The organism is Corynebacterium tuberculostearicum (genome assembly GCF_022347385.1).
In the GTDB taxonomy this organism is placed as follows: domain Bacteria; phylum Actinomycetota; class Actinomycetes; order Mycobacteriales; family Mycobacteriaceae; genus Corynebacterium; species Corynebacterium tuberculostearicum_M.
This window is the reverse complement of sequence record NZ_JAKRDT010000011.1, coordinates 1-57,461: the sequence shown is the minus strand read 5'-3', so window position 1 is coordinate 57,461 and position 57,461 is coordinate 1. Positions and strand designations below refer to the sequence as shown.

Annotated in this window: 52 protein-coding genes, 1 tRNA gene and 4 pseudogenes (1 of these 57 running past the window's edge); 29 read left to right on the top strand and 28 right to left on the bottom strand. The window is 58.8% G+C overall.

Translation table 11 applies throughout. The features are described from left to right. Positions 1-774, top strand: the 3' portion of a protein-coding gene (locus MHK00_RS07760) for an alpha/beta hydrolase (protein WP_250411107.1). It extends 960 nt beyond the left edge of the window; only the last 774 of its 1,734 coding nucleotides appear in the window; its start codon lies beyond the left edge, outside the window; its stop codon occupies positions 772-774. A 7-nt stretch (positions 775-781) separates the two neighbouring features. On the opposite strand, the gene MHK00_RS07755 is transcribed toward MHK00_RS07760, so the two are convergent. Further along, complete coding sequence (locus MHK00_RS07755) at positions 782-1,696, bottom strand: AEC family transporter (RefSeq protein ID WP_250411104.1); 915 nt, start codon at positions 1,694-1,696, stop codon at positions 782-784. 165 nt (positions 1,697-1,861) lie between these two features. Between MHK00_RS07755 and MHK00_RS07750 the strand changes: the two genes are divergently transcribed. Together MHK00_RS07750 and MHK00_RS07745 are read left to right on the top strand one after the other, a co-directional pair. Further along, positions 1,862-2,452: a hypothetical protein gene (locus MHK00_RS07750; protein WP_250411102.1), complete on the top strand. Its 591-nt coding sequence runs from the start codon at positions 1,862-1,864 to the stop codon at positions 2,450-2,452. 87 nt (positions 2,453-2,539) lie between these two features. Then, positions 2,540-2,863, top strand: coding sequence for a putative quinol monooxygenase (locus tag MHK00_RS07745; RefSeq protein ID WP_005323747.1), 324 nt, complete (start codon positions 2,540-2,542; stop codon positions 2,861-2,863). 186 nt (positions 2,864-3,049) lie between these two features. On the opposite strand, the gene MHK00_RS07740 is transcribed toward MHK00_RS07745, so the two are convergent. Beyond that, a complete protein-coding gene (locus MHK00_RS07740) occupies positions 3,050-6,802 on the bottom strand; it encodes an acyltransferase family protein (protein WP_250411098.1) in 3,753 nt (1,250 codons plus the stop codon). Between the two features lie 120 nt (positions 6,803-6,922). Further along, a complete protein-coding gene (locus MHK00_RS07735) occupies positions 6,923-7,720 on the bottom strand; it encodes an HAD family hydrolase (RefSeq protein WP_285439615.1) in 798 nt (265 codons plus the stop codon). Between the two features lie 69 nt (positions 7,721-7,789). On the opposite strand from MHK00_RS07735, the gene MHK00_RS07730 reads away from it, so the two are divergent. Beyond that, positions 7,790-8,833 (top strand): enoyl-CoA hydratase/isomerase family protein, encoded by a 1,044-nt coding sequence (locus MHK00_RS07730; protein ID WP_250411093.1) that lies wholly within the window; start codon positions 7,790-7,792, stop codon positions 8,831-8,833. Here MHK00_RS07730 and MHK00_RS07725 read toward each other — a convergent pair. Genes MHK00_RS07725 through MHK00_RS07715 form a run of 3 tightly spaced genes read right to left on the bottom strand, consistent with a single transcriptional unit; the run spans position 8,810 to position 13,001 of the window. Next, on the bottom strand, positions 8,810-9,988 hold the full coding sequence (locus tag MHK00_RS07725) for a DUF6882 domain-containing protein (RefSeq protein ID WP_250411090.1): 1,179 nt from the start codon (positions 9,986-9,988) through the stop codon (positions 8,810-8,812). The two genes, MHK00_RS07730 and MHK00_RS07725, sit on opposite strands and share 24 nt — an antisense overlap. Positions 9,989-10,030: 42 nt before the next feature. Next, on the bottom strand, positions 10,031-10,630 hold the full coding sequence (locus tag MHK00_RS07720; RefSeq protein WP_005323737.1) for a TetR/AcrR family transcriptional regulator: 600 nt from the start codon (positions 10,628-10,630) through the stop codon (positions 10,031-10,033). Next, complete coding sequence (locus MHK00_RS07715) at positions 10,623-13,001, bottom strand: MMPL family transporter (protein ID WP_005323735.1); 2,379 nt, start codon at positions 12,999-13,001, stop codon at positions 10,623-10,625. The genes MHK00_RS07720 and MHK00_RS07715 overlap by 8 nt, the downstream gene beginning before the upstream one ends. Before the next feature lie 234 nt (positions 13,002-13,235). Between MHK00_RS07715 and MHK00_RS07710 the strand changes: the two genes are divergently transcribed. After that, on the top strand, positions 13,236-13,889 hold the full coding sequence (locus MHK00_RS07710) for a membrane protein (RefSeq protein WP_040425133.1): 654 nt from the start codon (positions 13,236-13,238) through the stop codon (positions 13,887-13,889). On the opposite strand, the gene MHK00_RS07705 is transcribed toward MHK00_RS07710, so the two are convergent. Next, the gene (locus MHK00_RS07705) at positions 13,886-14,425 is read right to left on the bottom strand and encodes a gamma carbonic anhydrase family protein (protein ID WP_250411087.1); all 540 of its coding nucleotides are present in this window, start codon (positions 14,423-14,425) and stop codon (positions 13,886-13,888) included. The genes MHK00_RS07710 and MHK00_RS07705 overlap by 4 nt on opposite strands. Positions 14,426-14,444: 19 nt before the next feature. Further along, positions 14,445-14,822: a hypothetical protein gene (locus MHK00_RS07700; RefSeq protein ID WP_250411085.1), complete on the bottom strand. Its 378-nt coding sequence runs from the start codon at positions 14,820-14,822 to the stop codon at positions 14,445-14,447. Positions 14,823-14,963: 141 nt separating this feature from the next. Here MHK00_RS07700 and MHK00_RS07695 point away from each other — a divergent pair. The 4 genes and pseudogenes from MHK00_RS07695 to MHK00_RS07675 all read left to right on the top strand — a co-directional run. Beyond that, positions 14,964-15,904 (top strand): annotated as a pseudogene (locus tag MHK00_RS07695) (IS1634 family transposase); the annotation flags it as partial. Continuing rightward, positions 15,886-16,089, top strand: a complete 204-nt coding sequence (locus tag MHK00_RS07685; protein WP_156794317.1) for a homocysteine S-methyltransferase family protein — start codon at positions 15,886-15,888, stop codon at positions 16,087-16,089. The pseudogene MHK00_RS07695 and the gene MHK00_RS07685, both read left to right, overlap by 19 nt. Before the next feature lie 48 nt (positions 16,090-16,137). Continuing rightward, positions 16,138-16,524 carry a hypothetical protein gene (locus MHK00_RS07680; protein ID WP_040425131.1) on the top strand — a complete coding sequence of 129 codons (387 nt, stop codon included), beginning with the start codon at positions 16,138-16,140 and terminating at the stop codon, positions 16,522-16,524. 108 nt (positions 16,525-16,632) lie between these two features. Then, a pseudogene (locus MHK00_RS07675) lies at positions 16,633-17,110 on the top strand (gluconokinase). Positions 17,111-17,307: 197 nt separating this feature from the next. Here MHK00_RS07675 and MHK00_RS07670 read toward each other — a convergent pair. Further along, positions 17,308-17,649, bottom strand: coding sequence for a hypothetical protein (locus tag MHK00_RS07670; RefSeq protein WP_150851700.1), 342 nt, complete (start codon positions 17,647-17,649; stop codon positions 17,308-17,310). A gap of 25 nt (positions 17,650-17,674) precedes the next feature. Between MHK00_RS07670 and MHK00_RS07665 the strand changes: the two genes are divergently transcribed. Further along, positions 17,675-18,544: a patatin-like phospholipase family protein gene (locus tag MHK00_RS07665; RefSeq protein WP_005323708.1), complete on the top strand. Its 870-nt coding sequence runs from the start codon at positions 17,675-17,677 to the stop codon at positions 18,542-18,544. A gap of 152 nt (positions 18,545-18,696) precedes the next feature. Further along, the gene (locus MHK00_RS07660) at positions 18,697-20,262 is read left to right on the top strand and encodes an aspartate-alanine antiporter-like transporter (RefSeq protein WP_005323707.1); all 1,566 of its coding nucleotides are present in this window, start codon (positions 18,697-18,699) and stop codon (positions 20,260-20,262) included. Between the two features lie 72 nt (positions 20,263-20,334). On the opposite strand, the gene MHK00_RS07655 is transcribed toward MHK00_RS07660, so the two are convergent. After that, positions 20,335-21,969: a peptide chain release factor 3 gene (locus MHK00_RS07655; protein WP_250411082.1), complete on the bottom strand. Its 1,635-nt coding sequence runs from the start codon at positions 21,967-21,969 to the stop codon at positions 20,335-20,337. Between the two features lie 24 nt (positions 21,970-21,993). Beyond that, entirely contained in the window at positions 21,994-22,830 is an 837-nt protein-coding gene (locus tag MHK00_RS07650; RefSeq protein WP_250411081.1) for an SDR family NAD(P)-dependent oxidoreductase, read from the bottom strand. Positions 22,831-22,910: 80 nt separating this feature from the next. On the opposite strand from MHK00_RS07650, the gene MHK00_RS07645 reads away from it, so the two are divergent. After that, positions 22,911-24,263, top strand: coding sequence for a TrkH family potassium uptake protein (locus MHK00_RS07645; RefSeq protein WP_250411079.1), 1,353 nt, complete (start codon positions 22,911-22,913; stop codon positions 24,261-24,263). Further along, positions 24,256-24,948, top strand: coding sequence for a potassium channel family protein (locus tag MHK00_RS07640; protein WP_005323703.1), 693 nt, complete (start codon positions 24,256-24,258; stop codon positions 24,946-24,948). The genes MHK00_RS07645 and MHK00_RS07640 overlap by 8 nt, the downstream gene beginning before the upstream one ends. Positions 24,949-24,957: 9 nt before the next feature. On the opposite strand, the gene pth (MHK00_RS07635) is transcribed toward MHK00_RS07640, so the two are convergent. Continuing rightward, positions 24,958-25,605 carry an aminoacyl-tRNA hydrolase gene (pth, locus tag MHK00_RS07635; RefSeq protein WP_200435978.1) on the bottom strand — a complete coding sequence of 216 codons (648 nt, stop codon included), beginning with the start codon at positions 25,603-25,605 and terminating at the stop codon, positions 24,958-24,960. Between the two features lie 35 nt (positions 25,606-25,640). Between pth (MHK00_RS07635) and MHK00_RS07630 the strand changes: the two genes are divergently transcribed. The 6 genes and pseudogenes from MHK00_RS07630 to MHK00_RS07610 all read left to right on the top strand — a co-directional run bounded on the left by MHK00_RS07630 (position 25,641) and on the right by MHK00_RS07610 (position 31,756). After that, entirely contained in the window at positions 25,641-26,624 is a 984-nt protein-coding gene (locus MHK00_RS07630; RefSeq protein WP_234447410.1) for a nitronate monooxygenase, read from the top strand. Between the two features lie 64 nt (positions 26,625-26,688). After that, on the top strand, positions 26,689-28,143 hold the full coding sequence (locus tag MHK00_RS07625; RefSeq protein ID WP_394371996.1) for a glyceraldehyde-3-phosphate dehydrogenase: 1,455 nt from the start codon (positions 26,689-26,691) through the stop codon (positions 28,141-28,143). A gap of 343 nt (positions 28,144-28,486) precedes the next feature. Then, on the top strand, positions 28,487-29,080 hold the full coding sequence (locus tag MHK00_RS07620) for a recombinase family protein (RefSeq protein ID WP_200435976.1): 594 nt from the start codon (positions 28,487-28,489) through the stop codon (positions 29,078-29,080). Positions 29,081-29,398: 318 nt separating this feature from the next. Continuing rightward, positions 29,399-29,953, top strand: a complete 555-nt coding sequence (locus MHK00_RS07615; protein WP_239274536.1) for a hypothetical protein — start codon at positions 29,399-29,401, stop codon at positions 29,951-29,953. A 3-nt stretch (positions 29,954-29,956) separates the two neighbouring features. Continuing rightward, positions 29,957-30,301, top strand: coding sequence for a pentapeptide repeat-containing protein (locus MHK00_RS11970; protein ID WP_366512268.1), 345 nt, complete (start codon positions 29,957-29,959; stop codon positions 30,299-30,301). Positions 30,302-30,519: 218 nt separating this feature from the next. After that, positions 30,520-31,756: pseudogene (locus MHK00_RS07610) on the top strand (IS3 family transposase). A gap of 31 nt (positions 31,757-31,787) precedes the next feature. On the opposite strand, the pseudogene MHK00_RS11965 reads toward MHK00_RS07610, so the two are convergent. From MHK00_RS11965 to MHK00_RS07555, 12 genes and pseudogenes are all read right to left on the bottom strand, one after another. After that, a pseudogene (locus tag MHK00_RS11965) lies at positions 31,788-31,907 on the bottom strand (HNH endonuclease); the annotation flags it as partial. Between the two features lie 18 nt (positions 31,908-31,925). Further along, positions 31,926-33,317: an ABC-2 family transporter permease gene (locus MHK00_RS07605; RefSeq protein ID WP_234447488.1), complete on the bottom strand. Its 1,392-nt coding sequence runs from the start codon at positions 33,315-33,317 to the stop codon at positions 31,926-31,928. Between the two features lie 82 nt (positions 33,318-33,399). After that, a complete protein-coding gene (locus tag MHK00_RS07600) occupies positions 33,400-34,113 on the bottom strand; it encodes an ATP-binding cassette domain-containing protein (RefSeq protein ID WP_200436277.1) in 714 nt (237 codons plus the stop codon). An 87-nt stretch (positions 34,114-34,200) separates the two neighbouring features. Next, positions 34,201-34,860, bottom strand: coding sequence for a response regulator (locus tag MHK00_RS07595; RefSeq protein ID WP_250411077.1), 660 nt, complete (start codon positions 34,858-34,860; stop codon positions 34,201-34,203). After that, positions 34,853-36,031 carry a sensor histidine kinase gene (locus tag MHK00_RS07590; RefSeq protein WP_250411075.1) on the bottom strand — a complete coding sequence of 393 codons (1,179 nt, stop codon included), beginning with the start codon at positions 36,029-36,031 and terminating at the stop codon, positions 34,853-34,855. Before MHK00_RS07590 ends, MHK00_RS07595 begins: the two co-directional genes overlap by 8 nt. A 29-nt stretch (positions 36,032-36,060) precedes the next feature. Next, positions 36,061-36,948 (bottom strand): polyphosphate kinase 2, encoded by an 888-nt coding sequence (ppk2, locus tag MHK00_RS07585; protein ID WP_005323659.1) that lies wholly within the window; start codon positions 36,946-36,948, stop codon positions 36,061-36,063. Between the two features lie 76 nt (positions 36,949-37,024). Then, the gene (locus tag MHK00_RS07580) at positions 37,025-37,885 is read right to left on the bottom strand and encodes a fumarylacetoacetate hydrolase family protein (protein WP_250411073.1); all 861 of its coding nucleotides are present in this window, start codon (positions 37,883-37,885) and stop codon (positions 37,025-37,027) included. A gap of 5 nt (positions 37,886-37,890) precedes the next feature. Beyond that, positions 37,891-38,421: an aminoacyl-tRNA hydrolase gene (gene pth / locus MHK00_RS07575; RefSeq protein WP_040425128.1), complete on the bottom strand. Its 531-nt coding sequence runs from the start codon at positions 38,419-38,421 to the stop codon at positions 37,891-37,893. 92 nt (positions 38,422-38,513) lie between these two features. Further along, positions 38,514-39,161 (bottom strand): 50S ribosomal protein L25/general stress protein Ctc, encoded by a 648-nt coding sequence (locus MHK00_RS07570; protein ID WP_005323656.1) that lies wholly within the window; start codon positions 39,159-39,161, stop codon positions 38,514-38,516. Between the two features lie 242 nt (positions 39,162-39,403). Beyond that, entirely contained in the window at positions 39,404-40,378 is a 975-nt protein-coding gene (locus MHK00_RS07565; RefSeq protein ID WP_250411071.1) for a ribose-phosphate diphosphokinase, read from the bottom strand. Between the two features lie 15 nt (positions 40,379-40,393). Further along, on the bottom strand, positions 40,394-41,839 hold the full coding sequence (gene glmU / locus MHK00_RS07560) for a bifunctional UDP-N-acetylglucosamine diphosphorylase/glucosamine-1-phosphate N-acetyltransferase GlmU (RefSeq protein WP_250411070.1): 1,446 nt from the start codon (positions 41,837-41,839) through the stop codon (positions 40,394-40,396). Between the two features lie 67 nt (positions 41,840-41,906). Beyond that, complete coding sequence (locus tag MHK00_RS07555; protein WP_250411068.1) at positions 41,907-43,103, bottom strand: MFS transporter; 1,197 nt, start codon at positions 43,101-43,103, stop codon at positions 41,907-41,909. Between the two features lie 122 nt (positions 43,104-43,225). Here MHK00_RS07555 and MHK00_RS07550 point away from each other — a divergent pair, with 122 nt between their 5' ends. From MHK00_RS07550 to mfd, 3 genes are all read left to right on the top strand, one after another. Continuing rightward, positions 43,226-43,942 carry a trimeric intracellular cation channel family protein gene (locus MHK00_RS07550; RefSeq protein WP_005323649.1) on the top strand — a complete coding sequence of 239 codons (717 nt, stop codon included), beginning with the start codon at positions 43,226-43,228 and terminating at the stop codon, positions 43,940-43,942. A gap of 159 nt (positions 43,943-44,101) precedes the next feature. Continuing rightward, positions 44,102-44,707 carry a TetR/AcrR family transcriptional regulator gene (locus MHK00_RS07545; protein ID WP_040425065.1) on the top strand — a complete coding sequence of 202 codons (606 nt, stop codon included), beginning with the start codon at positions 44,102-44,104 and terminating at the stop codon, positions 44,705-44,707. Continuing rightward, positions 44,708-48,346 carry a transcription-repair coupling factor gene (mfd, locus tag MHK00_RS07540; protein ID WP_250411066.1) on the top strand — a complete coding sequence of 1,213 codons (3,639 nt, stop codon included), beginning with the start codon at positions 44,708-44,710 and terminating at the stop codon, positions 48,344-48,346. Here the strand turns inward: mfd and MHK00_RS07535 are convergent, their stop codons facing one another. After that, the gene (locus MHK00_RS07535; RefSeq protein ID WP_250411064.1) at positions 48,347-49,822 is read right to left on the bottom strand and encodes an amino acid permease; all 1,476 of its coding nucleotides are present in this window, start codon (positions 49,820-49,822) and stop codon (positions 48,347-48,349) included. It lies immediately after the preceding gene. Between the two features lie 57 nt (positions 49,823-49,879). On the opposite strand from MHK00_RS07535, the gene MHK00_RS07530 reads away from it, so the two are divergent. From MHK00_RS07530 to eno, 3 genes are all read left to right on the top strand, one after another. After that, positions 49,880-50,467, top strand: a complete 588-nt coding sequence (locus tag MHK00_RS07530; RefSeq protein WP_250411062.1) for a MazG nucleotide pyrophosphohydrolase domain-containing protein — start codon at positions 49,880-49,882, stop codon at positions 50,465-50,467. An 11-nt stretch (positions 50,468-50,478) separates the two neighbouring features. Then, on the top strand, positions 50,479-51,240 hold the full coding sequence (locus tag MHK00_RS07525) for a lytic transglycosylase domain-containing protein (protein ID WP_150850944.1): 762 nt from the start codon (positions 50,479-50,481) through the stop codon (positions 51,238-51,240). A 90-nt stretch (positions 51,241-51,330) separates the two neighbouring features. After that, the gene (eno, locus tag MHK00_RS07520) at positions 51,331-52,608 is read left to right on the top strand and encodes a phosphopyruvate hydratase (RefSeq protein WP_179386279.1); all 1,278 of its coding nucleotides are present in this window, start codon (positions 51,331-51,333) and stop codon (positions 52,606-52,608) included. On the opposite strand, the gene MHK00_RS07515 is transcribed toward eno, so the two are convergent. The 3 genes from MHK00_RS07515 to MHK00_RS07505 form a co-directional block, all read right to left on the bottom strand. After that, positions 52,598-53,773 (bottom strand): HNH endonuclease signature motif containing protein, encoded by a 1,176-nt coding sequence (locus MHK00_RS07515; RefSeq protein WP_179386280.1) that lies wholly within the window; start codon positions 53,771-53,773, stop codon positions 52,598-52,600. The genes eno and MHK00_RS07515 overlap by 11 nt on opposite strands. 116 nt (positions 53,774-53,889) lie before the next feature. Next, a complete protein-coding gene (locus MHK00_RS07510) occupies positions 53,890-54,474 on the bottom strand; it encodes a hypothetical protein (RefSeq protein WP_005323638.1) in 585 nt (194 codons plus the stop codon). A 35-nt stretch (positions 54,475-54,509) separates the two neighbouring features. Then, entirely contained in the window at positions 54,510-55,040 is a 531-nt protein-coding gene (locus MHK00_RS07505; RefSeq protein WP_250411059.1) for a ribonuclease, read from the bottom strand. Positions 55,041-55,138: 98 nt separating this feature from the next. On the opposite strand from MHK00_RS07505, the gene MHK00_RS07500 reads away from it, so the two are divergent. The 4 genes from MHK00_RS07500 (at position 55,139) to MHK00_RS07485 (ending at position 57,349) form a co-directional block, all read left to right on the top strand. Further along, on the top strand, positions 55,139-55,699 hold the full coding sequence (locus MHK00_RS07500; RefSeq protein WP_150850942.1) for an FtsB family cell division protein: 561 nt from the start codon (positions 55,139-55,141) through the stop codon (positions 55,697-55,699). An 8-nt stretch (positions 55,700-55,707) separates the two neighbouring features. Beyond that, the gene (locus MHK00_RS07495) at positions 55,708-56,256 is read left to right on the top strand and encodes a DUF501 domain-containing protein (RefSeq protein WP_198492793.1); all 549 of its coding nucleotides are present in this window, start codon (positions 55,708-55,710) and stop codon (positions 56,254-56,256) included. A 10-nt stretch (positions 56,257-56,266) separates the two neighbouring features. Next, positions 56,267-57,232: a Ppx/GppA phosphatase family protein gene (locus MHK00_RS07490; protein ID WP_005323625.1), complete on the top strand. Its 966-nt coding sequence runs from the start codon at positions 56,267-56,269 to the stop codon at positions 57,230-57,232. A 40-nt stretch (positions 57,233-57,272) separates the two neighbouring features. Then, a tRNA-Leu gene (locus tag MHK00_RS07485) sits at positions 57,273-57,349 on the top strand. Positions 57,350-57,461 lie beyond the last annotated feature (112 nt).

Genomic DNA, 57,461 nt, shown 5'->3' with positions numbered 1-57,461 from the left:
TCCTACTCCGCACAGGCCTTCGAGCTGCTCTACGGCGGCGACACCGCCATCGCGGCCGCCCAGTACTCCGCCATGCCCTCGGCCCTGCATTTCCTGTCCGGCGGTGGTCAGGTAGAACGCGCCGGGCAGGAGTTCATAAACCCCATCGTGGACTGGTGGAACGGCCTGCCGGAGGACAAGCGCCCGAAGCTCTACCTCTACGGCGAATCCTTGGGCACCACGGGCATTGAAGCGGCCTTTTCCGGGGTGCGCGATATCGCCAATTCCGTCGACGGCATCTTGTTGACGGGGCCGCCGCACTTTAATCGCTTGCGTACCCAGTTTGTGGAACGCCGCGACCCTGGCTCTTCTGAGATTTCCCCTGAATACGCCGGCGGCCTCGTCGTGCGCTTTGCCAACGATGACGCGCAGGTGCGCCAATGGGGCACGGTGCCAGAAGAGGAGTGGGGACGCACCCGCATGCTCTATATCCAACACCCCTCGGACCCGGTGGCCTGGTGGTCGCCACAGATGGCCTTTAAGGAGCCGGATTGGATGCGCGAGCGGACCCCGTATTCTGCCGAGCGCGTGATGCAGTGGATACCCATCATCTCCTCCCTCCAAGTAGCCGCCGATCTGCCCGGCGCAAAGGACGTACCCGATGGACACGGTCATAACTACGGGGCATCGGTGCTCGACGGCTTTGCCGCCATCGCTGGTCCAGACGTGGCGGGAGCTATCGATCCAGATGAGCTGCGCCGCGAGTTTGCCGCGCTCGACGTCGGGATCTACTGAGCGCTCCTTAGCCAAACAGGGCAGCGATGGCCAGCATCGCAGGAAGCGACAGGAATGTAGTGAGAAAGACCGTATCTCGAGCCACGGTTTCTCCTACCTCATAGGTAGCGGCATAGTTATACACATTCTGCGCCGTGGGCAACGCCGCCAAAATCAACGCCGCGTATAGCTCCGCCCCGTCTAGGCCCAGCGCTGCGCCCACGGCCAGCGCGACAGCGGGCATGCCCACCAACTTCAACACCGTCGCGGTAATGGTGGGCAGACGGTCCTCCTCCAACAGCCCGTCGCCCTTTAACGAGGCACCAAAGCTCATCAGGATCATAGGAATGGAAGCGCCACCCAAAATCTCCAGCGGCTTCATCACCACATCCGGTACCTGCCACTGCGCCGCGGAGACAATAAATCCCGCCACCGCAGCTAACACCACCGGCGCGGTAACCCCCGAGACCACGGAGCTCCATATCGATCGCAGGCTCGTGCCCTGCGCATTAAGCCCTGCAATGATAAAAGGGGAGAGCACCGCCATCTGGAGAACTAATGCCGGGATGACGTAGGTGGCATCACCAATGACATAGGTGGCAATGGGCAGGCCAATATTGACCGAGTTGTAATAGCTCGCCGCCGCGGCACCCGCCATGGTTTCGGCGCCGCTGCGTGGAAAAAGTAGGCGGCTGCACAGCCAATACAACAGCATGGTGGCGACGGACGCGGCGGCAATGACGGCCACCACGGGGGACGCAAACGCGGAGGTATCGGATGTAGCCACGCTGGAAAAGATGAGTGCCGGAGTAGCCGCCCAGAAGGCCGTGCGATTGAATTGCAAGCGCGCCTCGCCCTTGCCAATAACACCCCTGTGGGCCAGTACAAACCCGACGCCGATGACTACGAAAATGATCGCAAACCCGGTCAATACGTCCAGCAACAGTCAACAACCTTTCGCAGTACTCCAAAAATGCGCGGTGAGGATATTGTCCCACCATCCGTATTTCCCCAAGAACACAGGCACCATAACAAAGTGGTATCGAATTTCCTGCGCAGCCCGGAAACTCCTTCCAGACTGCCGGCCACTTATGGCACGGTGGAGGGCATGAAGCTTTCTCACCGTGCAACCGTAGCCGCCCTGTCCACCGCTCTTGTCATTACTGCTACTTCCACCATGGCCTCTGCTCAGCCGGCCTTGCCGCCGCAGATTCAGCAGGCTTCTTCGCAGGCTCAGCAGCTTTCTTCTGATCCTTTCGCTGCTGTGCAGGATTTCCGCCTCACCTTGCCACCGCAGGCTTATGAGCTGGCCGAGAAGTACAATATCTCGCTGCCAGAATTCCTGGCCAAGCCAGCGGGCCACGCGCCCAAGGCCGCTGGTGAGTTGGGGGCCGCCACCACCGCCCACCTCGAGAAGGCTGGGCACCGCAAGGACGCCCACGCGACCGCCATCGCCCAAGAATGGGCCAACCAGGGTGCCGCCGGCAAGCTCGACTACAAGGGCGGGGTAGCCCACGGCCTGAATCACAAGGACGAAGGACAGGGTTCTGTTCACCGCCTCACCGAGCAGCAGGCACAAGACCGCCTGAACTGGTTCAACCGCGATGTACCAGTCAATGCTGGGTCCCCACACGGCTTTGGCGTAGCAACTGCTTATGACGGAACCTACATCTACGTTGCGGAGTTCTTCCTCAACTAAGCCTTTTCTACTAGCCCCGATTTCACTGCATTCGTGGTCTTAATCTGCGACGATGACGAAGCTACACGGTGCCGGTAGAATCGGGGCATGATTTTGATCAACGTACAGTTCCACGTTAAGCCCGAATACGCAGAGACCTTCCTCGATGAAATCAATTGGTACACCGAGGCCTGCAATGCAGAGCCGGGCTGCATCGACTTCAAGTGGTTCCGCGATCCGGAAGATCGTCAGCGCTTCCTGCTGCTGGAGTCCTACGCAGATGGCAAGGACGTAGAGCACGTCCAGAGCGAGCACTTCCAGCGCTCCTGCGAGGAATTCCCGAAGTACCTCGTGGAAACTCCGGACATCATTAACGTTCACATCGAAGGCCGCACCGGCTGGGACAAGATGGGCGAGTTCTCCGTCGATTAATCCCAACGAATAAAGCTCGCCCTCTACCGCGATGTAGAGGGCGAGCTTTTTCTATGCCTAGGCGCACCAGCGCCCTTCGCGCTCACAGCGGATGCTACTGCCAGCGGAGCACACCTTCCGGTGAGCGCGAAGGGAGGGGAGGGAGCTAAGCGCTTTCCGACGCCCCTCCTCGCGCCTTTCATTGCTCTACTGCGGCACGCACTGCGAAGACACGGTCTTGTCGCCATTCGAGTACTGCTTTAGCGCATCGTAGAAAGCATCCGAGTACTCGCCAGCGCGTTCCGGAATCGGGTGAACACCATCGGAATAGAGGATTGCGGGGTCGCTCTGTGCATGTCCGCACCAGTCCGCGACATATACGTTGTCGTATTCCTTGGCTGCGTCGAGGACATCCTGTTGGGACTGGGCCATCCATTCGCGGTCACCATAGGGGACAGCCATGACAACGGTGTGGTCTTCGCCGATGATGTCTAGAGCTTCCTTGATCTGGTCCGGGAAGGCAGGGCCGTTAGTACCAAACCCGAGGAAGACGGTATCGCGCAGCTGGCCGGAATCCTTGAGCTGCTGCAGAATCTGGATACCCGCAGTGTAGTGGCGGGATACATCTGCATCGACGTAAATCTGCGGGAAGCGCTGCTTGAGGGCGCCACTAGAACCCAGCATCACGGAGTCGCCGATGGCGGTGATGTCTTTGCCCTGCGGCATCGGGCGGGTCTTCTTATCCTTCGCGTCAGCCTTATCGTCGTTGTCCTCAGCAGGCAGCTGTGGGGCAGCATCATTCGGCTGCGCCGGGGCATTATTGCTGCTCTGGTTCTGCTGCTGGAGCTGCTCCAACTGCTGCTCCAACTCGGTCTTATCGCTGGAGTTCACAACGCCGTAGACTACGCCGGCTATAGAGGCAATGACCAGGAATGGGACTACCGGCCACATGGTCTTGCCAAAGCCATCGCGCAATTCGCTAAATCCTGGGCGGGAGGACCAGTAGGTCTTCCACGTCTTCTTATAGCCGCCGCGGCGGAAAGGATTCTCAATGAACTGATAGGAAATCTCGGACAGAAGCAGCGAAATAGGCACGGCTACAAGGCCCAGAATCCAGGATCTATCGGAGTTCTGGTTGCCCTCGAAAAGCGCCTTGAGCATCATGATGACCGGCCAGTGCCAGAGGTATAGCGAGAAGGAACGCTGGCCAAACCAGCGCATGACCTTGGTCCTAAAGAGCGGGGTCATCGGGCCGTATTCGCGAACCACGCCCCACACCATCAGGACACCAAGCACGCTGGTGAGGAAGAGCCCACCCCGGTAGGTGATCTCCGCGTCATCCGGCATGAGGAATAGCTGGGCACCGTAGCCGATGAGCGCCAAAGTGCCGATGATTCCGGCGATGCGCGATTCGGCTTTGCCTGCCGCCGCCCACGAGTCCGCCTGTGGATCGGACTTGGTAGAAGTCATCAGCAAAGACAGCACGGCGCCAGTGAGCAGGCCGAAAGCATGGGTATCGGTGCCGTAGTAGACGCGCGTCGGGTCTTCACCCGGCACGTAAAGAAGCGCCATGGCCACGGCGGAACCGATAGCTAAGACTGCGGCTACGAGGATGGGAAGCCGGCGCGGCTTACGGCGAGAAATCAGGAAAACGCCAGTGATAAGAAGCGGCCAGATGACATAGAACTGCTCCTCCACGGCCAACGACCAATAGTGGGCAAAGACCTGAATCTCATTGTCCGCAAAGTAGGACTGGGAGGTGGCGATCTGGGTCCAGTTATTGACAAAGAACAGAGTTCCCAAGAACTGCTGGCGCAAGCCGACCGCGAGGTCCCCGCCTATCCATGCCACCAAAGCGGTACACATGACCAAGACGGATACTGCGGCCGGTAGGATGCGTCGGAATCGGCGCACCCAGAAGTCCTTCAGGCTGATTGTGCCGGAGGTGCGGAATTCGCGCACCAGCAACGAGGTGATGAGGAATCCAGAAAGGACGAAGAAGAGGTCAACGCCCAAGTAACCACCGGGAAGCAGGGAAGGGAAGAAGTGGTACAACACCACGGCAATAACCGCGAGGCCGCGCAGTCCATCCAGCCCCTTGACCTGGCGCAGGCGGGCGTGGCGCTTCTTCTTAACGACCTTGCTCTCAGGCGGCGTAGCCAGCGCTTCAGGGTCCTTGGCCTGCTTTTGTAGCGGATACTTAGACTTAGTATCTACCTGCGTTGCCGAGGCCTTCTGTGATGCTGGCTTCTGCGCAGCTTGTTGTGGCTGGCTCGGTGCGGCCTTTTCCTGTGGCTTTTCAGGGGCTGGATGTTGCTCCTTCGACGGCTGTGCCTTCTCCCGCTTTTTCTCTGCGGCAGCAGCGGCAGCGGCTGAACCCGCTCCGGCTGCTACAGCGCCTGTAGCAGCGGACTTTCCCTTCTGCGCAGGCGGCGTCTTTGGAGCTGCTTGAGGCTCGGCCTTGTTTGGCTGGGGCTGTTCAGTCTGCTGCTTTGCCTTGGGCTTTTGGGCAGCTCGCGACGGCTTTTGCTGCGCTGCGGAAGGAGTGCCCACCTGTTGTGATTTGCGGGCCAATCCGCGACTGATATCGGAGGGCTTAACCTGGGGGCGGCGCTTTGTTGCCTTCTTGGTCTTGTTCTGCGGCGTCGCTTCCTTTGCCTTCGGCTGTGGCTGTTGCGTCTTCGCCTCTTGCTTGGGCAGGTTGCCCTTAGAGGGTGCGCCTTGCTGCGATTTCGGCTGGACTACCTTGTTTCCATCCTGGGTAGTCTTGTTCTGCGTCGACCGAGCTTTCTGCTGAGAAGTATCGGCTGCAGTCTTTGGTGCAGTCACCTTCGGCTTGGGGGCAGTGGTGCCCTTCTTCGGCTTTGGAGAGCTAGGCGTCGAGGCCTGTGGGGCAGCCTTCTGCTTTGCAGTTTCAGGAGTACGCGCTGAGCCCTGGTCCTTCTGCGGTTGCGAAGGCTTAGACGGCTGCGCATTCTTCTTCGGCGCAGATTGCGGCTGTGGTTGCTTCTTTGCCGAGTTTGCCGGGACCCGCTTGGGGGAGTCAGGCTTCTGCGCTTGCTGCTGGTCTGTGGCCGGCTTGGTCTTAGCTGGCTGGGATTTCTGCGGCTGTGCCGGTTGCGGCGAAGCCTTCTTCGCGCTGGAAGAAGAGGATGGCTTGGAAGTTTGCTGCGGCTTCTGGGTAGTGGGTTGAGCCTGCTGTGCGGGCTTTACCGCGCCTTTCTGAGAGGGTTGGGTGACAGGCTTCGCGGCCGGCTTCGGGGAATTACTGCGGGTAGATGGAGTCTTTGGGGAGGACTTAGACGGGGTAGTACTAAAGCTTGCGCCGCGGCGCGGTCGTTGAACCGGTTCGTGCGCTTTGCGCTGCGGCTTCTTGTCCTGAGCGGGCGAGTCTGGTTGCTTTTTAACAGCTGCTTTGGGGGAGGATTCTGCCTTGTTTTGTTGTGCGGCGGTTGGCTTAGCGGAAGATTCTTGGGCTGCAGGCTTGGCTTTCGGCGCCTTGGCGGCAGGCGATGGCGAGGTCGACTTAGGCTGCTGCGGCTTTGCGGAAGTGGCCTTGCTTGCCTGTGGCTTTTCGGTGCTGGGGTGAGTGGTGTCCTTAGCCGCGGGCTTGGCGGCAGGCTTCGCATCCTTAGGCTTAGCAGCAGCAGGCTTGGATTCGGAAGCCTGTGCAGGCTTCGCCGGGGTGGGCTTGCGCGCAGGAGCCTGCTTAGCTTGTTTCGCGGACTCGCTGTCCTTAGTGGTGCGATCCTGGGGCTTGCCCTTCGGCTCGGTGGATTGTGCACCCGTGGTGGATTCAGTGTTGGCTGATTTCTGGGGCGCAGAATCCTTTTTATTAGGGGTCTGGGGCGCACTGGTAGAGCCAGCTTTGGGCTGTACTGGCTGATAGACCGGTGTGCGTGGTTCGTTCGAACGCCCAGGTTTCTTCTTCCCCAGCAGTGAGCGCAAAATTTGCTTCACAAAAACTCCCAAAGCACTACGTGTATTTTCTAAACGGACTATTTTAGCCTGCGCACCAGCACTTCTCCCCATGCGGGGGAGTTAAGGTGCGGCGCGCGGGGCGGAGGCGAAAATTCGAGTCTAAGACTCTTCGCTGTCAAAAAGCTGACGCAGAACTGTCATGACCCCATATTCGGTATTGGGTGGGGCAATGCGATCGGCGATTTCCTTCAACTTTGGGTGCGCATTTTCCATGGCGATGGCGGTGCCCGCCTCACGGAGGAGCTCATAGTCATTGAGGAAATCGCCAAAGGCGGCGGTGCGAGACATGGGGACCGAAAGGAGCTCGGCCATGGTCTGTAGTGCTACGCCCTTATTGACGCCAGCGGCCATGACATCGAGCCATACGGCGCCAGAGATGGCGATATTGTGTTCCGGTACGGCCGCAAGGAGGGGCTGGTGGAGGTGCTTTTCGCTGCCGTCGGCGCAGTAAGCGGCGATTTTGATGATGTCTGCATCCAGTAGCGCATCGAGGTCATCTACCCATTCCACTGACCTGTAGTACTTGGCAATTTCAGCACGGGCCTGTTCATCGGCGCCTTTGTGCACATAGGCGGTATCCGGCGTGCATAGCACTATGGTATGCGGGGTCTCGACAGACTGGAGTGCGGCCACGGCGGCGCGCACGGCTGCGCTGGGCAGGGTAGTGGCGCTAATGACGCGGTTATCGTGGACGACCACGGAGCCATTTTCTGCAATGAAGGTGTCTTCTTGCGGAAACATCTCTTGTAGGGTGGCGAGCTGGCGACCCGAGGCGGGTACTAGGGTGACGCCGAGCTGGTGGGCACGGGTGCTGATCGCGGCGAAATCTGGTGGAAGCTGGCCGTTGCCGTCCAGTAGGGTGCCGTCCATATCCAGGGCGATGAGCTGTGGGAGCAAAATTCCGAACCTATCTGTGAATTGGCTGATGGTGGATAGGCGCAAGCGTTCTGTGTCACACTAGGGGTTATGACTAATACTGCACCTATCGTTTCCTCAATCCGTAACCATACCGGAGTCATTGAGCTCAACCGCCCCAAGGCTCTCAATTCCCTCACCCCGGAAATGATCCACCTCATTGCGGAGTCGCTGGCGCAGTGGCGCGACAACGATGAGGTGGAACAGGTGCTGTTTACCTCGACTAGTCCCAAGGCATATTGCGCCGGCGGCGATGTTCGCTACGCCCGCGAAGGGGTCAAGGAGGGCAAGGTGGAGGAGGTCGATGCCTTCTTCGCCACCGAATACACGTTGAACGGTGATATCGCGGAGTATCCCAAGCCCATCGTTGCGCTCATCGATGGCATCGCTATGGGCGGCGGTCTGGGCATTTCTGCCCATGGGTCCCACCGCGTGGTTACGGAGAAAACCTTTGCCTCCATGCCAGAGATGAATATTGGCTATGTCACGGACGTGGGCATGGCCTATGCCGCCCAGCGGGCGGTGGGAACGCGAGGGAAGGCCTCGGCCGAGTTGGCGAAGTTCTGGGGGATTACCGGCTACCGCATGTATGCCGCAGACCTTGTATGGAGCGGGCTGGCCACCCACTATGTGGCGGACGGCGAGGCTTTTGCTAGTGCGGTTATTGAGCAGGGACTAGCCACGGCGCTAGCCCAGCATGCCACCGCACCTAGCGGCGAGGCCCCCTTGGCCGAGCTTATCGACGCCATCGAGGACGCCTTTTCCCACAACACCTGGCAAGACATTTCTGCGGCCCTGGAAAAGTACCCAGAACTAAAGCAACAGGTGGAAAAGCTGACCGCGCAGGCGTGCCCCACCTCCATCGTGGCGGCCATGGAGCTATTCCACGCCGAGCAGGAGTGCAGCAGCATCCGCGAGGCCCTAGATATGGAGACCAACCTGGGCGCCTATATGTACCGGCGTGGGGACTTTGCCGAGGGCGTGCGAGCGGTCTTGGTGGATAAAACCAACGATGCGGCATTTGAGCCTGCCGCGCTTGCCGACGTCGACGTGGACGCCCTCCGCAGCGCCCTACACCTCCACCCCGCGAAATGATCCATAGGCGGCGCGGGCGCGATCGGTGTTGATCCATGAAGGAGGGGGAACCGCCAACGTCGCTTCGGTGGCAGCTGGGGTCGGCTCCGGGAGGTGCAGCTGTGGGGTATCGAGGAGGACGAGGCCCACGCGGGCGTCGGCAAGCGTAGTGCCCGCCAGCGTCCAGATCCCCAAAATGGGCAGAGCAAGGTGCGGTAGCTGGTGCTCGCGCGCCAGCTGAAGCGGAAGGTGCGGGCGAACCAGTTCGGGCACGGCCTCGTCGATGCCAAAGCGCGCTAGGTTTCCTGCCAACCGCGCCGCCGTGGTGTCCTTGAGCTGCGGATCTGCCCAAGCCCACGTGAATTCCTCGTCCGAAATGGTCGCGATAAGCACCGCATTGGCCGTCATCTGCCCGCCACGATAGGACACCGTGGCGGTGGCCTTATCCACATCGAGTTCTACCGTGGCATCTGGGAAGCTGCCTTGGAAAAACATTTGGTTTTCGGTGCTTAAGTAAAAAGCATCCTCTAGGACGCGCGCGGCCGCTAAGCCAGGGGTGATGCCGGAAATCTTGTGTACTTCGGGGCTTGCCTGCTCAAAACGCACTGTGGTGCCATCAGAAAAATGCAGGTAGGGCTCTTCCTCGGTGGACTCCATATCCAGGTAGCGGGCAAGTGCGAGGGCCGGCCCCTTCTCGTCCGCTTCCGCGCTGCTGTGCTGGAGACCCCGCAGCAAGGTCTGGCGAAAGTCCAGGTAAGGGTGGAAATCTACCGCAACAATGGCCACGTGCTCGCCCTGCTGGGCGCGCAGTACCGGCATGGTGCCCACGATGAGGGAGGCATAAGCAACCATTCGGTCAATGTCTGCGGTGGCCGTACTTGACTGCGGAAGGTCAGCAAAGTGCTCGGTCGCGGCGGTAGTCCAGTGCCAAGTGCCTGCGGCGATGACGGCCAGGCGCACGCCGCGAAAATCCGCCACGTGCTGCGCGGAGCTTACCCGTACCTCCACGAGTTGGTCTGTGGCATAGCTTCCTTCGCTATCGCCAGCCGAGGGGCCGAGGAAATTGAATTCCACATCGGTCGCCTCCCCGATGCGGTCTTGAAATGCGGCATTAACGCCCGCTTGAATGAAGCGGGCGTCTTGCGCGGTGCTCGATATAGGGGCTGTCTTATCCATAACTATTGCCGAGCATACGGATTAAAGCGCCCATTAGGCTAGCTAGTCGATGGCACGCACGGTGGCAAAGGCTGTGCGAACTATCTCATGCTTTGTGTGAGCGTCCAGTGATTCTTCGGCCTGGGAGCGGCGGTGGATTTCTTTCATGCTCATCGCACTGGCACCCGCACACGCTTGGAGAATGACCGCGATTTCAAAGCGCGACTTATCTGGGGCGCGTTGGTGGAAAGCTTCCAAAACTTGGTCAGCTACGACTTGGAATTGTTGGCGCTCTTTCGAGGTATGGCTCAAGTTTTCTAAAGCCTCGCCAATGGTGAAAAGAGAGGTAAAAGAATGTAGCTCTTTGCCCTCGTTTTCGGTGGCATCGAGCGTTACTTGTTCGAGGAATTCAGAAATGGATGAATTAGGAAAAACAGTGGGTACTTCCTTGGAAAACTTGGCAAGCACATCGGTGCTAAAGGACAGTAGCGCATCAGCCACCGAGGAGAAGTAGTTGTGAAAGGTGCGCGGGGAAACCCCGACGGCCGCGGTGATGCCGGAGATCGTGGCGGCTTCGGCACCGCCGTCGAGGACGAGGCGCGCTGCCGCATCGGCCATGGCCTGACGCGTAGCTCGCTTCTTTTCTTCGCGCAGACTAGTCACGGTGTGTCTCGCCTACCTTTTCTCGTTGGGTGCGCAGGAGTTCCTCGCGGTCGGAGTGCAAGGCCTCGCCTTCAATATCCATGTTTGGCGTGATCTTATCCAACCAGCGCGGGAACCACCATGCCTTTTTGTCCAGCACAAACATGGTGGCGGGGATGATCATCATGCGGACCACGAAGGCGTCGATAAGCACGCCCGCAGCCAGGGCAAAGCCCATGGTCTTAATGAACGGCTCGTCCATCAAGATGAAGGCGGCAAAGACGGAAATCATAATCAGTGCTGCGGCCGTGACCACGCGGGCGCCGTGCTTAAAGCCATTCGAGGTGGCGTTGCCGGCCGTCTTGCCATTGACAAATCCCTCACGCATGCGGGTCACCAAGAAGACCTGATAGTCCATGGCTAGGCCGAAGGTAAGACCGATGAGCATGATGGGCAGGAAGGAAAGCAGCGGCTGCGGGTCGTCGACGATGCCGAACATGCCTTCTTGCCAAATGGCCACGGTGATGCCGAAGGTTGCGGCCATCGACAAAGCGAAGCCGGCCGCGGCGATGAGCGGCACCCAGATGGAGCGGAAGACCAGCATCAAGACGATGAAGGCTAGGCCCAGCACGATGGCTACGTATGGGATAAGCACGTTATTGAGGCGCTCAGAAATATCATCGAAGATCGGGGTGATACCGGTAATGCCGTAGGAACCGCCGGTCTTTTCAAACTCACCCTGGTAATCGCGCAGGTGGTTAAGGGTTTCGGTGGTCTCCTCATCGGTTGCGCCGGTGGTAGGCGTGATCATGATTTGGGCAGCATCACCGTTGTCAGTGGTCTGCACGATCTGGGCGTTTTCTACGCCGTCGTTGCCATTGATCTCCTGCAGGAGGTCCTGGAAGGCCGGCATGCGGTCCTGCTCAGGGACGTCGGCCGCATCAACGAACGCGATCATCGGGGCATTGCGGCCAGGGCCAAAGGCGTCTGCCGTGATCTCATAGGCCTCGCGCTGCGGGGTGCCGGGCTTTGCGGTGCCATCGGTGGGCATGGCCAGGCGCAGCTGGGCAAATGGTACGGCCAGGATGCCCAGCAAGACCACACCCGCGATAAGGTGCAGCCACGGGTGGGCACGCACGCGGCGAACCCAGCGCAGGCCCATGGTGGGCTTTTCGTCTTCTGGGTCTGGAACCTTGGGGCCAGGCACGCGGCCAGCGAAGATCTTGGTGCCCAAGAGTCCAAGCAGGGCGGGGATGAAGGTATTGGCAACCAATACGGCGATGATGACCGTAGCCGCAGCAGCGATGGCCATGGTGCCCAGGAACGGGATGCCGATAATGGTCAGCGCGGCCAAGGCGATGACCACGGTGGTGCCGGCGAAGACAACGGAACCGCCCGCGGTGCCCAGCGCCATGCCCATGGCGTGGGCACGGGTGGCCTTATCCATCTTCTTGAGCTCTTGGGCCAGTTCCTTTGGCGAAAGATCGTTGAGGCCAGAGGAGGTGATGAGCTCGTTGCGGAAGCGGTTGACAATAAACAGCGCGTAATCGATGCCGACTGCCAGGCCAATCATGGAGGCCAATGTCGGGGTCATATCGGAGACGGTATCCGTAAAGACCGTGGATACCTGCACGCCGAGGATGCCGATGCCCACGCCGATGACGGCGGAAATGAGCGGCATGCCAGCGGCCACGAAGGAACCGAAGGTAATCAGCAGCACGATCGCTGCGACGATGAGGCCGATAATCTCGGCGCTGCCACCCATCTCTTGGCCAGCGGAGCTAAATGCATTGCCCTGGTACTTCACCGTGAGGTCGCCCTCGTCGTACTTGTGGAGTACGTCCGTGACCTTGGTCATGTCCTCTTCTGGGATGTCCATGACGGTTTCCGCATCAAAGGTGATGGTGACGGTGCCGGTGGACTTATCCTCGCTCAGAGGGGAGAGCTGCTGCAGATTCTTGTGAATCTGCTTGTCTGGCATGTGCTGGGCCTTCATCTTTTCGCCCATTTGTTTCTCCATACCGGCTGCAGCCATCACTGGGCTGACCAGTTTTTCCTGGTCCTTGAGCGCGCCAGTGTCCTTGAGCTCACCAAGGAGGTCATCTACCTCGCTGGCCACCTGCTTATCGGTGAGGTTTTTCCCCTCCGGCGCTTGGATGACCACGGTGCCCTCGGGAGAGCTCATGGCATCGGTGTCTTGGCCGAAGCGCTCCATCATCTTGTCTTGGGTGGTGGTGGAGTCCATTTCCGGCATGGAGAAATTAGGGTTGGGGGCCTTGGCAAAGCCGGCGGTAAGTCCCGCCATGGCCACCAAGACGATGAGCCAAAACGCTAGGAATGGCCACACCTTGCGGTAGGACCAGCTACCTAGCCGGTAGAGGAATTTAGACATAAAAATGTGCTTTCTTGTGCAGTATGCGTGCAATGCTCTGCGCGCAGGTAACAGCGACTATGGAATCCGCGGGGAGAAGTTTTCACCCCGTGCGAAACATTGCATAGTGTAGACAAAATTGCAGAACGTGCGCAAAGACCGGTGCGGTGGACCATAGGAAGCTGCGCGTGAAAGATGGGGCTTGTGCCCTCGGGCGTATCGGCGATGGCGGCATGGGGCGGTAGACTGACCGGCATGCTCCACGCCGTTAGTTTTGCCCTCCTGGATTCCGTCAATGCCTTACTCATCGGAATCCTCGTGGCCATTGGCATCATCTTGCCCCGCGGCAAGTACCGGCGCATTGCCGCATTAGTGGTGGTAGGAGACTGGATTGGCGTCCTCGCCGCAGCGGCCGTGGTGATGTTTGTGCTGCTGGGAGTAAAAGATCAGATCGAGGCCATTTTGAGCTCGCCCGTTGCCGGCTGGGTACTTGTCGCAGTGGGCATCGCGGTGGGGTTTGGCTCGTGGCGCTCTCAAGGCCAGCCCAATGCCTTAGTAAATCGACTGCTCGAGCCGTTGCGTACTCCATCGCTGTTTACCGCGATCATCGGTTTCATCATGGGCGTGGTGCAATCGCTGACCTCGGTGCCGTTTTATTACGGGCTCATGCACCTGGCTACCGAAGATGTCGCTCCGGCCGCTCAGTACGGCGGCTTGGTGTGGTACGCCAGCTTGGCGCTATCCCTGCCCACCATCTGTGGCCTTTTCATTGCGGTGGTGCGAGCCCATCCCGAATCGGCCGCCGGCCGTCTTTTTGCCGCGGCGCGCGCCAATAGCACTCAGGTGGCGCTCTTCGGCGGCTACCTCGTGGCGGTCTTCCTCATCCTCATGGGCGTGCTTTCCCTTTAACCAAAGGTGACCTCATCCAGGCTCAACGTCACATCGGATTGGCTGCGCGCGCAGTCCACGTAGCGGGCAGCATGCGCAATGAAGGCCTGTGACTCTTCCGGGCTGAGCTCACGGCGCACCTTGGCCGGCACGCCGGCGGCAAGGCTGCGCGGTGGAATAGTGGTTCCTTCCAGCACCACGGCGCCCGCCGCGATGAGCGAGCCGGTGCCAATAGTGCAGCGCGAGAGCAGCGAAGAGGACATTCCCACCAGGGAACCGGCCTCCACATGCGCGGCATGGACCATTGCCATGTGTCCCACCGTGACATCATCTTCTAATACGCACGGGGTGTCCTCTTCTACGTGGAAGACGCAATTGTCCTGGATATTGCACCTAGCACCAATGCGAATTGCGCCCACGTCGCCGCGCAGCACGCTGCCATAAAAGACGGAGGAATCCGGGCCGATTTCTACATCACCAATGATGGTGGCGTTAGGGGCGATCCACGCACTGCGGTGGATGCGGGGCTTCTTTCCAGCACAAGGCAAAAGCAGCATGTCAGTCCTTTCCAGGAAACTATTCCACCACTACGGCTAGGGCGGGGGAAAGCTCGTAGTCGCCGGGGTAGGGGAGGTGGTCTACGAGGGCGTCGGCAAGCGCGGGCGTAAGCGGAATGACCCAGCCGCGCCGGGGATCTTTGATGGGCAAGGCATCTTTTTTCACGGCGGGAAAATGCACCGTCGTGGTGGGAGAGGCCAATGTAGCTGACTCGCGGGCGCGGGCTACCTCGCAAAGCACTTCCGCGCCGGGCTGATTAGTGACCACAATGATAAGCGGGCCAGCGGTGTGGATTTCCAGTTTTTCTACCCGCGCGGTGGGGGCGGTGAAATCGGGGTGAGCTAAGCGCGGGGGCTGCGCGCCGGTAAGTCGGGCGAGGGCGTCTTTTAATCCCATAAGCCTTTAGTCTAACCTGACTTAGGTCATGGGCGGGTGAGTAACGTCACTCTTGACACTGTTACCTGGTGGTTTTGTTTGTGGGGTGGGATTTTTCCGCACTAAGTGGGTAGTTCCGGGGTGTTCAGTAGTCTGATTTTGGTGAGTCCTTATATTCGCACCGTCAAGACCGCCTCAGGAGCGATAGCGGTGCACGTGGTGTTCTCTGAACGCAAAAGTGCGAAAAGAATGAAGCATATCGGCTCAGCGCATTCAGAGTCTGAGCTTGCGCTTTTGCGGGCTGAGGCTCAACGCATCGTCGATGGTGACCAACTCGCAATGGACTTCGGCGAGGTTACACACACCCCACCGGCAACAGGCAGTGTTTCCAACCCGCTGCCGGTAGCCGGTCAGCGGGCTGGATACTTGCTGGACTGTATTGATGCGTGTTTCAACGAGTTAGGCCGTGCAGCAGCAAGCGGAGATGATCCGGTGCTTCGTGTTCTGGTGCGTGCCCGGATCATCCATCCCAGCTCAAAGCTGGATTTCATCGAGACTCTTCCCGGGGTTGGCATCACCAGCGCAAGCTACCGCACCATCCAGAGGCGTCGTTCCTCCTTCGCCACCGAATCGTTCGGGGAGATACAAACCCAAGCGTTGGCCCATCATGCAGGTATTGGGCCAGGCGCATTTATCTTGTACAACGTGACCATCTTGTACTTTGAAGCCGATACTCCTGATGAGCTTCGCAAACCCCTATTTTCCAAAGAACGCCGTGTGGAGCCACAAAGCCTTGTCGGGCTGCTTACTGATGCCACCGGGTTTCCACTGCATGTGGGCGCGTTTGCTGGCAACTCGGCATAAACCCACACGATGCTACCGATGATCACACGGTTCCAAGATGCCTACCAGCTCGACGAGGTTACCGTCGTTGCTGATGCGGGCATGGTGTCAGCGGCGAACAAGCAAGCACTCATCGATGCAGGTCTGTACTACATTTTGTCGGCGAAACCTCCACCGTGCCTGAGGTGATTGAAACCTGGCGGCGGGAAAACCCCGGTGAAGACTACGCCCACGGCCAGATCTGGACACAAGCCTCGGCTGGGACAACGGCGCCCATGATTGGCGGCCAGCCCCCGTTGGCGCGGCGAGCCTGGCTGAGGCCGTAACGGATCTCGCGGCTGCCGGTGCTAGCCTGCTGGGCGGGTGCTGCCGCGTGGGGTCCACTGAGATACGTCAGCTGCGCGCTTCCATCCTTCGCGCAACAAGCGGTTCCTCTGGACAATAGCGAAGGAATACCAGGACAACCCCAATGCACGGGGGATACAATATTGCTATGAAAAAGCCTTCTTTCCTCGCAGCATGCGCTGCGCTCCTCGTCGCATCTCTGTCCGTACCCGCCGCCAACGCCGAGTTGACCCAGACTGAGCGGGACCAATTCCGTACCGACCCCGTTGGCGCGATTGCCTGGCAGGCCATCAAGGGCTCTTCCGAGTATGTGCGTGCCGATGGTGACACCATGATGGCCGCGTCCTTCTTCTCCATGACTTCGCCGGGCGACGACATCGGCCTGCCGGCCTTGCAGAACTGCGCCGAGCGGGTCGGCTCCTCTGCTCCGATGGGTGGCGTGCGCTACGTGGCAGCTGCCCTGTGCGCCACCTTTGACCCGACCTCACGCGGCGAGGTGCAGCGCGCGAACCTCATGTACGCGCCGCTGGGTTAAACCGCGCTTTATCAAGCCGCACGGTGGTTGCGTCATGTTGCGTTGAATCGCGCTGCGTCAGGCACTGCGCAGCGCGTACGATTTGGTGGAATGCTGCAAGGAGGGATGATGCGCAAGCACGTGGTGATCAACGGAGTCTCGAGCTGCGGTAAGTCCACGGTCGAGGAGTTGCTGGCGCAGCGCACCGGCCTGCCTTTTCGGGATGGGGACGATATGCATCCGGCGGCGAACATCTAGAAAATGGCCTCGGGGCAGGCCCTTGACGACGCCGACCCCAAGCCCTGGTTCGAGTCCTTAGGCTGCTTTCTCGCGGACCAGGACGCCGGTGCCATTGTGGGCTGCTCCGCGCTCAAGCGCTCCCACCGCGACATCATCGATACGATCTTTGTGGGCCTGCACGGCTCTTATGAGCTGCTCAAGGAGCGCATGAGTCAGCGCTCTGGGCAACTTCATGTCGGTCGTCCTTCTGGACTCGCAATTCGAGTCACTCGAGGAACTGCAGCCGGGGGAAGCGGGCATCGTGCTGGATGTCAGCGAGGCCCCAGAGGAACTTGCCGCCGCGGCGGCCGAATACTTACGGGGTTAGCTGGCGCTTCCCGACTTAGGTCATGTGTGGGTGAGTAACGTTTCTCTTGACACTGCTACCTGGTGGTATTTGACGGTGGGGTGGGATTGTTCCGCACTAAAATGGCCTAAGCCAGGTGGAATCGGGGCACGCCAGGCGCGGGGGTTGCGTGCCGGTCAGCCGGGCGAGAGCATCTTTTAATCCCATGGGAGCCTAGTCTAGTGAGCTCTCACGGTGATGGTGCGGCAGCGCTCCAGGTCGAAATAGGCACGTTGGCCGGTGGCGGCGACGCGCTCGCGGGCCACGGACTCATCGTGGGTGACGGCCGTGGCGAGGAAGACTAGCGGACCATCGGGCTGGCGCCATGTGCCGAGATACCGCGCGCCGTGTTCTTTGGCTAAGGCCAAGGCCTTGCTCACCGCGGCTGGGGTAGGCTCCGTCACCCGCAACAGCGCTTTCCCGGTGGGGTTATAGGCGAACCCGGTGCGAGGCTGCTGGCCGGTTTCGATATCGAAGGTGCCTTCTTCGTCCGCGAGCAATTGTCGGAAAATGCGCTTCATTGGGCCCAGCGTAGTATGGGGCACCATGATTGACGCCAGCAACACCGCACTCGTTATTGAAGGCGGCGGCATGCGCAATTCCTATACGGCCGCCTGTATGGTCAAACTCATCGAAGAGGGCGTGGACTTTGGCTGGGTAGGCGGCGTCTCCGCCGGGGCATCGCATACCGTTAATTACTTGTCGCGCGATGCCCGCCGCGCCGAAGAGTCTTTTACAGACTTTGCTCAAAGCCCCAGCTTCGGCGGAGTGGGTTCGCTGGTGCGTGGCACCGGGTATTTCAATGCCGAGTACATCTATGAGCGCGCCGCGGACAAGGATTTGCCCTTTGATTGGCAGGCTTACCGTGAGCATCCGGCCGATATGGTGCTTGCTGCAGCGCGCGCCGATACCGGCGAGTCTGTTTACTGGACGCGCGAGGACATCCACACCCCGGAAGATCTCTTCGTGCGCGTGCGCGCTTCTTCCACGCTGCCGCTGATTATGCCGATGCGATCTATCGACGGCGCGCCGTACGTGGACGGTGCTTTGGGCTCTTCCGGTGGCATTACCATTGCGCAAGCAGAAGAGGCCGGCTACGAGAAGTTCCTGTTTATTGGTACAAAGCCGCGCGGGTACGTGCGCCCTGCGGTCGCGCGCCCAGCCTTCGTCCGCCGCGTCTTCCGCAGGTACCCCGCTATTGCCGACGCCCTCGTAGCCCGCCCCGCCCTCTATAACGCGGCCAAAGACCGGCTTTTGGAGTTGGAGCGCCAAGGTAGGGCGCAACTATTTTTCCCGCAGGATATGCAGGTGACCTCTACCGAACGCAACGTGCACAAGCTGCGGGCGAACTATCAGGCGGGGAAAGCCCAGACCTATACGGAGTGGCCACGGTGGAAGGAGTTCCTCCTTGATTAGTTCACTATGAGCGTTTCCTGTGAGATGTGCCGCTGCTGGGGGTGGGTGGCCCCTGACGAAAAGGGCTTAAGCAGTAGCGATGCCATTGGTGGTCGTTAAAGAATGTGCCTTTCACGTGGCACTTTGGAGGAAAATGCCTAAAATATTCCAGCGTGTTAGCAATTTTTGATGGAAATATATGGCTGAGCATCTTTTTCATAGTGTTGCTCGGCACGCTATTTGGCATGATCCCCTTCGGTCCGCTGCGCTTTGGCGCGGCGGGCACGCTGTTTATGGGCTTGGCCTTCGGCTCATTTATTGATCTAGATAAAGACATCTTAAGCTCCCTGCAAGAGCTGGGATTGGGACTCTTTATTTATATGCAGGGCCTGTCCGCCGGTGAGCGCTTCTTCAAGGGCTTTTCTAAGCAGATGAAGCACATGCTCACCGCAGCCATTGCGATTGTGGTGGCCGCGGGCGCAGCCCTCCTCTTTGGCGGCATGCTGGGGCTGGATACCCTGGCCTCCGTTGGTGTATTCGCCGGCGCCACGACCTCGACGCCGTCGCTGGCAGTTGCCCAACAGCAAACCGGTGAAGAGCTACCCGCTGTGGGCTACTCGCTGGGCTATCCCGTGGGTGTGGCGGTGGCCATTTTGGTCGTGGCATTCCTGCTCAAGCAGAATTGGCCCGCCAAGCACGATAAGGACAATTCGGCCTCCAAGATCTTCCGTTCCCGTACCATTCGCGTTACCAAAGACGTGAACTACGATGACTTGGAAGAACAGTTCAAGGATCACTTTGTTATCGCTACCATTCGCCGCGGTAATAAGGTCCGGGTTGCCGGCGATCGCCCCGAATTGCACAAGGGCGATATCCTGCGCGTTATGGTCACCAAGGCTAAGGCCCGTGAACTGACCCAGATGCTGGGCAAGCGTCAGCCGCAAACTCCGTTCGTGGATAAACGCCTGGTCATCGAAAACGTGGCTATTTCTAACCAAGATATCGCCGGCCGCACCGTTGAGGAGCTCAACCTGTTCTCCCGCTATGGCGGTCGCATCGTGCGCGTGCAGCGCGGCGATGAGGAATTCTTGGCCAATAACGAAACCCACTTGGCTTCTGGCGATATGCTGGAGCTCATCGTGAAGTTTGACCGCTTGGGTGACATCAAGGATTACTTCGGTGACTCAATTAAGTCCTACTCCGAGCTGAACTGGGTGGCCTTGGGTGGTGGCCTGTTCCTGGGTTACCTGCTGGGCCAGGTCGTGGTTCCGATGCCGGGTGGCGCTTCCTTCGAGCTGGGCTTTGCGCTTGGCCCGCTGATTACGGGTCTTATCCTGGGCGCGCTGCACCGTACCCGCCGCATTCCGTGGCAGGTTCCGGCCTCCATTAATACTGCCTTCCAGCAGTGGGGCCTCGTCATCTTCTTGGCCTCTGTGGGCCTCTCGTCCGGCGAGGCATTCTTGTCCACCGCCTTCTCCTGGATGGGTCTGAAGTGCATGATCCTCGCCGCCATTGTCACCGTGGTGGTTTCGATCCTATTCGCTGTAGCGAATCGCTTCATGGGTCAGTCCGAGACCCGTACCTCCGGCGGACTCTCTGGCATCTTCGCTCAGCCGGCCGTGGTCAACTACGCCACGGGGTTGAGCTCCGACTCGCGCATCATGACCGGTTATGCGGCCACCATTGTGGTGGCGCAGGTGGTCAAGATTGCCGTTGTCCCTGTGATGTTGATGGTTTAACACGCAACGGAAAAGGCCGCTTCCCGTTCTGAGAAGCGGCCTTTCTCTCTGCCGTGTGAAGCTGTGTGGTTTCTAATCCGCCACGAGGGTTTCCATGGTGAGCTCTGGGTGTTCCTTCTCAATGAAGGCGAGCTTCCACTTATCACCAAAGAGCGCGATGAGCTCGCCATCTTGGCGGGTAAAGATTTCCACGCCGCGCTGACGGCCGAGCTCTGGGGCGGATTCGGCATCGGTGCGGCGAGCCACGGAATAGGGGATAGGCTCGGTGACGGTTTCCACGTTGTATTCGAACTCCATGCGGGCCTGCATGACCTCGAACTGCATGGGACCCACCGCCGCCATGACCGGGGAGGCATCGCCGCGCGCCTCGTTTTTGAGAATCTGGACCACGCCCTCGGCCGCCAGCTGCTCTAGGCCCTTACGGAAGGCCTTGTACTTGCCCAGCGACTTCGCGCGCAGAATGCGGAAGGCTTCCGGCGCGAACTGAGGCATGGGCTTAAATTGCACCTTCTTGCCGGAATAGATGGTGTCACCAGGGGCAAGCGAGCCGGCGTTGACCAAGCCCACGATATCGCCCGGATAGGCGGTGTCCACGGTATCGCGCGTGCGACCAAAGACAGTCAGGGCGTACTTGGTGGAAAAGCTGCGGCCAGATTGGGCGTGGTTGACCTGCATGCCGCGCTCGAATTCACCGGAAACCACGCGCATAAAGGCGAGATTATCGCGGTGCTTTTGGTCCATGCCCGCCTGGACCTTGAAGACGACGCCCGAGAAATCATCGCTTACTTCGCGGACCTCGTCGATAGCACTGGTGGCAGCCTCAACCGCCTTAGGATCAGACTCGCGCGAGTGCGGTGCCGGGGCAATGGCACACAGCGTATCCAGGATTTGGTGCACACCAAAGTTCAGCATCGCAGAGGCAAAAATGAGTGGGGAGGTCACGCACTGCTCAAAAAGCTCCTGATCATGCAGGGCACCATCGGCGGCGAGGAGCTCGGCCTCTTCGACGGCGGTTTCCCATACATCTGCTTCCTTCTCACCGGCGGCATCCGGGTCGAAGTGTTCCTCTGGAGCAATGGTGGAACCGCCAGCGGTGCGGATGAAGTGGATATACTCATCCGCCTCGCCGTCGTCATTGATATGCGCCAGACCGCGGAAATCACCGGCTATGCCCACCGGCCAGTACAGCGGAGTGGGCTGCAGCTGGATTTCGTTGACGATCTCATCGACGAGCTCCAAGGGCTCGCGGCCTACACGGTCCCACTTATTGATCACGGTGACGATGGGCAAGCCGCGGGCCTTGCACACGCGGAAGAGCTTGAGGGTCTGGGGCTCGAGGCCCTTGGCGGCGTCGATAAGCATGACTGCCGCATCCACCGCAGTGAGCACGCGGTAGGTATCTTCCGAAAAGTCCGCGTGGCCTGGGGTATCAACCAGGTTGATCATGTAGGGCTCGCCCTCGTGTCCCTCGGGCGCATACTCGAACTGCAGCGCTGAGGAAGCCACGGAAATACCGCGGTCCTTTTCCATGTCCATCCAGTCAGACACGGTGGACTTGCGGTTGCCTTTGCCGTGGACCGCGCCGGCCTCATTAATAACGTGTGCGTGCAGCGCCAGCGCCTCCGTCAGCGTGGACTTACCAGCATCGGGGTGGGCGATAACGGCAAACGTGCGGCGGCGCGAGGCCTCAGAAACGACAGAACTCATGCGGCATAGTCTAGTGGGTTTGCGCTACCACTCCACATTGAGGCGGCGCCCCAAATCATCAAAGACGCGGCGGGCTACCGATAGCTTCTTCGCAATGGGACGCTGCAGGCCGGGTTTGCGCTTGTCGTTGTAGTATTCGCCGGATTTGAAGTGGATGCCTTCCGTGCCGGTCAGGTAGTAGGCGAGGTTATCGCCGCCGTCTGCAGGCTTGCCAAAGGTTTTGCCGATCAGTCCGGAATACATTTTGGACATCATGCCCGTCGAGGACTTGGAAAAGTCCGTGGCCAGCACGCCCGGGTGGAAAGAGACTGCATTAAGCCCGTGGGCATCGAAATAGCGGGTAAGCAGGATATCCCCCAACTTCGCGTTGCCATAAGCACGCTCGGGGCTAAAGTGCTCCACAGTATCGGGATCGTTCGGGTCAAAGTTGGACATGAGGAAATTGGCCAGCGAAGCGGTCTGGACTACGTTGGCGGAATCTGCGCGCAGCTTCTCGCGCAGCAATGAGGTCAACAGGAAGGGCGCGACCACGTTGACCTGCCAGGTGCGCTCAAATCCATCGGCGGTGGTGGAGGGGCCATCAAAAATGCCGCCGGCATTATTGCCCAGGGCGTGGATATGCTCCAGGCCTTCCAAGTCCTGTGCCAAGCGGCGAACTTGGCCCAAGGACTCGAAGTCCGCCAGGAAGTACTGGCCTTCGACTTCCTCGGCCACCGCGCGGGTCTTTTCCGGATTGCGGCCGACGATAACCAGGTTGTCTTGTGGCCGGGTGCGGTGCAACTGACGAGCAGCCGCGGCCCCCAACCCGCCGGATGCGCCGGTAATCACAATGGTCTTGGCAGTGCTATTTGGCGAAGTCATAGCCCCAATCTTAACTTCGAGGCGGGGGTGGTGCTCGCTAGCAGTTTCCTTGCACCCCAAGCAGGTCTATACTTCCGCTCGTGAAACATCTGTTTTCCATACGGCACTGGGGACCGGCGCGCTTAACCGCAGCCGGCTTTCTTTTGCTCATTTTGCTGGGAACGGTTTTGCTCATGCTGCCGTTCGCCGAGGCCGGCACCGCCCGTGCATCATTTCTGTCTGCCCTTTTTACCGCTACGTCTGCGGTATCGCTCACCGGACTTATCGTGGTGGATACCGGTAGTTTTTGGAGCCCGGCCGGCCAAGTAGTCATCTTGGCACTCATCCAACTGGGTGGCTTGGGCATCATGTCCCTGGCCTCGCTATCCGGCCTGCTTTTTACCGGCCGGATTAGCTTCAAAGCACGCAAGACGGGTGCCTATGAGGGGCGCCCCATTGCTCCTGGCGGAATTCGCAAGACGCTGATTTTTACCTTTGCCTTTACCGCCGTGGCAGAGATCATCATCGCTGTCATCGTGGCTGCGCGGTTGATGATTGGCTATGGTCATTCCTTTCCGCGCGCGGTATGGGAAGGCATCTTTCACGCCATTTCTGCATTCAATAACGCGGGTTTTAGCACCAATAGCGATAACCTGGTGCCCTTTGTTGCAGATGCCTGGATTCTGCTGCCCCTGGCCGCCGCGCTGATTGGTGGCGGCTTGGGATTTCCGGTATGGGCGGAGCTGGTACGCCTCGTGCGCCGCAACCGTTACGTGGTCCACCGCATCTCCATTACCGCGCGCATGACTTTGGTGGCTACGACCATGCTTTTGGTAGCGGGTGCGGTCTTTTTCGCCTGCATGGAATGGACCGGACTGTTGTCGTCCATGTCGCTGGGAGAAAAACTGCTCAACTCTTTCTTTGCCAGTGCATCTCCGCGCACGGCCGGCTTTAATGCCATCGACTACGGGCAGGCTCACCCCATTACCCTGATGGGCACCGATATCTTGATGTTCATCGGTGGTGGCTCGGCCGGTACCGCCGGCGGCATCAAGGTCACCACCGCGTGCGTGCTCCTGGCAGCCATGGCAGCAGAGTTCACCGGGCGCGAAACCACCACCATCGGGCACCGCAGCCTTCCGCGCTCGGTGACCCGCCAGGCCCTGGCCTTGAGCTTTGCCGGAGTCATGGTGGTCACACTCGGCGTGGCGGCCCTGCGCTTTTTCGATCCAGAATTCAGCGGTGATCAAGTCTCCTTCGAAGTTCTTTCTGCTTTCGCTACGGTGGGCTTGTCCACCGGAATTACCGCAAGCCTGTCTGCGCCCTCGCAGATAGTGCTATGCCTCATCATGTACTTGGGCCGCGTTGGCCCAACCACCTTGGTAGCAGCGCTGGCGGCGAAATCCGTCAGCCGGCGCTATAGCTTCCCCGAAGAAAGGCCGTTCCTTGGCTAATATTCTCAAGGCGCTGGGACGCACCCGCGCCGGCATTGACATTCCACCCGTCGTCGTTATTGGACTGGGGCGCTTTGGCTCCTCGCTAGCCCATGAGTTGATGGCCAATGGCGTTGAGGTCCTTGGCATCGATTCCAGCGAAAAGCGCGTGCGCGAAGAGGCACCATACCTTACTGAGACCATTGCGGCAGATACCACTGACCCGGAAGCCCTACGCCAGCTGGGCGTGGAGGAGGTCGAGCGCGTCATCGTCGCTATCGGCTCTCACCTAGAAGATTCCATTCTTACCGCGTCTAACCTGGTGGAGCTGGGGGTGAAAGATATCTGGGCCAAGGCAGATTCGGAGGCGCACGCGCGCATTTTGAGCCAGATAGGCACCCACCACGTCATCCGGCCAGAGCGAGATACGGGTCGCCGCGTCGCCTACCTTTTGGGCGGGCGTTTCCGGGATTTTGCGGAGATTGCCACCGACTATGGCGTGACCCAGATGGCCGTACCCTCTTCTTTGCTCGGCCAGCCCCTCGACCTCGCTGCCATCTGGAGCACCCACCGCGTGCAATTGGTTTCGGTGCGCTGTGCGGAAGGGGAATGGGCCCCGCTTGCCGACGCCACCGAACTTGCCCCCACCGATTTCATCGTCGCCGCCGGCAGTCCCCAGGCCCTAGAGAAATTCTCCCAGTGCTAGCGCGAGTGGTTAACGCGAGTGGATCTGGTTTTGGGCTTTGCTTAGCCCTTCGGTCACGATGAGCCGAGCCGCCTTAGCTGCAGTGGCAATGGCGTCATCAAAGTCCGCGCCGGTATCCACCGGGCCTAATACATAGTCTGGAATCGACGAGCCCTTGGGCGGCCGTGCAATGCCAATTCGTACACGCAAGTAGTCGCGCGTGCCTAAGCGCTCGGTGAGGGACTTTAGCCCGTTGTGCCCGTTTTCATTGCCACCCTGCTTGAGCCGGACCTTATTGGCCGGCAGATCGAGCTCATCGTGGAGGACAATCACATGGTTTGGAGCGATTCCTAATTGCTGCGCTAGCGGTGCCACAGGATCCCCCGACAGGTTCATAAAGGTGCCCGAACGCACGGCAAGTACTTTGTGGCCCTCCCAATTAAGCGAAGCTACCTGCAGATCTAGCCCGCGCACCGGTTCGAGGACATCTCCGCCTGCAGCCAGTAGATCGTCGATGGCCATATAGCCCACATTGTGGCGGGTAGCGGCATACTTCGCGCTGGGGTTGCCCAAGCCCACGATAAGCCAGTCTGCCTCCAGGTCATTCGGATTGAGCCCCGGTTGCGTCTTTTTTCCTGCGCCAAAGATCCGCGCGAAAAAATCTCCTAAATCTGCCACTGCGCTAGCTTCCTCTCTCGGTAGGGTGGGGTGGTATGAGTCAGGTTATTAGCTCCCTTTCCCGTAGCGTAATTCCCGCGCCCATGGCCGGCGGTCCCACCACCCCGGAACTAGTGCACGCAGCCTATGCGGCTGGGTCTTTCGGCACCCTAGGTTTGGGCTCTGCCAGCATCGACTCTGCTCGCACACAGATAGAACAGTGCGCCGGAATTCCGTTCGGGGTGAACCTCTTTTGCCCTCAAGATCCACTTACCGAGCCGTACTTGGCAGCTGCACGCGAGCTGGCTCAAGCAGAAAACCAGCCGCTACCCGAGCCCGACTACTCCTTTGACTATGCAGAAAAGCTGGAGCTAGCCCTGCGCGGCGGCGCCCGGGTGGTGTGGTCCATGTTTGGAACCTTTAACGCTGATCACGTAGAGCAAATTCATGCCGCAGGAGCAGAGGCATGGACCACCGTTACCACCCCTACGGAGGCAATTGCGGCCGCACGTGGCGGCGTCGACGTGCTCTGCGTCCAAGGGCCCGCCGCCGGTGGTCACCGCGGCACGTGGGATATAACCGTGACTCCTGATTCCAGGCAGTTGGAAGAGCTAGTATCCGACGTGCATGCCGCTGTGCCTGAACTTCCCCTTATCGCAGCAGGTGGCATGCGCACCGCGGCTGATGTAGCCAACGCTATGTCCTGGAGTGGAGTTGCCGCCTGCTCTTGCGGGTCCGCCTTTTTGCTCGCCGCAGAGGCCGGCACGAGCGACTATAACCGGCAGCTTCTTCGCCGTGGTGGAAAGACCGTGTCCACACGTGCTTTCTCAGGCCGCTTCGCCCGCGGCTTGGAGACCGAGTACACCCGGAGACACCCTGACTTGCCCCCGGTCTACCCACTTTTGAATCCGGTGCTAAAGAAACGCCGTGCGCAGCACGATGATGCCGTGGCCTACTGCCTCGTAGGTGAAGAGGTAGCCAAAATTAACGGGGGTACTGTGGCCGACATCCTTAACCGACTATGCCAAAACCCACACTAGTAGGCGCTAATATTTATGTTTGTAGATTCAATGCCACCCCCGTGACAGAAAAGGAATGAATTACGTGACCGCGAACGCACATGTTGGCCATGATGATTGGAACGAGCGCCTTGAGCTGGCGCAGCAGATGATTCCACTCATCCACCAGCTGCACCGCAACAATAACGTTGTCACCACCATCTTCGGCCGCCCGCTGGTGGGGCAGACCGATATCGACATCATCAAGTCTCACCGTTACGGTCGCCGCATTGCGCAGCGCCACCTGTCCACGGCGGAGACCTTGCCAATCCTGGTGGAATTGGCAGACATGAACCTAGGCGCCGCTAGCGTGGATCTGGGCCGCTTGGTTCTGGGCTGGGAGGAGTCCAACGAGGAAAACCTCCGCATGTACCTGGAAGGCGAGCTGTGCGAGATCGTCGGTGCTGGCGTGGATCTGGAAACCACCGACGTCGTGCTCTACGGATTCGGCCGTATCGGCCGCCTGCTGGCCCGCCTGCTCGTCGCCCGCGAGGCAGCTTATGGTGGAGTCCGCCTGCGTGGCATCGTCCTGCGCAAGAAGGGCGATGGGGACATCCTCAAGCGTGCCTCCTTGCTGCGTCGCGATTCCGTCCATGGCGCTTTCAACGGCACCATCTCCGTGGATGAGGAAAATGAGGTCATCTGGGCCAATGGCACCAAGATCCAGATGATCTACGCTAACGATCCTTCCGAGATTGACTACACCTCTTATGGCATCAACAACGCCATCTTGGTGGATAACACCGGCGCGTGGCGCGATCGCGAGGGCCTGTCTCAGCACCTCAAGGCCAAGGGCATCTCTCGCGTGCTTTTGACCGCACCGGGCAAGGGCGATATTAAGAACATCGTCTACGGCATCAATAACGAAAAGATCACCGATGAGGATCAGATCCTCTCCGCCGCATCCTGCACCACCAACGGCATCACCCCGGTACTCAAGGTCATCAACGACCGCTACGGCGTAACCCACGGTCACGTGGAAACGGCGCACTCGTTTACCAATGACCAGAACCTCATCGATAACTACCACAAGGGTGATCGCCGTGGCCGCGCCGCGGGCCTGAACATGGTGCTCACCGCTACCGGTGCTGCTAAGGCTGTGTCTAAGGCCCTGCCGGAATTTGAGGGTAAGCTCACCGGCAACGCCATCCGCGTTCCTACCCCGGACGTGTCCATGGCCGTGCTTAACCTTGAGCTGGAAAAGGAAGTAGAGCGCGATGAGGTCAACGACTTCCTCCGCAACGTTTCCCTGCACTCCGACCTGCGCCAGCAGATTTCCTACATTGCCTCTCCAGAGGTCGTTTCCTCTGACTTCATCGGCAATACCCACGCCGGCATCGTCGACGGCGTTGCTACCATCGCCTCCGGCAAGCACCTCGTGCTTTATGTGTGGTACGACAACGAGTATGGCTACTCCAACCAGGTAGTACGCATCGTAGAAGAACTGGCGGGTACCCGCCCGGTTGTTCTGCCGAAGCGCGTATCTCCTGCTGAGCTTTAAGGCTCAGTGGTCTAAAGCCCGCGGTTATCCGCGGGCTTAAGTCGTTTTCCAGGGCTTAGGGCTAAACGTTTGTGATTCAGCGTGTTGGTGGGGTTAGATTTGGTCTTCTTGGATGCTGATTGAATGGTTGGGGCACCCCAGCCGGTGTAGCTGGGGCCCGACCCCGGAAAGTAGACACGTCGGGGGTTAGCTATGCTGCTTGGGGCACTTCATCTTTACTTGCTGACGCTGATGCTCTCGACGGCATTCAGCTTTATGCCCTCTCGGATGCAATCGAGTCGTATCGTGATGCGGTCATCGCCCAGGAGAATGCTGCCTTTACACCCTCGCGGGGCGAAGACTAATGGCCAAAAGTTCTGGTTCGCGTGGGCAGCGGGTGGGCTATATCCGGGTTTCCACAGTGGAGCAGAATAATCAGCGCCAGAAAGAACTACTCAATGCTTCCGGCAGGATTGACCGGTTCTTTGAGGATAAGATTTCCGGCCGCACCAAGACTGCCCGCCCAGGACTGAGGGAGTGTATGGCGTATGTGCGCGACGGTGACGAGCTTGTCGTGTCGTCGATTGACCGCCTCGCCCGCTCGCTGACAGATCTGCGCGGGATTGTTGATGAACTTACCGGCAAAGGTGTGACTGTTACCTTCCTGCATGAGAATCTTATCTTTGCGAAAGGCACCACGGATCCGCGCGCGGATTTAATGCTCGGCATTTTAGGTTCGTTTGCGGAGTTTGAGCGGGCCATTATCCGTGAACGCCAGGCGGAAGGTATTGCGTTGGCGAAAAAGGCCGGCAAGTACAAAGGCCGCAAACCCGCCCTCACACCCGACCAAGTAGCGGAGATTAAGCGACGCACACTGGCGGGGGAGTCAAAGGCAGCATTAGCGCGGGAATTTGGAGTTACCCGTCCTACGGTGTATCGGGCGTTGAAAAACGCCTAGAGCGGTGCAGCCGTATCGGTAAATCTGCGCACCTGTCAGTCCCGCCATACGGCAGAAAATACGCTAAAACACCCTCTTGGCACATGCCCGATATGTAGGGAAGTTATTCCGCACATATTGTTCTCCTGTTATGAAACCCTCGCAATACAGATCGGCCACTCATCCAGTTTGTATTTCATATCACGCATATGAGCATTCCCTTCGTTAATTAGAGAAGGTACTTTTAGGATAAGTGCTTTTCTACAAGTGGGAGACTCTATCGTGCGGAAATACTGGACCAAAAACGCACTAGGCAAGACAATGGCTGCTCTACTTCTAATGGCTAATTTGTCTCAACCAGCTGCCAATGCATCTACCTCTGCCCCTACAGAAGATTTCGGGGTAATCCCAGGAACAGTGGAAAGCTATGACTCTACAGCGGAGGAAATCTTGACAGAAGCTGCCGCTTCGAAGAACCTCGACACTTCTGTCGACTCGGAATTATCTTTCTTTGGAAATAAAGGCCCTTACACTATCGTGTCGCAGTGGACGGATAAAAATGGAAAGCTGGTTTACCTTCGGGAAAAGGCTCGGGCGAAAAACCAGAACAAACACGGTCTATCCATTCGTGCTTCACAAGCTTCAACAAAATATGCGCCAAAAATTAAGCGCTCCGGCGACCGCTATGAATATCGCCTGCCCATGGATCATATTTCCTGCTCAGGTTGGGGACCTTTTAAGAAGTGCCGGAAAGTTGAAACCACAGACATATTAACGGTGGTTGGCTTCAACAAGATAAGGGACGGCAAACCTTACGGAGTTGTAACCACCCACTGCCTTGGCTACCAAGGCCGTTGCCCGCAATGGATTATCAATTCACCGCAGATTAAATAGCAAATGTACAAAACGATGCCTCAATCGTGGGCCACGGAGCTCGCTGGGAAAGACATTTCCGGGAAAGATATGTCCAACTATGACCTGACGGATATCAATCTCGAAGGAAGCATATGCAAAGGATGCTCGTTTCGCGGCTCCATGGTGGCATGGGCTAACTTGAAATCGGCGGATTTCACCGACGCAGATTTTACGAACGCAATTCTTAGCGAGTCAGACCTTCGTGGAGCGACATTAACGCGCGCGAATTTTACGAACGCATATCTGGTACCTGTTACCGCCAGTCCAAGGCAATTCTCTGAATGTACAGGTTGGGATGCAAGTAATGCGATACTTTATAGCCCCTGATTGCGCCTACGCGAATTCCGTTCAAGCCCTACGGTGTATCGGGCGTTGAAAACGCATAGCTACCGCGATGGGGCGGGTGAATATACGCTCCACAGTACATGCCGTATGGCAGGACATATGTGTAGGCATATGGCACAACTACGTTTTAACAGAACGGACACGTATGTGTGAAGTGTTCCAGGTTTTGTTCCGCTTGAGTAGATGGGAAAATCTGGAACATGCCAAGGAAATTTGACCAGGATGCAAAGGACCGTGTGGTCCGTCTTGTAGAGGACCGCATCTTGGCGGAAAACATGTCGATGCAAGCCGCGTGCCAGGAAGTAGCTCCAAAGCTGGGGTCTCGTGGCACACAGCTCGTCAATGGACTTAAGCCTGCCCGGCGTTCGGGAAACATCCCAGAGTCTGTGCCTGAAGATTTGGTCGCCGAAAACGCGAGGCTACGCCGTGAAGATCAAGAGCTACGCGAGAGCAATGAACTTCTGAAGGCTGCCTCAGCTTTTTTCGCGTCGGAACCAGGTCCAAAACGTCGGAAATGATCCGGTTCATCGATGAATACCGGAGTAGTTTTTCTGTCGAGTTCATCTGTAAGACGTTGAAGAATAATCGCGCTGGTGGGTTTATCACCTCGCGTGGGTATCGCCAGTCCAAGGCCCGTGGACTAAGTGCTCGTCGCCTTCGCGATGCTGCGCTGGTCGAACGCATTAGTGCTATTCATCGGGATAATTACGGCGTCTACGGTGTACGGAAAATGTGGCATGCACTCCGCCGTGAAGGAATTGATATCGGTCGTGAACAAACCGCCCGTTTAATGCGCCTGGCCGGTGTTTCTGGCAAAGGCAAAGGCGGATCACCTATCACAACCCGAAAAGCTTAACGTGCCTGATCTGCGCCCGGACTTGGTCGAGCGTGAGTTCAAAGCCCCCGGCCCGAACAAGCTGTGGGTGGCTGACATTTGCGTATGTGCGCACGAAGAAAGGCTTTGTGTATGCCGCGTTTGTCACCGACGTTTATTCTCGACGGATCGTTGGGTGGGCGTTATCAGACTCCATGCGCACCGAAGCGTTGCCGCTGCAAGCTCTCAACCAGGCAATCGTGTGTGCTGAGGAAACAACAGGTCTCATTCACCATTCGGATCACGGGTCGCAGTATGTCAGCGTGGTCTACAACGAGCGACTTACCCAGCATGGCATTGCAGCTTCCACCGGAACTGTTGGTGACTCCTATGACAATGCTCTTGCTGAAAACGTTAACGGCTCCTACAAGAACGAGCTGATCCATACCCGCAGGTGGGATGATGTTGTCGAGGTCGAAATCGCGACGCTCAAATGGGTGTCATGGTGGAACGAGACTAGGCTCCACCAAAGCTTGGGATACCGAACCCCGGTCGAGGTGGAAACCGAATTTTGGAAGCAGAACCCGCCACAAGCAATAATAGAAATCAAGGCAAATGCCTAGGAACAAAACTCGGGGCACTTCATTCATTTATTTATCCTTTCTTGCCCCAAAGGCTAAATCCACCTTTGTGAGGTGTTCTGTGTGCGCCTTTTTCAACTAGCTGCATTCTTCCAGTCTCCTGATGGTGGTGCCAGGTCAACCCGTTAGCAGAGCGATACTCTTGCGAGGCTTAGTTAGCCGGCCGCAGCGCTTTAGTTTTAAGCAGCCGGATCACCATCCACGTACCAGCCGTGGCGAAGATTCCTATCAGCACCGTCGCAAGAATATAGCGGGCAGGAGAATCCGCGTTCATGGGCCATGCGGGGAAGGCGATCAACCACAGCGGGGTTCTAGCGAGGACGTCTCCGCCCAAGGTCACGGAGACGATAGTGCAGACGATGCACAGTGCCAGGCCACTCATGATGCCCAGACGAATCACGATGAGAAGAGAGAATACCGAAATAACATATCCCACCCCAATGGCTAGGGGCAGTTGGACGGCCGTCGCCGAAGCTGAGCTGCCAGAAGCACTAAGTGCGAGCGAAGCGCCCACGCATACTGTGGATACTATCCCGAAAAGCCACCAGAGGAGCGCGCTGGAACAATGGCGGGATTCAATGTGGCTGAGTGGCCATACCGGCGCGAGTAATGGCCACACCACAACCGGTAACACACCCGCTCCTACAGGGAGAAGCAGAAAAATAAAGAAGCCCTGGACATAAGTCGGAGGGTAGAAAAGGGCAAGAAATAGCAGTGCCAAGGCACTTAACGCCAAGCAGGCGATAACCGCTGGGCTGCACGCCGCTCGGTGGAGACCAACCAGCGCGCCTACCAAGCGGGGGCGGGCGGTGGCACGCGGTGCTGTGGCCGGGCGCCACGTGGCAGTGGTGCCGCTGGAGACAGCGGTCGTCTGGCCGCGGCGAGGTAAAGCGAGACGGCGCAGGCGGCGCGGAGTGACGATGGCCGCATAGACGCCCACTGCTGCGAGAAGTAGCGTCAGAGCGAGGGCCGGCAGCGGACTTTCTTGCAGGAGTGGATCGCCTGGATCCAAGGGCACGGAATTTTGATGAATGTGCAGTGAATGAAGCATTAGCCGCATGGGCCAAGCTGGTGGAAAAGCCCACCACGTAAGGCCTTCGACGACCTTGGAGGTCACGCTTGAAACCTGCCAGATAACGCTGAGTATTAGTGTCGCGCCAAGGCCATAGCGCCGCGAGCAGGCAGAAGCAAGACCAGCAATGCCAATAGCACCGAGGGCGGAATACAGCCCGGCGAGTGCCACAAGGTGGTGCTGTTCGCGGCCTTGTGCGAACACTACTGCCCAGGACACCCCAAAGTTGAGGAGATGGAACGCGCCCAGGCTGGCGAGCACTACAACTAAGCGGGCAATGTGTTCGTAACGAGTAGTGAGGCGGCGCCACAAGGTGCCGCCGCCACGGGCAAGAACCTCACGGCGCTCTGTAACCGCGGCAAATACCGCAACGAGCGGCGCGTACATGCCGGTGACAAACATAGATTGCCAGCCGAGAACACCGGTAGCATCCTTAGCCGGGGAAGCGATAGCAGAAAAGACTATGGTCATTAGCGCAAGCGGTAAGGCGAGAAGAGGTAGCCACTGCACAGCGCTGCCACGGCTGCGCAGCAACTCTGCCGAAAGGTAGCGCTTAAACATCAGACTCACCACCCAGGGAGGTGAGGCGGAAGAACTCGGACTCCAATTGGCCGCTGGGGGCAAGCTCCTGCAAGGACCCGGAATAGCGAATGGTGCCCTGAGACAAAATGGTGATGTCGTCGGCCAAATGAAGGACCTCGCCAAGCTGATGAGAGCTGACCACAACAGTGTGGCCGGCTGCTGCCAAGTCTCGCAGCAAAGTACGCAGCTCCACTATGCCCTGTGGATCAAGACCATTTTGAGGTTCATCCAGCAGCAAAATTTCCGGATCCCCTAATAAAGCCTGCGCCAATGCCAAGCGGGCCTTCATACCGGTGGAAAAGGATTTGGCTTTCTTAGAACCGACCTCGGCGAGCCCCGCAATGGCTAAAACACGCTCTACCTCAGACTCCGGCAGACCTAGCAAGCGGGTATGTACGCGCAGGTTGGCAGCGGCGGAAAGATGCCCGTAGAAGGCGGGCCCGTTCACGGATGCCCCCACGTGGTCGAGTACTTCACGTGACCAAGGAGCACCAGCCACGCGTACTATTCCGGAATCTGCCGGCAGCAGGCCAAGGAAGATGGAAAAGAGAGTTGATTTTCCGGCCCCGTTGCGTCCAAGCAAGGCGTGGACTCGGCCAGGGGCAATACGAAAATCCACATCTCGCAGTACCGCGTGGGAGCCAAAGGATTTGCTGACGCGTTCAAAGGAGATCTCAAAACTCATACCGCCTAGTCTCGCGGCAGAGCGCCGCAATAACCTCCGCCTAGGCTATGGACCTTCGAGCGAGGTTCTCCTACCACGGTAGGAGGCTTAGGCGATGCCAGCCTTTTGCGCCAAGAGCACTAGAGCTACGCGGTCGCGTGCAGCCAGTTTGGAAAGCAGAGAGGAAACATGTGTCTTGACAGTCGTATCCGCGATGACCATTTCACGGGCAATTTCCCCGTTGGTGGCCCCGCGGGCGATGAGCGAAAGTACCTCCATCTCGCGCTGGGTAACCAGGCTAAGCCCTTGGCGTTCCTGCGCGCTCAATTCCCCTCGCGTAAGGGCGGTGCGATACGCCTCCAGAACCGGTCCAGTTACCTGAGCAGCCAGTACCGATGCGCCCTTGGCGACGTCCCGGACAGCCCCCGCCAGCACCTCCGGATCGGCATCTTTGAGCAGAAATCCATGTGCGCCAGCGGCGATAGATTGAGCCACCAAATCGTCTTCATTAAACGTGGTGAGCATGATGACGCGGCAGTCAGGGACGCGAGAAAGGATTGCTTGGGCCGCGGCGATACCGTCCATTCCCGGCATTCGGATATCCAGGATGGCTACATCAATGCGGTGGCTCATCGCCGCGGTGACGGCTTCTGAGCCGGTATTGGCGGTGGCCACGACCTCAATATCATCCTGTGCGTTAAGGATGGTAGACAATGCGGCAACAAGCATCGCTTGGTCATCGGCGAGCAGGACACGAATCTTAGACACGGCTTTCCTTCTGCAACGGTAGCTCGGCGCGCAGGGTGAACTTTTTCGCATCACCCGAGCACTCCAGTTTTCCACCCAGCGTGTGAGCACGCTCTTCGATGCCGATTAGGCCAACACCGCTACCGGGGATTTCGCTGGGAGTCGGGGAGGGATTGGTAGAGGTTAGGGTGATCCGGGCGGCGTCGGCAAGCGCGAGCTCTACTTCTACCTGCGTGCCGGGGCCCTGGTGGCGCAGCGCATTGGTCAGGCCTTCAGAAATGATGCGTACCAAGGCCAATTGCGTAAGTGCAGGGGCCTCATAGGTCTCTGGTAAGTCCGCTGCAATCTCTAAGCCCGCCGCGCGGAAGCCATCGATGATTCCCTCGATGTGCTCTAGCTGCGTGGTTGGCTTCAGTGTGGTGGGACCAGTGCTGCGCAGCGCCGTGACGATGCCGCGAACCTCTTCCAACGCAGAATCTGCACCATCGCGAATGCTGGCCAGCGCTTCCTCGGCGGCTTTAGCATCTGATTGCCCGGCAATGATTCCAGCATTGGCCTGAACCTTTATCAAAGTTAGGGAATGGGCCAATACATCATGTAACTCTCGTGCGATGAGCAATCGCTCTTCCTCTTGGGCTTGGTGGAAACGCTTTTGGGCTAGGCGCTCGCGCTGGCGTGCCAAATCGAAGTAGCGTGCGGCGGCGAAGTAGGTGGTGCCCAAAACAGCCCAGTGCACGACTAACATGGCCAAGTAGCGGCGGTCCAGTTGGTAATGCAAAACGAAAGACTCCGGATCTATGCGCCACATGAATGGCGAAATGAAGGAGCCAAGAATCGTTAGAGCCAGTACCGTGCGGGGAATGGCGCGGCGCGTGACATAGCGGGAGGTGGAATACACTGCCATGGGTGCAGTCAGGGCCCAGGGGGTAAGTCCTAGATTGGTGGGCAGCTGGCTCATCCAAGCCGCGGCCCATGCCGCGAGCAACACAATAAAGCCCGTGGCGCTGAGCACGGGACGGCTCCGCCAGATCCACATAAATGGCAGGAATAGCAACGATAGAACTGCCTGAATAATCTCAATTATGCTGGGATTCTTCGCGGCAGAAATGACATAAAATAGCGCAATGAGCACCGCCACCGCGGTGAGGATTTTATCTCCTAAACGCGCTTGCGCGACGGTGTCAGTGCTCATGAATGAAGATAGTAATACAGCCGGTGCTGCTACTTCTTCTTATCCTTCTTCTTGCCCTTCTTGGACGTCTTCTTTGCCGTCTTCTGTTCGGACTTGCGCTCTAGCTTGGCGGCGACGTCTGGTACGTAGCGGAACTCTTCGCGGGCAGGGCGCTCGTAGGCCTCGCCATCAGAGTCAGGGCGCTGCGGAATCTCCGGCATCTCGCGCTCGATCTTCTCGTAGGGAATGGTGCTCAAAAGGTGCGAAATGACGTTAATGCGGGAGCGCTTCTTGTCTTCTGATTCTACGGTGTACCACGGCGCGGTTGGGGTATCGGTGTGGATGAACATCGCATCCTTGGCACGGGAGTAGTCCTCCCAGCGGGTAATGGACTGCAGATCCATAGGGGAGAGCTTCCAACGGCGCAGCGGATCGTTGCGGCGGGATTCAAAGCGCTTAATCTGCTCCTCATCAGATACAGAGAACCAGTACTTGCGCAGCATGATGCCGTCTTCTACCAACATCTGTTCAAAGGTGGGTGCTTGGTGCAGGAAGCGGACGTATTCCTGATCGGTGCAAAAGCCCATGACGCGCTCGACACCGGCGCGGTTGTACCAGGAGCGGTCAAAGATGACGATTTCGCCCTTGGTAGGCAGCTTTTCCACGTAGCGCTGGAAGTACCACTGGCCCTGTTCGCGCGAGTTCGGTGCAGGCAGTGCCTCGATGCGGCAGGTGCGCGGGTTGAGGTACTGGGTGATGCGCTTAATCGCGGAGCCTTTGCCGGCGGCGTCGCGGCCCTCCATGATGATGACTACGCGGGCGCCGGTTTCAACGACCCACTGCTGCATGTCCACGAGCTCTGCTTGGAGGCGCTCGAGCTCCTTCTCGTAGGCCTTCTTGTTGAGTTTCTTAGGGGCTTTACTGCTTTTTGTGCTCATTAATCCAGCTTAACCGGCGCAAGCGGCTGGGATGAAAACGGGACCGCCCACTTTGGAGTGAGAACCTGGGCACAGCTTAGGAACAAGTACAGCCGGGGCCGCAGCCGGGCTCTCCATAGCGGGTGGTATTAGAAATATGCCCCAAGCCTTCGATGGCGATGGTGACGTTTTGGCCATCCTCGATAAATTGCTGCGGGGTGCGGGCAAAACCCACGCCTTCTGGCGTGCCGGTAACGATGACGTCGCCCGGATTGAGTGGATAGAGCTGCGAGCAGAACTCAATGAGCTCAGCTACGGAAAAGATGAGGTCATCGGTATTATCGTGCTGCCTCTCTTCACCGTCTACGGTAGTGGTGAGCACAGCTCCGGACCCCGGTGACCACTCATCCGCGGTGGTAAGCCAAGGGCCGAAGCCGGCGGTGCGATAAAAGGATTTACCGGCATGGAACTGGCTAGTCTGGCGTTGGAAGTCACGCAGCGTGTAGTCATTCATGATGGCGTAGCCAGCCACATAATCTAGTGCCTCGTCGCGGCTGACACGGTGGGCACGCTCGCCGATGATGACCGCCAATTCTCCCTCATAATCCAGCTTCTGTGTGCCATATTCGGGAATGAAGACATCATCATAGGGGCCGGTGAGGGCGTCGGCGAACTTGATGAACAAGGTGGGATGTTCGGGGAATTCGCGTCCCATCTCGCGAATATGCTTGGCGTAATTGAGCCCCACGCAGATGACCTTGCCGGGAGTTGGTACGACGGCTTCCAAATCAGCGTGGTCAAAGACCACGGGCTCGCCGGAAAGCTGGGCGGCCTTGCGCCAATCTTCGCTGCGCAGCAGCTGGCCCACGTCCTCATAATCCAACTCAACACCCACGTTATCGCCGTCGATGCGGATAGCGGAAGTTCCAAAGCCAGTGCGTAGGGTAGCCAATTTCATGGCGACTATCCTACGCGCAAGATTTCCTCGACCGCGTCGGCACAAAGGATGGGGATTTCTGCCTTTTCCTGCTTTGCCCAGGGCTTAAGCACAAACGACGCCGGGTCCATGCGCCCCGGTGGGCGACCGATTCCTATCGAAAGGCGTTGATAGTCTTTGGTGCCCAGGGACTTTGTGGTTGAACGCAACCCATTGTGGCCATGGTCGCCGCCGCCTTTGCGCAGCTTAACGGTGCCGAAATCGAGCTCTAGCTCATCGTGAACAACGATGATGTCGGTAGGGGAAAGGTGAAAATATTGGCTAAGGGCTTTGATTGGCCCGCCGGAGAGGTTCATGAAAGACCGTGGCTTAGCACAAATAATCTTGCGGCCGCCTGCCATGCCCTCGGCAACCTCGGTATTGGTCTTCTTGTGGACCGAAAAACTGCTCATGATCTCTCCTGCGAGTTCATCTGCCACATCGAAGCCGATATTGTGCCGGGTGCCTGCGTACTTGGGGCCAGGGTTGCCAAGGCCTACTACGAGAAGTGGAGTCACGCGCTCAATTGTCTCATAGGCAGAGAGAAAAACGGCAAGGCCGCCGCGAGAAGCGAATCTCACGGCGGCCTAGGTGTGTGAAGGGGAGGGGACTACTCGGAGTCGGAGGACTCTTCGCCCTCGTCGACGGACTCGGCGCCAGCGTCAGCGCCGCCTTCCTCAGCAGCCTCGGCTGCTTCCTCGAGTTCCTCATCAACCTCAGGCAGGGAGATGGAGACGATAACGGTGTCTTCCTCTGCCACCAGGGTGGTGTCTTCCGGCATAGTGACGTCGGCAGCGGTGATAACTGCGCCGTCCTCGAGGCCCTCGATGGAAACCTCGATCTCCTCCGGAATGTTCAGTACGTCTGCCTCAACCAGCAGTACGTCGGCATCCTGGATGTGCATGGTGCCTGCAGCCGGCTCGCCGGTCAGGGTAACCGGAACCTCAACCTCAACCTTCTCGCCGCGCTTAATAGCCAGCAGGTCAACGTGGTCGATGTCGAAGGTCAGGACGTTCTGGTCAACGTGCTTAACCATGGTCAGGTACTGCTCGCCGTCGATCTCCAGCTCCAGAACGGCGTTGACGCCGTTGTTGCGGACGAGGGACTGGATGTCCAGCAGCGGAACTGCGAAGTGGACCGGCTCCTGGTGGGAACCGTAGATGACGCCTGGAACCTTCCACTCGCGGCGCAGGCGGCGTGCGACACCCTTGCCAAATTCGGTACGTGCTTCAGCCTTAATTACTGGGCGCTGTGCCATGCTTCATTCTCCTTAGTTAAAGTAGTGCGGCGCGGCCAACGCGATAAAAACGACGAAAGCCTGCCGATGGACGTCTTGGACGAGTCATCGCAGGCGTATATAAAAAGCAACATGCTCTAACTTCAATCGCGTCGATAACGGCTTCCTCATCCTGAGGTCGCCCTCGCCGAGACTGAGTTAGATTAGCACGCGCACCAGAAGCAAATCAAAAGCCGCCGAGGGAAATCTCGGCGGCTCTGCGCTTAGGCGCGATCGAAAAGGGTGGTCACGGAACCATTCTCAAAGATCTCGTGGATGGTCTGTGCCAAAAGCGGTGCAATGGACAGCACCGTGAGGTTGGACCAGCCCTCGGTGGACTGCGGGAGGGTATCGGTGGTGATAACTTCCTCCGCGCCGCACTCGGACAGGCGCTCGCGGGCTGGATCGGAGAAGACGCCGTGGGTGCAGGCGATGATGACCTTCTTCGCACCGGCTTCCTTCAGGACGCGCACGGCGCCGGCGATGGTGCCACCGGTGTCAATCATGTCGTCGAGAAGCACGCAGTCCTTGCCCTCTACATCGCCGACCACGCGGTTGGACACCGTCTTATTGGCCTCGGTGTTGGAGCGGGTCTTGTGCACGAAGGCCAGCGGGGCATCGCCCAAGTCGTGGGCCCACTTTTCTGCCACCTTCACGCGGCCAGCATCCGGGGAGACCACGGTGATGTTATCGGTGGCGTACTTGGACTTGATGTAATCGGTCAGGATGGGCTGAGCGTGCATGTGATCGACCGGGCCATCGAAGAAGCCCTGGATCTGATCGGTGTGCAGGTCCACGGACACGATGCGGTCTGCGCCGGCAGCCTGCAAGAGGTCTGCCACCAGGCGGGCGGAAATAGGCTCGCGGCCCAGGTGCTTCTTATCCTGGCGTGCATATGGGTAGAAGGGAAGGATGGCGGTGATGCGCTTAGCGGAGCCGCGCTTCAAAGCATCGATCATGATGAGCTGCTCTACCAGCCACTTATTGAGTGGCTGGGTATGAGACTGCATTACGAAGCAGTCGGCGCCACGCACGGACTCCTCAAAGCGGATGAAGATTTCGCCGTTAGCGAAGTCGCGGGCGGTGGTAGGAACCAGATCGGTCTTGAGCTCCTTAGCCACAGCCTCTGCCAACTCTGGGTGTGCACGCCCAGAGAAGAGCTTCATGTTCTTGCTGCTACCAGTTACCTTGCCAGTCATGGGAGAATGTGCCCCTTACTTTTCGTTGTCCTGCGCACGGGCTGCGGCCTCAGCCGCGGCAGTACCCGGACGCTTCTTTTGAACCCAGCCCTCGATGTTGCGCTGTTTGCCACCGGAGACTGCGAGTGCTCCCGCAGGAACATCGTCTTTAATTACTGTACCCGCACCGGAGTATGCGCCATCACCGACATTGACCGGAGCGATAAACATTGTGTCAGAACCGGTGCGCACGTGGCTGCCGATGGTGGTGTGGTGCTTGTTCACGCCGTCGTAGTTCACGAAGACCGAGGAGGCACCGATATTGGACTGCTCGCCCACGGTGGCGTCACCGATATAGGTCAGGTGCGGAACCTTGGAGCCGCGGCCTATCTGGGCGTTCTTTGCCTCTACGAAGCCGCCGAGCTTTCCGTCCTCGCCCACGACGGTCTTCGGGCGGATATAGGTAAACGGGCCGACCTTGGCGTTGGTACCAATGACGGAATCGCTGCCATGGGTGCGCACGACGGAAGCGCCCTCGCCCACCTGCATATTGGTCAAGGTGGTGTCGGGGCCGATCTCGGCGTTATCGGCGATGCTGGTAGCGCCCCACAACTGGGTGCCCGGGTGAATAATGACATCGGAGCCCACGGTGACGTTGACGCCAATCCAGGTGGTCTCCGGATCCACGATGGTGGCGCCGCCGCGCATTGCCTTTTCTACCATGCGGCGGTTGAGCTCTCGGCCGGCAGCGGCGAGCTGCACACGGTCATTGACGCCCGCGAGTTCGGCCGGATCCGCTGCTACGTGCGCGCCGACGCCGTGTCCTGCGGTGCGGGCAATCTCGAGTACATCGGTGATATACAGCTCGCCTTGGGCGTTATTGGAGTCGAGCTTCTGGAGGGCATCGGCAAGCACGCGCCCATCAAAGGCAAAGACGCCGGAGTTGACCTCATCGACCTGGCGCTGCTCTTCGGTGGCATCCTTTTGCTCAACGATGGCAGACACGCTGCCGTCCTCAGCGCGAATGATGCGGCCGTAACCGGTCGGGTCATCGAGGCGCATCGAGAGCACGGTGACCGCGTTACCCTGCTCGGTGTGGGTGGCGCGCAGGCCTTCGATGGTCTCTGGGGTAAGCAGCGGGACATCGCCGTTGGTGACAATGACGGTGCCCTCGAAGTCCGGAATCGGCTCCAAGCCGCAGGCCACGGCATGACCGGTGCCCAGCTGCTCTTCCTGCACCGCCTGCAGTACCTCGCAGTCCAGCTCCTGGGCGATGGCATCCACGGCGGGGGAGACCTGATCGCGCTGGTGGCCCACCACCGTCACGATGCGCTCCGGGTTGATCCCGGCCGCAGCATGCAGAGCGTGGCCGAGCAAAGTGCGACCGCCAATCTCATGCAAGGTCTTCTGCTTAGTGGACTTCATGCGGGTGCCGGCGCCAGCCGCAAGGACGACGACAGCACACGAGGTTGTTGCTACCACGGGTTATTGAACTCCTGGGGTCGAGTCTGATTCTTATCCGGACTACATCCTATAGCCCAAGTGCGATTTATGTGTGAGAAACCTCTTTCAGGCCGCGGGCGCGCCACACACCGAGGAAACCAATGAGGGCAAGGAAGAGCAGCGCCGCCTCAGGTCCGGCCAGTGCCACCACGGAGGAAATGCCACCGACGATAAGCAAGATAACGCCCATCATCGTATTGGCCGCACCCACATACTGGGTGCGCTTATCCCCACCAGCCATATCCACCACGTAGGTCTTTCGCGCCACGCGAATAGCCGTGTGCGCCAGGTTCACGGCGAAGAAGCCAATCGGCATGACCCAGGCATTGACCGCATCCGGTGCCCAGTGCGAGCTGGCGACCAAAAGCACCAGCACGACGGAAGCCACGGCCGCGCCCACGGCCATGGTGTTCTTAGAGGACTTATCCGAATACACGCCGGAGATGCGCCCGCCCACCAGGGAGGCTAGGCCGGAAGCTAGCACGAATCCGTAGAGCCCAGAAAGGTTGCTGCTGAGCAGCACAATAAAAGAGGTCGATAGCGCCGAAACGAGCAGCAGCGCGCGGACGATGACGAAGTTACGAAATTGGCCGTCGCTGGTAAAAAGCTGCCAGGTATCTTGCCACCAGCGCTTATCGATGCCCCCTTCGGCTTCCTCTGGCACCGGCTCATCCACGTGCGAAAAGACCCACGCGGCGATGGCCCACGTGGCCGCACCGATGGCGAGGACCGTGCCCATCATGGGAATGCTGAGCTCGCCCAAAAAGTAAAGGATGACGCCGGTCAGCAAAGTGGCGCCGCCTCCGAGCGCTGCCGCGCTACCGGTCACCTGGCCGCGCGCACCCTTAGAAATGGTGCGCGCCTGCACGTCCTTGCCCGCAATCGAGCACAGCGCGCGGAAGAGGGACAGCGCCGCCAAGGCCACCAGCGCCACCACACCCAATACCGCCCCGCGGGTAAAAAATGCCGCGAGCGCAATGACCGCAGCGGATACCGCTTGCCCCAGCGAACCGATAATCCACAGGCGCTTGCGGGCCCTATAGGTAGTCACCCACGGGGTCAGCGCCGCCTGCGGGAGCATCGAACCGGACTCGCGGATAGGGGTGAGCAGACCGGTAAAGAACGCAGGCACTCCGGCCGCACTAAAAAGCGCGGGAAGCACCGTCTTGGCAGCAACAATCTGATCGCCCAAATTTTGCAGGCCATTGGACCAGATGAAATACCGGGCGTTGGATTTAGACATGAGAAATGCGATCTTTCAGAGAAACGAGTTGGTTAAATAAGAGCCATGCTGACACGCCGGAGAGTAAAAGACGGCCGCAGTCACGCCGAAATTCTACCCGCGCGGCAGGAGGCCTAAGAATCATGCACGATGTCGATCCCCTCATCAATTCGCTCTACCAAGCCTTCGATCTTCTCGGCGTAGTTTTGAACGGCATCATTGGCGGCACCCTTGCCCGCCGCCGCGAATTCGACATTGTGGGCTTCGTATTCCTCGCCCTCTTTTCAGGGCTGGCCGGTGGCATGATCCGTGACATGCTCATCGGGGATGGAGCAGCGGCAGCGATCTCAGACCCGTGGTACCTCGGCCTTGCGTGCGGAGGTGCTCTCATAGCGTTTCTTATCGATCTCAAGGGCAAGGCGTGGGAGCTATTCCGCGAACACGGCGATGCCATTATTCTCGGCGTGTGGTCCACTACCGGCTGCGTTAAAGCGCTCACCCACGGCATGCCCCTTATTCCCTGTGTCTTTCTGGGCGTGCTGACAGCAGTGGGCGGCGGAATGGTCCGCGATATTGCGTCTGGGGAAATCCCGTCCATCTTTGGTGGCAGCCCCCTGTATGCCGTGCCCTCTATCCTCACCGGCATCGTCATGGTTACTTTTGCCGATTACGGACAGTTTGCACTCGGCATGGTGGTCGCGCCGATCGTCGGCAGTGGCATGGCCATCGTGTCCTATTGGCGCGGCTGGGTCCTGCCCCGCGCCGGTGTAGCCCCCGTCAACTACACCGCCGCCCAAGTGGCGGCTATTGCGAAGAAAGCCGAGCTCAAAGGCTTTCGCCGCGGTAGGAAGAAAAACTAAAAAAGCTTCCCCACCAGGACTCGAACCTAGAATGACGGTACCAAAAACCGTAGTGTTGCCGATTACACCATGGGGAAACACAGCAAAAGCTGTAGGCATAGCGTACCTGACGCCCCCGGGTAAATCACAAATTGCGGGGCAAAGGATAGGGTAGAGGGCATGGCTCGACAAAGGATGACCGGCCGGGAACGCCGCGAACAACTCATTTCCATCGGACGCGCCGCATTCGCGGAATTAGGCTTTGAAGGAACCAGCGTCGAAGAGATCGCGGCACGCGCCGGGGTGTCCAAACCCGTTGTCTATGAGCACTTCGGGGGCAAGGAAGGCCTCTACGCGGTGGTTGTTGACCGCGAGATGCTGGCCTTGGAAAAGGTCATTACTGATTCCTTAGAGACCGGAAGCTGGCGCGAGCGCATCGAGCAGGCCGTCATGGCCATTTTGACCTATGTTGAGGAAGAAACTGATGGCTTTCTCATCTTGGTACGCGATGCCAAGCCCGGCGATGAACGCAGTTTCTCCACGCTGTTGAATTCCGCGGTGGGCCAGGTTTCCTATATCCTGCGAGAAGCGTTCGAGCACCGCGGCATTGACCCGGATTTGGCGGATATTTACGGCCAAGCGCTGGTGGGAATGGTATCGACCACCGCGCAATGGTGGCTGGATGAGCGCAACCCGGACAAGGAAGTCGTCGCCACGCATATTGTCAATCTATGCTGGAATGGTTTGTCCGGTATGGAAGTAAAGCCCAAGCTAGGAGGCAAATAAATGGCGACCCCAATGCTGGCCGGCCTGCTCAAGGTAGCGGCCTCAGATCCCAAGCTTAAGGGCATGATTTCTCATGTGGGCGAAGACCTCCACATCACAGGCTTGGATCAGTCTCGGCCGTGGGCCTTGGGCGCCTTGGCTCATCATGCCCCAGTGCTCGTGGTAACCGCTACGAGCCGCGAGGCTGAGGACCTTACGGCGGAGCTTACGGCGATGCTGGGGGAGAAGGTGGCCATGTTCCCCTCCTGGGAGACCCTGCCGCACGAGCGCCTGAGCCCCGGCGTAGACATCATCGGCCGCCGCGCTGAAGTTCTGCACAATCTCGATAGCCTGCAGGTCATCGTCACCGCCGCCCGCGGCCTGTCCCAGCCCATCCTGCAGGAGGTGGAGGGCCGCGCTCCCGTCCACCTCGAAGAAGATCACGAATATGACTTCGATGAGGTAGTCCGCGAGCTCGAGTTCCGCGCCTATAAGCACGTAGACATGGTGGCTAAGCGCGGCGAGTACGCTACGCGCGGCGGCATCATCGATATTTTCCCCACCACGCTGGACTATCCGGTCCGCGTGGAGTTTTGGGGCGATGAGATTACCGATATCCGCCAATTTTCCGTAGCTGACCAGCGCACCATCCCTGAAATCGAGGTGGGCCGCGTAGACATTTTCCCGGCCCGCGAGCTGCCTATTACGGACGCTATTGCCAAGCGTGCAGCCGATCTTGCCGTCAAGCACCCCGGCAATCCCGCCTTGGTGGAGCTGCTGACCAAGGTAAGCGAGCACATCCCGGCCGAAGGCATGGAGGCGCTCCTGCCCGCGCTTTCCGACGCCCCCATGATCACCCTCCCCGAATTCCTGCGCCCCACCACCCACGTGGTGATGGTCGGCCCGGAAAAGACTCGCCGCCGTGTGGCGGATCTAGAAAAGACCGATGCGGAATTCCTCGCTGCCGGTTGGGAGGCCGCGGCCATGGGTGCCGATGGCCCGCTGGCTACCGAAGGGCTCGATACCGAGGCATCCAGCTATCGCTCCTATGAGTCGCTCGAGGTCTCCATCAGCGAGTCCGGCTTGCCTTTGTGGACTTTCTCCCCACCGGGAATGCTCGCCGCCTCGGAAGAGGAGACCCTCCCGCTCGAATTCGAACCAGGGCCCACCCCGCGCGGCAATATCGAAGAAATCGACGCGATGATGGCCCAACTCCTCGCGCACACCAATGCCGGCGGCCGGGCAGCCTTCATCGCGCCGGCGCAAGGTGCCATCAAGCGTATGGTGGATCGCTTTGCAGAAAAAGGCATCCGCACCAAGGTGGCCACCCCTGGCTGGGAGCCCACCGCCGGTGAAGTCACCCTCTACCAAGCACTAAGCCACGCCGGCCTGGTATTTCCCAAGGTGAAAAAGCCCAAGGATGCCGAGGCCCTCCCACTGGTCGTTGTAACCGAGACGGATCTGACCGGTAACCGCGTAGGCGATATCGCCGAAGCGAAGCGCCGGCCCGCCAAACGCCGCAATAAGGTTGACCCGCTTGCCCTCAAGCAGGGCGATTTTGTGGTGCACGAGACCCACGGTATCGGCAAGTTCCTCAAGATGGCCGAGCGCACCATCCAGTCCGGCGATGAAACCAGCCGCCGCGAATACATCGTGCTCGAGTACGCGCCCTCCAAGCGTGGTCAGCCCGCCGATCAGCTCTGGGTTCCCATGGACTCGCTGGATCTGCTCAGCAAGTACACCGGTGGCGAATCGCCCCACCTGTCCAAGATGGGCGGTTCCGACTGGAAGAACACCAAGAAGAAGGCGCGCGCCGCCGTACGCGAAATCGCCGGCGAGCTGGTCGAGCTCTACGCCAAGCGCCAGGCCGCGCCGGGGCACCAGTTCTCCCCGGATAATCCGTGGCAGGCGGAGATGGAGGATAATTTCCCCTTCGTCGAAACCGAAGACCAGATGCTGGCTATCGACGCCGTCAAGCACGATATGGAGTCCACGGTGCCGATGGACCGCGTCGTCGTCGGCGATGTGGGCTACGGCAAGACCGAGGTGGCCATCCGCGCCGCCTTCAAGGCCGTGCAAGACGGCATGCAGGTAGCGGTCCTCGTGCCCACCACGCTGCTGGCGCAGCAGCACTTTGATACCTTCAGCGAGCGCATGACCGGCTTCCCCGTCAAGATTGAGGTGCTTTCGCGCTTTACCTCGAAGAAGGAAGCGAAAGACATCTTCAAGGGGCTGGCCGATGGCAGCGTCGATATAGTCGTCGGCACCCACCGCCTCCTCCAGACCGGCGTGCACTGGAAGAACCTCGGCCTCATCGTCGTGGACGAGGAGCAGCGCTTCGGCGTGGAGCACAAGGAACACATCAAGGCGCTCAAGGCCAGCGTGGATGTGCTTACCATGTCCGCGACACCTATTCCGCGCACCTTGGAGATGTCCATGGCTGGCATCCGCGAGATGTCGACCATCCTGACCCCACCGGAAGACCGCCACCCGGTGCTAACCTATGTCGGCGCTTACGAGGACAAGCAGGTAGCCGCGGCCATCCGCCGCGAGCTGCTGCGCGATGGTCAGACCTTCTTCATCCACAACAAAGTCTCTGATATCGAAAAGAAGGCCCGCGAGCTGCGCGACCTGGTACCGGAGGCCCGCGTCGTCGTCGCGCATGGCCAGATGAACGAGGAGGTGCTCGAACAGACCGTCCAGGGTTTCTGGGATCGCGAGTACGACGTATTGGTGTGTACCACCATCGTGGAAACCGGCCTGGATATCGCTAATGCGAATACCCTCATTGTGGAAAACGCCCACCATATGGGCCTGTCCCAGCTGCACCAGCTGCGCGGGCGCGTGGGCCGCTCCCGCGAGCGCGGCTATGCCTACTTCCTGTACCCCAAGGGGGCCACGCTCACGGAAACTTCCTATGACCGCCTGGCCACCATCGCTCAGAACAATGACCTTGGTGCCGGCATGGCCGTAGCCATGAAGGACTTGGAGATGCGCGGTGCCGGCAACGTCCTTGGCGCCCAACAGTCCGGCCACATTGCCGGTGTGGGCTTCGATCTCTACGTGCGCCTCGTTGGCGAGGCGGTCGAGACCTTCAAATCGCTCGCTCGCGGCGAGGCCCCCACCGTTACCGATGAAGGCCCGAAGGAAATCCGCATCGATCTCCCTGTGGATGCGCATATTCCGGAAGGCTATATCGATTCCGAGCGCCTGCGCCTGGAGGTCTATCGCAAGCTTGCGGCCTCGCAGAATGACGATGATCTCAAGGCCGTTATCGAGGAAATGGAAGACCGCTTTGGCCCGCTGCCGCAGGAGGTTCTGCGCCTGCTTTCCGTTGCCCGCCTGCGCCACCAGGCGCGCCGCGCCGGCATCTCCGATATCACCGTTCAGGGCACCCGCGTCAAGTTCCACCCCGTGGAGCTGCCGGATTCCAAGCAGGTGCGTCTCAAGCGCCTATATCCGGGCTCCAGCTTCCGTGCGGCGGCGAAGGCAATCAACGTGCCGTTCCCCAAGGCAGGGCGCAATGTCACCTCCCCGAAGCTGCGCGATACCGAGCTCATTCAGTGGGCGGCGGACTTCCTAAGCGCGCTTTTCGACGTCGACCCCATCAACGTCAGCGGCGCCCAGCCCACCTCGAACGTGGTCAGCGTAGGGGAGTAGCTAGAGGGTGAGCCAGCCGGTGCTCAAGCCCCAAATGGCGGTGGCGGCACCGGCCAAGACAATGGCCACCACGCACCACTCGAAGGTGTTGAAGATGCGTTCCTTCTTCCACAAACGGGTGCCGACATACGGAATAAGTCCCGGTACCACGGCCAATGCGCCGAGTAGGACGTAGACGAGGTCGGCCGCATAAATTAGCCACAGGGAGTAGATAAACGCGAGCAAAGAAATGACCAAGTGCTTGCGGTTATCCTTGCGGCCTACCTCTGGTCCAGAAAGATCGAACTTGATACCCGCCTGCGGGTGAGACAGCCCCTTGCCCCGCAGCGTCAAGAGCAATAGGTACAAGGAAGAAAAGATATAGGGCAGCAAGTACATGATGGTTGCCAGCTGCACCATGGCGTTATAAGACGCCTCGTTGAGGTAGAAGACGATGATGAATAGCTGGATGGCCATCGTGGAAATCAGCTGCGCTACCCACGGCGCACCCGCCACATTGATGGTTCCGATGCGGCGGGGAATGAGGCCGTCGATGGCCATCATCACGATGGGCTCGGCGCACAACATCTGCCAGGACACATAGGCTCCCAAAACCGACAAGCACAGTCCAATAGACACCAGCGCGCCGCCCCAGGGGCCGATGACCTCGGTGAGTACGGAGGCCATGGAATTATCTGGCAATGCGGCTAGTTCTTCTTTGGTCATCACGCCAAAGCTCAAGGTAGACACGGAAACCAGCAGTGCCAGCACGGCGAAAAAACCGATGACGGTCGCGCGGCCGACGTCGGTGCGCTTAGAAGCCTGCTTGGAATAAACGGATGCTCCCTCCACGCCGATGAAGACCCACACGGTAAAGAGCATGATTCCCTGGACCTGCTCGAAAACGCTGGCCTCAGACGCGCGTCCCCAGAAATCCAAGGTGAATTTATCCCAGCTGAACCCGAGGAACGCAATGAGCACCACAAAGGCCAGGATGGGCACAATCTTGGCAATTGTGGTGATGAGGTTCATGAACGCGGCCTGCTTAATGCCGCGGGCAAGTACCGCAAAAATGCCCCAGGATAGGAGGGAGACGGCGATGGCGGAGGTCCAGTAATGGTCGGCGTCGAAAAGCGGCAGGTAATGGCCCAAGGTATTGAAAAAGAGGGTGGCATAACCCACCTGCGCCATAACGGAGCCCAGCCAGTAGCCCCAGCCGGAGGTAAAACCAATAAAATCGCCGAGGCCGGCCCGCACGTAGGAATAAACGCCAGAATCAAGGTGCGGCTTGCGGCGGGCCAGAATTTGAAAAACAAACGCCACAGACAGCATGCCGATGCCCGCTACCAGCCAGCCAATGAGCATCGCGCCTGGGCCGGCAACGGAGGCAATGTTTTGGGGCAGCGAGAAAATACCCGCGCCCACGGTGGAACCGATAATCAGCGCGACGAGGGTCCACAACGTCACGGAGTGGGATCTATTCTGGCTGGAGGTCATTGGCCTAAAATACCTTGAATAGCCCCATAATGGGAACTCGGGCTAGACTTTGTGCACATGACTGTGCTGTTGCTCGATGAACGCTGGCCCACCATGATCCCCATGCAGGCATACGGGAAGCTGCGTGGCCCCGTCCACTTCACGGGTGAGGTACCCGTGTCCGTACGGTGGAATTTTTCCGATCTGCTGGTAGGCGAGGACGCCACCGGCACCTTGGTAAGCACCGACGAACACGATCCGGAAACTCGCGCCCGCCTTGCTAGCGGCGAGCCTGTCATTCGCGCCGAATCCCTCGCGGATCCCATCATGCAAGCGCGCCAGACCATGGCCACGGCGCGGCGCATCGGGGAGTGGGAGCGCGAGCAAACCCATACTTCCCTCTTGCCGTACCTCGAGGAGGAGTCCGCCGAATTCGCCGCGGCCGTGCGCAGCCGCGAACCGGAAAGCGAGATGCTTAAGGAATTGGGGGATATCTTCCTCCAAGTACTTTTCCATGCGGAAATCTCCACCTTTTCGCTTGACGACGTCGCCCAGAGCTTCCTCACCAAAATGCGCGCCCGCGCCCCATACCTATTTGATGGCACCACGGAGATTGTCGACGTTGACACGCAAGAGAGGCTGTGGCGCGAAGGCAAGGGAATGTAGGATGGCTTCTCATGAAGAGGCTGCTGCAGATATTCGGGGGCTGCGGGGTGGCCGTAGCCGTGATAATCGCGCTGGTGGCATGGCTGTTGACGGGGCACGGCACTTCACAGGAGCCCGTACCGGAGAACATTCCGCCCGTTGAGGGCAAAGAGGTCGCGCATATTGACGTCAATGCCCCCGGCCGCACCGCCGATAAGCTCACCTACTGGGCCTCTGACCTAGCTGAGCAGACGGGTATCCCACCGGCAGCCCTGCGCGCTTATGGCAACGCCGAACTCATCGCTCAGCAAAAATGGCCGAATTGCCATCTGCGGTGGAATACCCTTGCCGGCCTGGGCTACGTGGAGACCCGCCATGGCACCTACAACGGCAATTGGTTTAAGCCCTCCAAGCTTGACGACGCCGGCTACCCCCAACCACCCATCAACGGCATCGCCCTCGATGGCCTGAACAATACGGCGCACACCCCAGATACCGATAACGGCGAAATCGATGGGGATTCCGAATATGACCGCGCCGTCGGCCCGATGCAATTTATTCCGACCACATGGGAATCGGTGGGCGCTGATGCCAACGGCGATGGCAAGGCAGATCCCAATCAAATTGACGACGCCGCAGTTGGCGCCGCCGGACTTTTATGTTTTGGTGATAGAGATCTCTCTAACCCAGAACAGTGGGAGGAAGCAATCCTAAATTACAATCAGTCCAGCGAGTATTTGCATAAAGTTGCACACGCCGCCAACGCCTACTCGGTTCCGCAAAGTGCAAAGTAGTGTCACACAGTAAAGTTTTCTGCAACAATTGACAACGTAGCTGGGCCGGCTGGTCCAGAGCGAACTTTTTTATGAGGAGTGAAAAACAGCATGGCTGACATCATCCACACTTTCGCCCGCGAAATTCTTGATTCCCGTGGTAACCCAACCGTCGAGGCCGAGGTCTTCCTTGATGACGGCGCCCGCGGTGTTGCCGGCGTTCCTTCCGGTGCTTCTACCGGTGTGCACGAGGCTCACGAGCTGCGCGACGGTGGCGAGCGCTACCAGGGTAAGGGTGTTCTGAAGGCTGTTGAGAACATCAACGAGAAGATTGCCGACGAAATTGCTGGCTTCGAAGCCGACGACCAGCGCCTCATTGACCAGGCACTGATTAAGCTGGACGGTACCGATAACAAGTCCGAGCTCGGCGCTAACGCTATCTTGGGCGTTTCCATTGCCGCAGCCAAGGCCGCTGCAGAGTCCGCTGCACTGCCTCTGTACCGCTACATCGGCGGCCCGAATGCACACGTACTGCCGGTGCCAATGATGAACATCCTCAACGGCGGCGCACACGCTGACTCCGGCGTGGACGTCCAGGAATTCATGATCGCTCCGATTGGTGCGGAGTCCTTCGCCGAGGCTCTGCGTATGGGCGCCGAGGTCTACCACGCACTGAAGGCAGTGCTAAAGGACAAGGGCCTGTCCACCGGTCTGGGCGACGAGGGCGGCTTCGCTCCTTCCGTTGACTCCACCAAGGCTGCTCTTGACGTCATCGTGGACGCCATCAAGAAGGCCGGCTTCGAGCCCGGCAAGGACGTAGCCCTGGCACTCGACGTTGCTTCCTCCGAGTTCTTCAAGGACGGCAAGTATCACTTCGAGGGTGGCGAGCACACCGCTGAAGAGATGTCCAAGGTCTACGAGGACCTCATCGACCAGTACCCGATCGTCTCCATCGAGGATCCACTGCAGGAAGACGACTGGGATGGCTACACCGCCCTGACCGCCGCGATTGGCGAAAAGGTGCAGATCGTCGGCGATGACTTCTTCGTCACCAACCCTGCTCGTCTGCAGGAGGGTATTGAAAAGAAGGCTGCCAACGCCCTGCTGGTTAAGGTCAACCAGATCGGTACCCTGACCGAGACCTTCGACGCAGTCGAGTTGGCTCACCGCAACGGCTACCGCACCATGATGTCCCACCGCTCCGGTGAGACCGAGGACACCACCATTGCGGACCTGGCTGTTGCTCTGAACTGCGGCCAGATCAAGACCGGTGCACCGGCTCGTTCCGAGCGCGTAGCTAAGTACAACCAGCTGCTGCGCATCGAGCAGGAGCTTGGCGACGGCGCAGTTTACGCCGGCCGCTCCGCATTCCCGCGCTTTAAGGCTTAATCGCCTCCTTTCGTAGCGCCCTCGCATTGCCGCGGGGGCGCTTTCGCATGTCTAGGTATTGTTGCCAGGTTTGCTTCCAATTCACGGTTCGCGGCGCTAAAGGCCCTTGGGCACGGTCAATTTCGAAGGTGCCGTCCGAAAAGAGCCACGCAACGTCTCCAGTGATGGGATCCATGATGTAGCGTGCCCTTCCATCGGTCTTCACGTTGTGGTGGTGTTGACAGAGAGTGACAAGATTATCGACGCTCGTCGGTCCGCCGTCGGCATACTCCACACGATGATCAAGCTGGCAGTAATGCGCCGGCATGGAACACCCCGGCCAACGGCACGTGGCATCGCGACCGTGAACCCATGTCCTGATTTGCTCGGTGGGGACGTAGGAGGAAGTTTCTTCTGGGCACAACTCGCGAGTCATCGAGTAATTGCTTAAATGCTCCGTAAGAACGCACCATCCCGCCGAAGGTATGTATACCCGAGAAGTATCGTCGCCTGCTGCATAGGTGTTGATAACTACTTTTGTCTGGGTGCGATTAAAGATCAGCGCTTCCAAAGCCTCTGACTTAGTGATGTTCTTCTTTCGCGCTGCTTTATCGATGTGCCGTGAAATAGCACTGGCGGTAGCCTTATCCGTCTTCAGGGTGATGGTGGCTTGGCCTTTGGAATAAGAAATGGAAACGGAGCGCTCGATTTCCTTCTCAATATCTGGCTTGAGAATTCCGTCGATGTAGTCGCGCAAGAATCTACGGATTTCAGATTCCGTGGGGACATGTTGGGCAGGTTCCTTTGGGGTGAGGAAGTCTGCAAGGGCGGCATCGACTAGTTGGATGCCCTCGGCGTCGTCGCCAAGCGGGGCAAGCTCGGCATCAATAACGTGCAGCCGCGGGAGGTCAAGAATCCAATGTTCGGTCTGTACCGCCGTGGTTAACGGCAACTCACGCATGCGCAGGTGAGAGCGCAGAGCGGATAAGACGCGCCAGTAGCTCAAGCCCACCCGCTTAGCTAAAGCAGTGGTAGTGCATTCGACATCGTTTTCTAATCGCGGAAGCACGGATTGGTATAGCTGCCAGGATTGAATGCGTTGGAGCATGCCCAAAACGCAAACCGTATCGTCGAGGTTATTGGTAGAAAAATAGGCGTTCTTTGGTGGTGCGTCGCCGGCTGTCACGGAAAGTTCCCCCTCTGGAATAAATCGCACACCCAATCGAATTTCTGCCCCTAGTATAAGCCGCCTTTCCGGCGTGCGCAAGGGGTAAAACGAAAAAATGTGCGAAATTCCGGGGGTTAGTAACTGAAAACGTTGTCAGCTACTGCTTCGAGTTCCTTATCGTCATATTTGTCACCGCAGGTGGCGAGGGAACCCACGCCAGCCATGTACATGGTAAAAAGCTTGTCTAGGACGGGAGAAGCCGCTGAAATTTCAAGCTTTTCGTAGACGGGAGCGTATTTCCTATCGAACTCCTCAAGGCTAGGGACGAGTTCTTCAAATGCGCTGTCGCCATGGGTTAGCAAATACTTGGCGTCGTCCAGGATTTGCTCATTCTCGCAGGCAACAGATCCAGCCTTCTTCAGCGTCGTGGCATTGACCTCGTAGCTTGTAGGGCCGTCTTCCTCTTCGGAAGCCCCAGCGCCGAACACATCTAGGTAGAAGTCCGGGATCGTGCCGTGTTCCTTTATGTGGTAAATGAAGCCGCTTTTGGTATTGAGGTCGTGCTTTCTGCTTGTGGTGGTGGGGGTTTCGCTGCTGGTAGGGCTTTCGCTAGTGGGGGATTCCGCTTTGGTGGCTGCTTCTTCTTTGTGGTCGGTCGAGCTGCACCCGGTAAGTAGGGTGCCTACGGCGGCTAGGAGGAGGAGACGCTTGAGGGGCATAGCTATTCCTTAAGTAGGGAATCTGGTTCGAAGCTCTAGCTGGAATGGATGGACTCAGCGACTTTTTCCAGTTCTTCATCGCTGAATTCATCGCCGCAAGCCATCACGGCACCGAGTGAGGTCATCGCTGCAGCCATGATCTTGTCATTGTCTGGTGCGTCATCGGGGATGTTCAGTGCCTCAAAAACATCACTGTATTTATCATCAGAGCCGCTGACTGATGACATAACAGCTTCCCCAAATTTGTCGGTGTTTCCTCGGAAATATTCCTTTGAAATGTCGAGCAACTCGTCATTCTTGCAGGTAGCTTCGCCGGCCTTCTTCACGGAATCTGCGTTGGTTTCAAAGGTCTCGGGCTGATCGTCGCCCTCGAGCTGGTCAGCATCGTGGTTGATGTAATCATCCGGCAGGGTTTTGTACTCCTTGAGATAGTCGGCCATGCCGTCTTTGGTGTTCAGGTCGTAGCCGTCTCCGTAGACGGGGTATTCGCCGTCTTGGGCGGAAGGGTTGCAGCTGGCAAGGAATAGGGTTGCGGTGAGAACGGGGAGGAGGCGCTTGAGGGACATGAAACTTCCTTCCTGGGAGGGAGAATTTCTTTTAGTGTATCCAAATTGCGCGTGCCACGTCCCTGTTACAGGAGTGACGGCGCTAGGATTAGAGGCCTATGGCACGCGAAAAGAAGACGCAGCGAAACCGGAGCCGCACTAGGGTTCCGGTGGCCTCGCGTGCTGCGGATATCCGCAAAGCTCAACGTGCGCAACTGAAGCAGAAGCAGAAGCCGGACCGGATGAGTATTGCCGGAGTGGGCGTGATCGTGGCCATCGTGCTTGTGGTCTTGTTTGCTATCGCTATTCCGCTGCGCAATTACTACCACGGCCGGTCCGAAATTGCCCGCCTCAATGAGTCAATCGCCGCCAAGCAGGATGAGAAGGCTGCTTTGCTGGAAAAGATTGATAGATATAAGTCTGATGAGTACATCAAGCAGGAGGCGCGGCGCCGATTCGGGGTCGTCGATGAGGGCGAGACCGCCTACCGCATCATTGACCCGCAGATAAAGCCGGATGACCAGCTCACTACAGATGGTCAGAAGGAAGAAGATTCCCGCGAATGGTACGAGGTTTTGTGGGATTCCGTGGCTGAGCCCCCTGAGGAGGAAGCTCCATCCGAGCAGGTAAATCATCTTCCGATTGAGCCGGCGCCGGAAGAGAATCCAGATGTGCGATAATTGTCCGCATGACCGTCACTGATGCAGATATCGCTGTAGTAACTGAGCAATTGGGCCGCACCCCGCGCGGGGTCCTAGAGGTTTCTTATCGCACGCCGGATGGGCAGCCCGCGGTAATTAAGACGGCGCCCAAGCTTGCCGACGGCACCCCATTCCCCACCCTCTACTACCTCACCGACCCACGGCTTACTGCCGAAGCCTCACGCTTGGAGGTTGCCCACGTTATGAAGTGGATGGAAGCCCGCTTGGGTGAGGACGAGGAATTGGCTGCCGACTATCAGCGCGCCCACGAATACTTCTTGGCCAAGCGCAATGACATCGAAGACCTTGGCACCGATTTCTCCGGTGGCGGCATGCCCGATCGGGTCAAGTGTCTGCATGTGCTCATCGCATACGCGCTTGCTGAAGGCCCACAGCATTTCCGGTTGGGAACTGAAGCGGTGGCCATGGCTGCCGACCACGGCAAGCTTCGAGGCTCTGCCATCCCGCAGGATTGGCCCAGCGTCGAGGATCTGGGAATTGACCTGGCCCAGTTCGACTTCTCTAACGCGGAATAGGAGGAATGCTATGACTCGCGTTGCTGCGATTGATTGCGGTACGAATTCGATTCGCTTGCTCATCTCTGAGATTCAGGATGACGGCAAGGTCCGCGATATTACCCGCACCATGGAAATTATCCGCCTGGGAGAGGGAGTCGATGCCACTGGCGAAATCGCCCCTGCGGCCCTAGACCGCGCCCGCGTGGCTTTGGAAGGCTACGTACGCCAGATGAAGTTTGAGAAGGTCACCCGCGTGCGGATGGTCGCTACCTCCGCTACTCGCGATGCCAAGAACCAGCAGGAATTCTTCGACATGACCGCTGAGTTGCTCGGCCAAATTCAGCCTGGCGCACAGGCCGAGGTCGTCTCGGGCGAGGAAGAGGCTCTGCTGTCCTTTAATGGCGCCGTGGCCGATGTGGAGCCAGACCGCGGGCCATTCTGTGTCATCGACCTGGGCGGCGGTTCGACCGAGTTCGTCGTAGGCACGGCCGATGGCGATATCTTGGGCACCCACTCTGCCCGCATGGGGTGCGTCAGGCTAACCGAGCGCATTATGCGTACCGATCCGCCTACCGAGTCGGAGATTGAGATCGCTTCCGAGTACGTCGGCGAGCGCACGGCGGAAGTGGAGAAGATAGTACCTATTTCTAAGGCCCGTACCATCGTCGGATGCGCAGGCACCTTCACCACTCTTTCTGCATTGGCTCAGGGCCTTGAGCGCTACGACGCCGATGCCATTCACGGGTCTGAGCTCCGCTTCGATGCCCTGCGCGTGCTTTTGCAGCAGCTTATTGGCCTGCCTTCCGACGTCCGCGCCCTCAACCCCGTCATTCACCCCGGCCGTGCCGACGTCATTGGCGGTGGGGCGGTAGCCGTCGAAGGCATCATGCAGCTTATCGAGCGAAATTGCGATGCGCGCAGCTTTTTCATCAGTGAAAAGGACATTCTCGACGGCATTATCGCTGGTCTGGCTGCTGAGGGTACCCCTCGTTAACTCCCGTAGGGTGGGGTGGCCTAAAATATTCCTTGCCCTTGCCCCCATAGCCCAATCGGCAGAGGCAGTCGACTTAAAATCGATTCAGTGTGGGTTCGAGTCCCACTGGGGGCACCATGTGAAGTCTCGAGACATCGTTCCGGTCGATGCCTCGAGATTTTTCGTTTTCAGTTGCCCTGTTGGGGGTCAAGTTCGTTGTCTTTCTTGTTGTAATAGATCTTTTCTTCGG

Coding starts and splice junctions, on each gene's coding strand:
- MHK00_RS07565 (WP_250411071.1), bottom strand. CDS start 40,378: ATGACTGGCAAGGTAACTGGTAGCAGCAAGAACATGAAGCTCTTCTCT.
- MHK00_RS07530 (WP_250411062.1), top strand. CDS start 49,880: ATGACTGTGCTGTTGCTCGATGAACGCTGGCCCACCATGATCCCCATG.
- MHK00_RS07650 (WP_250411081.1), bottom strand. CDS start 22,830: ATGACTTCGCCAAATAGCACTGCCAAGACCATTGTGATTACCGGCGCA.
- MHK00_RS07725 (WP_250411090.1), bottom strand. CDS start 9,988: ATGGATAAGACAGCCCCTATATCGAGCACCGCGCAAGACGCCCGCTTC.
- MHK00_RS07570 (WP_005323656.1), bottom strand. CDS start 39,161: ATGGCACAGCGCCCAGTAATTAAGGCTGAAGCACGTACCGAATTTGGC.
- MHK00_RS07510 (WP_005323638.1), bottom strand. CDS start 54,474: ATGCCCCTCAAGCGTCTCCTCCTCCTAGCCGCCGTAGGCACCCTACTT.
- MHK00_RS07700 (WP_250411085.1), bottom strand. CDS start 14,822: ATGGGATTAAAAGACGCCCTCGCCCGACTTACCGGCGCGCAGCCCCCG.
- MHK00_RS07535 (WP_250411064.1), bottom strand. CDS start 49,822: ATGACCTCCAGCCAGAATAGATCCCACTCCGTGACGTTGTGGACCCTC.
- mfd (WP_250411066.1), top strand. CDS start 44,708: ATGGCGACCCCAATGCTGGCCGGCCTGCTCAAGGTAGCGGCCTCAGAT.
- MHK00_RS07630 (WP_234447410.1), top strand. CDS start 25,641: ATGAGTCAGGTTATTAGCTCCCTTTCCCGTAGCGTAATTCCCGCGCCC.
- MHK00_RS07670 (WP_150851700.1), bottom strand. CDS start 17,649: ATGAAGCGCATTTTCCGACAATTGCTCGCGGACGAAGAAGGCACCTTC.
- MHK00_RS07580 (WP_250411073.1), bottom strand. CDS start 37,885: ATGAAATTGGCTACCCTACGCACTGGCTTTGGAACTTCCGCTATCCGC.
- eno (WP_179386279.1), top strand. CDS start 51,331: ATGGCTGACATCATCCACACTTTCGCCCGCGAAATTCTTGATTCCCGT.
- MHK00_RS11970 (WP_366512268.1), top strand. CDS start 29,957: ATGTACAAAACGATGCCTCAATCGTGGGCCACGGAGCTCGCTGGGAAA.
- MHK00_RS07620 (WP_200435976.1), top strand. CDS start 28,487: ATGGCCAAAAGTTCTGGTTCGCGTGGGCAGCGGGTGGGCTATATCCGG.
- MHK00_RS07600 (WP_200436277.1), bottom strand. CDS start 34,113: ATGAGTTTTGAGATCTCCTTTGAACGCGTCAGCAAATCCTTTGGCTCC.
- MHK00_RS07710 (WP_040425133.1), top strand. CDS start 13,236: ATGCTCCACGCCGTTAGTTTTGCCCTCCTGGATTCCGTCAATGCCTTA.
- MHK00_RS07705 (WP_250411087.1), bottom strand. CDS start 14,425: ATGCTGCTTTTGCCTTGTGCTGGAAAGAAGCCCCGCATCCACCGCAGT.
- MHK00_RS07655 (WP_250411082.1), bottom strand. CDS start 21,969: ATGAGTTCTGTCGTTTCTGAGGCCTCGCGCCGCCGCACGTTTGCCGTT.
- MHK00_RS07545 (WP_040425065.1), top strand. CDS start 44,102: ATGGCTCGACAAAGGATGACCGGCCGGGAACGCCGCGAACAACTCATT.
- MHK00_RS07555 (WP_250411068.1), bottom strand. CDS start 43,103: ATGTCTAAATCCAACGCCCGGTATTTCATCTGGTCCAATGGCCTGCAA.
- MHK00_RS07745 (WP_005323747.1), top strand. CDS start 2,540: ATGATTTTGATCAACGTACAGTTCCACGTTAAGCCCGAATACGCAGAG.
- MHK00_RS07500 (WP_150850942.1), top strand. CDS start 55,139: ATGGCACGCGAAAAGAAGACGCAGCGAAACCGGAGCCGCACTAGGGTT.
- MHK00_RS07730 (WP_250411093.1), top strand. CDS start 7,790: ATGACTAATACTGCACCTATCGTTTCCTCAATCCGTAACCATACCGGA.
- MHK00_RS07665 (WP_005323708.1), top strand. CDS start 17,675: ATGATTGACGCCAGCAACACCGCACTCGTTATTGAAGGCGGCGGCATG.
- MHK00_RS07615 (WP_239274536.1), top strand. CDS start 29,399: ATGGCTAATTTGTCTCAACCAGCTGCCAATGCATCTACCTCTGCCCCT.
- MHK00_RS07495 (WP_198492793.1), top strand. CDS start 55,708: ATGACCGTCACTGATGCAGATATCGCTGTAGTAACTGAGCAATTGGGC.
- MHK00_RS07750 (WP_250411102.1), top strand. CDS start 1,862: ATGAAGCTTTCTCACCGTGCAACCGTAGCCGCCCTGTCCACCGCTCTT.
- MHK00_RS07550 (WP_005323649.1), top strand. CDS start 43,226: ATGCACGATGTCGATCCCCTCATCAATTCGCTCTACCAAGCCTTCGAT.
- MHK00_RS07505 (WP_250411059.1), bottom strand. CDS start 55,040: ATGTCCCTCAAGCGCCTCCTCCCCGTTCTCACCGCAACCCTATTCCTT.
- MHK00_RS07715 (WP_005323735.1), bottom strand. CDS start 13,001: ATGTCTAAATTCCTCTACCGGCTAGGTAGCTGGTCCTACCGCAAGGTG.
- MHK00_RS07490 (WP_005323625.1), top strand. CDS start 56,267: ATGACTCGCGTTGCTGCGATTGATTGCGGTACGAATTCGATTCGCTTG.
- MHK00_RS07525 (WP_150850944.1), top strand. CDS start 50,479: ATGAAGAGGCTGCTGCAGATATTCGGGGGCTGCGGGGTGGCCGTAGCC.
- ppk2 (WP_005323659.1), bottom strand. CDS start 36,948: ATGAGCACAAAAAGCAGTAAAGCCCCTAAGAAACTCAACAAGAAGGCC.
- MHK00_RS07680 (WP_040425131.1), top strand. CDS start 16,138: ATGAAAAAGCCTTCTTTCCTCGCAGCATGCGCTGCGCTCCTCGTCGCA.
- MHK00_RS07605 (WP_234447488.1), bottom strand. CDS start 33,317: ATGACCATAGTCTTTTCTGCTATCGCTTCCCCGGCTAAGGATGCTACC.
- MHK00_RS07590 (WP_250411075.1), bottom strand. CDS start 36,031: ATGAGCACTGACACCGTCGCGCAAGCGCGTTTAGGAGATAAAATCCTC.